Consider the following 56,844-nt stretch of genomic DNA (forward strand, 5'->3'; position numbering starts at 1 on the left):
CGGCTGGGATGATCCGGCGACGCACGTGGTGTTCATGTTGCTGCTGCCGTTTGCGGCCTATGTGCTGGCCGAGCGCATGGAAGTGTCGGGCATCCTTTCGGCGGTGGCGGCGGGGATGATGCAGAGCTGGCTGGATCTGCTGCCGCGCCAGACCAACACGCGCCTGCTCAATCGCAGCGTCTGGTCATTGCTGGAGTTCGCCTTCAACGGCTTGATCTTCCTGCTCTTGGGCCTGCAGTTGCCGGACATCATCAAGGCCGTGGCCAGTCACGAAACCTCGCTATGGCCGACGTTGCTGTATCGCGGGCTGGACGTGGTGGCGATTTTCCTGGTGCTGCTGGCCTTGCGCTTCGTCTGGGTGCAGAGCATCTGGCGATTGTCGGTGCTGCTGCGGCGCCTGCGCGGCAAGGGGGAAGTGACCCGGGTGCCAACAGCTCGATCTTGCTGGTTGCTGACCGTGGGCGGTGTGCGCGGGGCCGTGACGCTGGCGGGTGTGATGTCGGTGCCGTTGCTGATGGGCGGGGAAGTGTTTCCTGAGCGCGACCTGCTTATCTTCATTGCTGCCGGGGTAATCCTGTTGTCACTGATCGTTGCATGCATCGCGTTGCCGATTTTGCTGCGGGGCGTCGAAGCAAGCCCCGACGACAAACGGCGCAATGAGGTGCTCGATGCCTGGCGAAAAACCGCCGAAGCGGCCATTCATGCCCTTGAGGCCGAAGAGGTCAACCCGCAGGACGCCGCTCAGTCCGCGCTGGCCGCAGAGCTCAAGGCACGGATAATGTCCGAATATCGGCATCAGCTGGAGGTGTTCAACGACTCCGCCGAAGCCCAGGCCCTGGCGTTTCAGATGGACCTGCTGGAGCGGCGTTTGCGCTTGAAGGCGCTGCGGGCGCAACGCCTGGAGTTGTACAGCCTCAGCCGTCATCACCAGATTGGCGATGACGTGTTGCGTGAGGTGTTGGGGGAACTGGACCTGAGTGAGGCGAAACTCGGTCAGGTGAAATAACTGCTGCTCTTGTAGGAGCCCGGCTTGCCGGCGGTGGCATCCTGCAAATTGCCATCACCGGCAAGCCGGGCTCCTACAGGTCTGCGGTTATTTGCGGCGTTGAATGAAGTCGCGAATGCGCTCTGCAGCTTCGACACACTCGGCAAGCGGCGCAACCAGCGCCATGCGCACGCGCCCGGCACCCGGGTTGACGCCATCCGCATCCCGTGACAGGTAAGAACCCGGCACCACGGTCACGTGCTCCTGTTCGAACAGGTCGCGGCAGAATGCAGCGTCGTCACCGGCCACATTCGGCCACAGATAGAAGCTGCCATCCGGCCGCTGTACGTCCATGACTGGGCTGAGGATTTCCAGAACCGCATCGAATTTCTCGCGATACAGTGCGCGGTTGGCGCGCACATGTACTTCGTCATTCCAGGCGGCAACGCTGGCCAGTTGCGTTTGAACCGGCATCGCGCAGCCGTGGTAGGTGCGGTAGAGCAGGAAGCCCTTGAGGATGTCGGCGTCACCGGCGACAAAGCCCGAACGCAGGCCTGGCAGGTTCGAACGCTTGGAGAGACTGTGGAACACCACGCAGCGTTTGAAGTCCTTGCGGCCCAGTTCCGCGCAAGCGCTGAGCAGGCCTGGTGGCGGGGTTTGCTCGTCGAAGTACAGCTCGCTGTAGCACTCATCTGCCGCGATCACGAAGTCGTGTTCGTCGGCCAGGGCGATCAGTTTTTTCAGGGTCTCCACCGGAATCAATGCACCGGTCGGGTTGCCTGGCGAGCACAGGAACAGGATTTGGCAGCGTTTCCAGATCTCAGGCGAGACGGCGTCGAAATCCGGGTTGAAACCGTTTTCGTCCAGGCACGGCAGGTAATGCGGTTTGGCCCCGGCGAGGAACGCTGCGCCTTCGTAGATCTGATAGAACGGGTTCGGGCTGACCACCAGGGCGTCGTCGCCACGGTTGACCACGGTCTGGGTGAAGGCGAACAGCGCTTCGCGGGTGCCATTGACCGGCAGCACGTTGCGCGCCGGATCGATCCAGCCGTTCGGCACGCCGAAACGACGCTCGCACCAGGCGGCGATGGCCTCACGCAGCTCCGGGATACCGAGGGTGGTCGGGTACACAGCCATTTTTTCCAGGTTGTTGGCCAGGGCCTCGGCAACAAAGCTTGGTGAACGGTGTTTCGGCTCGCCGATGGACAGCGCGATCGGACGCTTGTCCGGGTTGGGTGTGACGCTGCCGAGCAGGGCGCGGAGTTTCTCGAACGGGTAGGGCTGGAGCTGGGACAGAGCGTTGTTCATCGGTAGATCTCATTCGATGTGGGGGCTGACTAACCCTGTAGGAGCTGGCTTGCCAGCGATGGTCGTTAACGATGACGCGCTCTTTAAGGGTAAACGCGGCGCTTTTTAGTCCATCGCTGGCAAGCCAGCTCCCACATGGGCGGGCTCCACAGAGGGAAATTTTGTTAAGTCAGATGCTGATGCGCGACAGTTTGATATCAGGTTCCTGGTTGACGCTCAGTTGTTCGACGATCGCATCCTGCAGGCGGCTGCACAGCAGCGGATCGGACAGTGGCTGATTGTTGGCGTCGGTGATGAAGAACACGTCTTCCACGCGTTCGCCGAGGGTGGCGATCTTGGCGTTTTGCAGCGATAGATCGAACTCTAGGAAAATCGTGCCAATCCGTGCCAGCAGGCCCGGGCGGTCAGGTGCCGTGAGCTCCAGTACCGTCACTGGGCGCTGGGCGTCGTTGTGGATCGTCACCTGCGGCGCAAAGGCGAAATGCTTGAGCTGGCGCGGCACCCGGCGCTGGATGATGGTCGGGTAGTCGTCCGGGTTGCGCAGGGCTTCGGTCAGGCCGTCGCGGATCTGTTTGACCCGCGCCGGGTTATCGCCGATCGAGTCGCCGTCGGTGTCGAGCACGATGTAGGTGTCGAGGGTGAACTGGCTGCTGGAGGTGATAACCCGGGCGTCATGGATGTTCAGGTTGAGCTGGTCCATCGCGGCCACGGTCACGGCAAAGAAGTCGTGCTGGTCGGGGGCGTAGATGAAGATCTGCGTGCCGCCTTCAAACTCGCGTTGGGTGGTTTCCTTGATCAGTACCAGCGGTCCGCCGTCGGCCGGTTGCTGGAGAATCGCATCGCTGTGCCAGGCCACGTCGCCTGCAGTGTGGCGCAGGAAATAGTCATCACCCAGCTGCGCCCACAGTTGCTCGACATCGTCCGGGTCGGTGCCGCCGCGCACCAGGATATCCAGGGCGGCGCTTTGGGTCTGGCGGATCTGCTCTTCGCGGTCCACCGGGTTTTCCAGGCCGCGACGCAAGGCGCGCTTGGTCTCGGTGTAGAGCTGGCGCAGCAGGCTGGCGCGCCAGGAGTTCCACAGCGTCGGGTTGGTGGCATTGATGTCGGCGACGGTCAGTACATACAGATAGTCGAGGCGGGTTTCGTCGCCGACGATCTGCGCGAAATCGTGGATTACCTGCGGGTCGGACAAGTCCTTGCGCTGGGCGGTGGTCGACATCACCAGATGGTTTTGCACCAGCCATACGATCAGACGGCTGTCCCACACGGGCAACTGATGGCGCTGGCAAAACGCCTCGGCATCCACGGCACCGATGTCCGAGTGGTCGCCATGCCGGCCTTTGCCTATGTCGTGGTACAGGCCGGCCATGTAAATCAGCTCGGGTTTGGGCAGCTTGCCCATGAGCTTGCTGGCCAGCGGGAATTTTTCCGACACCTGGGTGTACTGCAACTTACGCAGGTGTTTGATCAGGTTCAGGGTGTGCGCGTCGACGGTATAGATGTGGAACAGGTCATGCTGCATCTGCCCGACGATAAAGCCGAACTCGGGCAGATAACGCCCCAGGATGCCGTAACGGTTCATCCGCCGCAGGTTGCGGTGGATACCGATTTTGCATTTGAACAGTTCGATAAACAGGCTGGTGTTGCGAATATCGTTGCGGAAATCGTCATCGATCAGGTGACGGTTTTCCCGCAGCAGACGAATGGTATCGGCGCGCACGCCCTTGATTTCCGGCTGCTGGGCCATCAGCACGAAGATTTCCAGCATGGCGAACGGCGTGCGGCGGAACACGTTGTCGTTGCGTGCTTCGATGTAGCCGTCATGCAATTGGAAGCGCGAGTTGATCGGCTGCGCGGGCGCTTCGTCCTCCGGTGCGAGAATGACCTCCTCGAAGTGCTGGATAATCAGGTCGCTGAGCTGGGCGATGCTCATCACCACCCGATAATACTGTTGCATGAAGTTTTCGATGGCTTGCTTGGCATCGTCGCCTTTGAAGCCCAGCAGCCCGGCAATGGTGCGCTGGTGATCGAACAGCAAACGGTCTTCGGCACGACCGGCGAGCATGTGCAGGGCATAGCGAACCTTCCACAGGAACTCCTGGGAAGAGGCGAGCAGGGCGTTTTCGCTCTCGACCAGGAATCCTTCACCAGCCAGCGCCCGCAGGTTCAGGGTGCCGTACTCGCGACGGGCCACCCACAGGATCGTCTGGATATCCCGCAGGCCGCCGGGCGAGCCTTTGACGTTGGGTTCCAGGTTGTATTCGGTGTCGTTGTACTTATGGTGGCGGGCCTTTTGTTCGGCACGCTTGGCCAGGAAGAAATCCTTGCTCGGCCACATATGCGCAGTGCTGGTGACATCCAGCATGCGCTGGCGCAAATGTTCGGGGCCGGCGATGGTGCGGCTTTCCATCAGGTTGGTGACTACCGTCAGGTCGGCGCGGGCCTCGACGGCACACTCGTCGACCGACCGAACGCTCTGACCGACCTCCAGGCCGATGTCCCACAATAGCGTCAGAAAACGCTCGATGGAGTCGCGGAAAACTTCGTGGTCGGCGCTGTCCAGCAGGATCAGCAGATCGATGTCGGAGTAGGGGTGCAGCTCGCCGCGACCATAGCCGCCGACTGCAACCAGGGCGATGTCGGCGTCTTCACTCCAGTCGAACTGGTTCCAGGCCTTTTGCAGGATGTTGTCGACGAACCAGGCGCGATCCTCGATCAGCCGACGAATGTCGCGGCCGCTGCGAAAGCGTGTGTCGAGCACCTCGCGGGCCTGGCGGATCGCCTTCTTGAAGGCCGCGATCGGGCTTGCCTTCAGGGCCAGTTCAGCCTGGAACTGGCCGCGGTCGAAGAGTTCGGGATCCACCTGCGGCATCGATTGGCTTTCCTTTCTATAGGCGATGTACGGTAACGGGATCAGGCCGAAACGCGAGGGATGGTGTCATCGCCGCGCAGGGTGAAGATCTCGTAGCCGGTTTCGGTCACCAGCAGGGTGTGTTCCCACTGTGCCGAGAGCTTGCGGTCCTTGGTGATCGCGGTCCAGCCGTCGCCCAGTACCTTGGTGTCGGCACGGCCCTGGTTGATCATCGGCTCGATGGTGAACGTCATGCCGGCCTTGAGTTCCATGCCGGTGCCCGCGCGGCCGTAGTGCAGGATTTGCGGCTCTTCGTGGAACACCTTGCCGATACCGTGGCCGCAGAATTCACGAACCACCGAGAAGCCGTTCTTTTCAGCGTGCTTCTGGATGATTTCACCAATGTCGCCTAAGCGGCAGCCGGGCTTGACGATTTCGATCGCCTTGTACATGCATTCCTGGGTCACCTGGGACAGGCGCTCGGCCCAGACCGGCACGGTGCCGACGTGGAACATGCGGCTGGTGTCGCCGTGGTAACCGTCCTTGATGACGGTGACGTCGATGTTCAGGGTGTCGCCATCTTTGAGCGGCTTGTCGTTCGGGATGCCGTGGCAGACCACATGGTTGATCGACGTGCAGATCGACTTTGGATAGCCCTTGTAGTTGAGCGGGGCAGGGATGGCTTTCTGCTCATTGACGATGTAGTCGTGGCAGATCTGGTTCAGCTGATCGGTGGTAACGCCCGGCTTGACATGTTCGGCAATCATTTCCAGCACATCGGCGGCCAGTTTGCCGGCGATACGCATTTTGGCGATATCCTCGGGAGTTTTGAGGGTGACGGTCATACAGGCTCTCTCTGCGCTCGACGGCGCTTTCTAAACGGAAAGGGCATTGCGCGATCGATCTTCGCGGCCCTGAAAAAAGCGATTCTACCAGACGATCAACGCAAATCTGCGCCTGTGTGCATCGCTTCTCTATATAGAATGGTGCATTCTTGGCCGATTCCAAGGGATGGAGCAACGCGCTCGCCAGGATTTCAGAATGCGGGTTCCGTTTTGCCCTGCCTTGTGGTATAAAATGCGCCGCTTTCCGGGGATGTCCCGAAAAGCCTAAATCCACACACGTGTCGACACGATGACCTGGGTGCCGGAGGCCTTGATGCCGCTGGTTGGTCATTGGGATACGTGGAGGCCAAACCCGACTTATTAAGGAACTATCATGTCCCAAGTCAACATGCGCGATATGCTGAAGGCCGGTGTGCACTTCGGTCACCAGACCCGTTACTGGAACCCGAAAATGGGCAAGTACATTTTCGGTGCGCGTAACAAGATCCACATCATCAACCTTGAAAAAACCCTGCCAATGTTCAACGAAGCTCTGACTTTCGTAGAGCGTCTGGCCCAGGGCAAAAACAAGATTCTGTTCGTCGGCACCAAGCGTTCCGCTGGCAAGATCGTTGCTGAAGAAGCAGCACGTTGCGGTTCGCCGTACGTCGATCACCGCTGGTTGGGCGGCATGCTGACCAACTTCAAAACCATCCGTGCTTCCATCAAGCGTCTGCGTGACCTTGAAGTTCAAGCCGAAGACGGTACTTTCGCCAAGCTGACCAAGAAAGAAGCGCTGATGCGCTCCCGTGACCTGGAAAAGCTGGACCGTTCCCTGGGTGGTATCAAGGACATGGGCGGTCTGCCAGACGCTCTGTTCGTTATCGACGTTGATCACGAGCGCATCGCGATCACCGAAGCCAACAAGCTGGGCATCCCGGTTATCGGCGTAGTCGATACCAACAGCAGCCCGGAAGGCGTTGACTACATCATCCCAGGCAACGATGACGCAATCCGCGCTATCCAGCTGTACATGGGTTCGATGGCTGACGCAGTTATCCGCGGTCGCAACAACGTTGCTGGCGGTACTGTTGAATTCGCAGCTGAAGAAACTCAGGCTGCAGCTGAGTAATTGACGCCCTGGCGTTGACTCAGTAAGCAAAAAGGGGGCTTTGCCCCCTTTTTGCCACCTCGAAAACCATTTGTCGGCGCCCACCGCTCTATCTGTAACGTGCGGCAGCTAACAAGGGTGGTTCGGGAAGAATTGATCGCCCGTTCGATCGGGTGGAATGGTTGAAAACCTATCCAAGAGGATTTTGAAATGGCAGAGATTACTGCAGCGTTGGTCAAAGAACTGCGCGAGCGTACTGGCGAAGGCATGATGGACTGCAAAAAGGCCTTGACCAAGGCTGGCGGCGACATCGAGAAAGCCATTGATGACATGCGTGCTTCGGGCGCTATCAAGGCTGCCAAGAAGGCCGGCAACGTTGCCGCTGAAGGCGCGATCGCCATCAAGGCTGACGACAAGGCAGCGGTGCTGCTGGAAGTCAACTCGCAGACCGACTTCCTGGCCCTGCAAGACGACTTCAAGAACTTCGTTGCTGCCAGCGTAGAAAAAGCCTTCGACGAAAAACTGACCGACGCAGCTCCGCTGATCGCCGCTCAGGAAACCGCTCGTGAAGCCCTGGTGGCCAAAGTTGGCGAAAACGTCAACATTCGTCGCCTTGTACGCGTAGAGGGTGACGTTGTCGGCACCTACCTGCACGGTAACAAGATCGGTGTTGCTGTTGTTCTCAAGGGCGGCGATGTTCAGCTGGCCAAAGAGATCGCCATGCACGTGGCGGCAAGCAACCCTGAGTTCCTGCTGCCATCGCAGGTTTCGCCAGAAGCCATCGAGCGCGAGAAGGGCGTCTTCCTGACCCTGAACGAAGACAAGATGAAAGGCAAGCCAGCTGAAATCGTCGAGAAGATGATCGCTGGTCGTATCACCAAGTTCCTGGCTGAAGCCAGCCTGGTCGAGCAAGCTTTCGTCATGAACCCGGAAATCACCGTGGGTGCCCTGGCCAAGAAAGCTGGCGCTGAAATCGTTTCCTTCACTTACTTCAAAGTAGGCGAAGGCATCGAGAAGCCAGTGGACAACTTCGCTGAAGAAGTTGCTGCCCAGCTGGCTGCCGCCAAGCAATAAGACGGTTTTTTAAACTGTCGCCCAGAAGAGGCTGCCCGCTCACGCGCGCAGCCTCTTTTCAGATGGGGCATCAATTTTTAATTGGTTTCCCTTTGGAACTGGCTTACAAAGCCATGTTCCGATGGCGCTGAAGCAGCGCCACGCTAGAGTGAACGCCAGCTGTAAACAGCTCGCAAAGAATTTTTAAAATACGCCGCAGGAGAGATTCGCAATGGCTCAGCAGGGCAGTGGTTATCAGGCTCGCTATAAACGCATTCTACTCAAGCTTAGCGGCGAGGCCCTGATGGGCTCGGAAGAGTTCGGGATCGACCCGAAAGTTCTGGATCGCATGGCATTGGAAGTTGGCCAGTTGGTCGGCATCGGTGTTCAGGTCGGTCTGGTTATCGGTGGTGGCAACCTGTTCCGCGGTGAAGCGCTGAGCAAGGCTGGCATGGACCGGGTCACCGGCGACCACATGGGCATGCTGGCCACTGTGATGAACGCCCTGGCCATGCGCGACGCCCTTGAGCGCGCCAACATCTCGGCCATCGTGATGTCCGCTATCTCCATGGTTGGTGTGACCGATCACTACGATCGCCGCAAGGCCATGCGCCACTTGAACTCCAAGGACGTGGTGATTTTCGCGGCCGGTACCGGCAACCCGTTCTTTACCACGGATTCGGCAGCCTGCCTGCGTGCAATCGAAATCGATGCCGATGTCGTGCTCAAGGCGACCAAGGTCGATGGCGTCTACACCGCAGACCCATTCAAAGACCCGCATGCCGAGAAGTTCGATCATCTGACCTACGATGAAGTGCTGGATCGCAAGCTGGGTGTGATGGATCTGACGGCTATTTGCCTGTGCCGCGACCACAAGATGCCGCTACGCGTATTTAACATGAACAAGCCCGGCGCCCTGCTGAACATCGTGCATGGCGGCGCTGAAGGAACCCTGATCGAGGAAGGCCAACAATGATCAACGAAATCAAGAAAGACGCTCAAGAGCGCATGCAGAAATCCGTGGAATCGCTGGCGCACAACTTCGGCCGCATTCGTACCGGCCAGGCGCATCCAAGCATCCTGGAGGGCGTGATGGTGCCGTACTACGGTTCCGATACCCCGATCAAGCAGGTGGCCAACATCACCGTCAAAGACGCCCGTACCCTGCAAGTCGTTGCTTTCGAGCGCAACATGCTGGGTGCTGTCGACAAGGCGATCGGTAGCGCAGGTCTGAACCTGAACCCGACCAACCTCGGCGAGCTGCTGCTGATCTCCATGCCTGCCCTGACCGAAGAAACCCGTAAGGGCTTCACCAAGCAGGCTCGTGACGTTGCAGAAGATGCCCGTGTTGCCGTGCGCAACATCCGTCGTGATGCCAATAGCCAGCTCAAGGATCTCGTCAAGGAAAAAGAGATCAGTGAGGATGAAGAGCGTCGTGCAACTGGCGAGATCGACGACCTGACCAAGAAATTCGTGGCTAAAATCGACGCGGACCTGGCGCAGAAAGAAAAAGACCTGATGGCCGTATAAAGGGTTGTGTTTTCATGGAAAAGACTAAGCTGACTGCGCCGTCCGCGGTGCCGCGCCATGTCGCGATCATCATGGATGGTAACAATCGCTGGGCGAAAAAACGCTTTATGCCAGGTGTCGCTGGGCATAAAGCGGGTGTGGATGCGGTGCGTGCTGTCATTGAAGTCTGCGTCGAGGCCGGGGTCGAAGTGCTGACCCTGTTCGCCTTCTCAAGCGAGAACTGGCAACGTCCGGTCGATGAGGTCAGCGCTTTGATGGATCTGTTCTTCAAGGCGCTGCGTCGTGAGGCCAAGCGCCTCAACGACAACAACATCAGCCTGCGTATCATTGGTGACCGCTCGCGTTTTCATCCCGAGCTGCAGGCTGCTATGCGTGAAGCCGAAGCCATGACGGTTGGTGCCAATCGTTTTGTCCTGCAGATCGCCGCCAATTACGGCGGTCAGTGGGATATCGCGCAAGCTGCGCAGCGCCTGGCGCGAGAAGTTCAGGCCGGACACTTGCGTCCGGAAGACATCACGCCTGATCTGCTGCAGACCTGCCTGGTCACAGGCGACCTGCCGTTGCCGGACCTGTGTATCCGGACCGGTGGCGAGCACCGCATCAGTAACTTCCTGCTCTGGCAGCTCGCCTATGCCGAGTTGTATTTTTCCGACCTGTTCTGGCCGGACTTCAAACACGATGCCATGCGCAATGCGCTGGCCGATTTCGCTTCCCGCCAGCGCCGCTTCGGTAAAACGAGCGAGCAGGTCGAGGCTGGAGCCCGGGTTTAATGCTTAAACAACGAATCATCACCGCACTGATTCTGCTGCCGATTGCCTTGTGCGGATTTTTCCTGCTTGAAGGTTCCGGTTTTGCGCTGTTCATTGGGCTGGTCGTAACCCTTGGCGCCTGGGAATGGGCGCGTCTGGCGGGTTTCGCAGGTCAGGCGTTCCGCGTCGGCTATGCCGCTGTGGTTGCATTGATGCTGTTCGTCATGTACATCCTGCCTGGTCTCGCGCCTTGGATATTGGGCGCTTCGGTGTTGTGGTGGGCGGTGGCGACGTATCTGGTGCTGACCTATCCGCGTTCGAGCGAACATTGGTCCAATGCGGCGACCAAATTGGTGATCGGCCTGTTGATTCTCCTGCCGGCCTGGCAAGGTCTGGTGCAGATCAAGCAATACCCCCTGGGTAACTGGCTGATCATGGCAGTGATGGTGTTGGTCTGGGGTGCCGATATTGGCGCCTACTTCTCCGGTCGTGCTTTCGGCAAGCGCAAGCTCGCACCCCTGGTCAGTCCGGGTAAAAGCTGGGAAGGCGTGTACGGTGGTCTTGCGCTGAGTCTGGTAATTACCACGCTCGTTGCTCTGGTGCGCGATTGGACGGTGGCCGAGCTGTTCAAGGGGCTGATCTGTGCTGCGCTGATCGTATTCATTTCGGTGGTGGGTGATCTCACTGAAAGCATGTTCAAGCGCCAGTCCGGCATCAAGGACAGCAGCAATCTGCTCCCGGGTCACGGCGGCGTGCTGGATCGTATCGACAGCCTGACGGCAGCGATTCCGGTGTTTGCCGTGCTGTTGTGGATGGCGGCCCCATGAGCCGCCCACAACAGATTACCGTTCTGGGTGCGACCGGCTCGATTGGCCTGAGTACGCTCGACGTCATCGCTCGCCATCCGGATCGTTATCAGGTCTTTGCCTTGAGTGGCTTCACTCGCTTGAGCGAATTGCTGGCGCTCTGCGTGCGCCATGTGCCGCGATTTGCTGTAGTGCCTGAGATCGCTGCTGCACGCACCTTGCAGGATGATTTGCGCGCGGCGGGTCTCGCGACCCGTGTTCTGGTGGGCGAGGAAGGTTTGTGTCAGGTCGCTTCCGATCCGGAAGTCGATACGGTCATGGCGGCCATCGTCGGTGCAGCGGGATTGCGTCCGACACTGGCGGCGGTCGAGGCTGGCAAAAAGATTCTCCTGGCCAACAAGGAAGCGCTGGTGATGTCCGGCGCGCTGTTCATGCAGGCGGTGCGCAAGAGCGGGTCGGTGTTGCTGCCGATCGATAGCGAGCACAACGCGATTTTTCAGTGCATGCCGCACGATTATGCCCGTGGCCTTGAGGCTGTCGGCGTACGGCGGATTTTACTGACGGCTTCCGGCGGTCCGTTCCGCCAGACGCCAATGGCTGAACTGGCACATGTATCACCTGACCAGGCCTGTGCGCATCCGAACTGGTCCATGGGGCGGAAAATCTCCGTTGACTCGGCCAGTATGATGAACAAGGGGCTTGAGCTGATCGAAGCCTGCTGGCTGTTCGATGCCAGGCCATCCCAGGTCGAAGTGGTGATTCACCCGCAAAGTGTGATCCATTCGCTGGTCGACTATGTCGATGGTTCTGTCCTGGCGCAGCTGGGTAATCCGGACATGCGCACGCCTATCGCCAATGCCCTGGCCTGGCCGGAGCGGATTGACTCGGGTGTGGCGCCGCTGGATCTGTTTGCCATTGCCCGGCTGGATTTCCAGGCGCCCGATGAAGAGCGTTTCCCTTGTCTGCGTCTGGCTCGTCAGGCGGCCGAGGCGGGTAACAGCGCGCCGGCAATGCTCAATGCGGCGAACGAAGTGGCGGTGGCGGCATTTCTCGACGAACGGGTTCGTTACCTGGAAATCGCGAGTATCATCGAGGAAGTACTGAGTCTGGAGCCCGTAGTGGCGGTGGATGATCTCGAGGCAGTGTTCACGGCAGACGCGAAGGCGCGATTGCTGGCCGGACAATGGTTGAGCCGTCACGGGCGCTAAATGCTGCGGATAGTTGACCCAGGCAGCAGCGGATAGGAATGCGGAGAAAGTAGATGAGCGCGCTCTATATGATTGTCGGCACCCTGGTTGCTCTGGGTGTGCTGGTTACCTTCCACGAGTTCGGCCATTTTTGGGTCGCGCGTCGCTGTGGGGTCAAGGTGCTGCGCTTCTCCGTGGGCTTCGGCATGCCTTTGCTGCGCTGGCACGACAAGCAGGGCACCGAGTTTGTCGTTGCGGCCATCCCGTTGGGCGGCTACGTGAAAATGCTCGACGAGCGCGAAGGTGAAGTACCGCTCGATCAGCTTGATCAATCCTTCAATCGCAAATCCGTTCGTCAGCGCATTGCCATCGTGGCGGCGGGGCCGATTGCCAACTTCCTGCTGGCATTGGTGTTCTTCTGGGCATTGGCAATGCTCGGCAGCGAACAGGTGCGCCCGGTCATCGGCGCTGTCGAGTCCGGCAGTATCGCGGCCAAGGCGGGTTTGAGCCCCGGCCAGGAAATCGTCGCCATTGATGGCGAGGCGACTTCCGGCTGGGCGGCAGTGAATCTGCAACTGGTTCGTCGTCTGGGCGAAAGCGGTTCGTTGCAGATAATGGTTCGCGAGCAAGGCTCCACTGCTGATACTCCTCGTGAACTTGCGCTGGACAAATGGCTCAAAGGGGCTGATGAGCCCGACCCGATTCATTCGTTGGGAATTCGCCCGTGGCGTCCAGCATTGCCGCCGGTCCTGGCTGAACTCGATCCGAAGGGACCGGCCCAGGCTGCCGGCCTGAAGACCGGTGACCGGTTACTGGCGCTCGATGGTCGTACGCTGGATGACTGGCAGCAGGTTGTCGATACCGTGCGTATGCATCCTGATACCAAAATCATGCTGCGGGTTGAGCGTGACGGTGCTCAAATCGACGTTCCGGTTACGCTTGCCGCTCGGGGCGAGAGCAAGTCATCCAGCGGCTATTTGGGGGCGGGGGTGAAGGCTGTCGATTGGCCGCCGGAGATGATCCGCGAGGTCAGTTACGGGCCGTTGGCAGCGATTGGCGAGGGGGCTCGGCGTACCTGGACCATGAGCGTGCTGACCCTCGATTCACTGAAGAAAATGTTGTTCGGCGAGCTCTCGGTAAAAAACTTGAGTGGACCGATAACCATTGCTAAAGTGGCGGGCGCTTCGGCCCAGTCGGGTGTCGCTGATTTCCTGAATTTCCTTGCTTATCTGAGTATTAGCCTGGGGGTTCTGAATTTGCTGCCCATTCCTGTGCTGGATGGGGGGCATTTGTTGTTTTATCTGATCGAGTGGGCGCGTGGTCGCCCCTTGTCGGATCGGGTGCAAGGTTGGGGGATACAGATCGGTATCAGTTTGGTGATCGGAGTGATGTTGCTTGCTCTGGTCAATGATCTGGGTCGTCTGTAACGTCGCTGAATTGCGAATCTGCCGCATTTTGCGGCAGTTTGTTTATTGCCAGTTGGAATAAGAAAGGACTTCATGAAACGTCTGCTGCTAACTGCGGTTCTCACCGTATTGATGATCGCCGAAGTTCACGCCGAGTCCTTCACTATCTCTGATATTCGCGTCAATGGCCTCCAGCGGGTCTCCGCGGGTAGCGTCTTTGGTGCTTTGCCGTTGAACGTCGGTGAACAGGCGGATGATCGTCGCCTGGTGGAATCCACTCGTGCGTTGTTCAAAACCGGTTTCTTTCAAGATATCCAGCTGGGCCGCGATGGCAACGTCCTGGTCATCACGGTAGTCGAGCGCCCGTCTGTTGCCAGTATCGAGATCGAAGGTAACAAGGCGATCTCTACCGAAGACCTGATGAAAGGTCTCAAGCAATCCGGTCTGGCCGAAGGCGAGATCTTCCAGCGTGCCACCCTTGAAGGTGTGCGTAACGAACTGCAGCGCCAGTACGTCGCCCAGGGTCGCTACTCGGCTACCGTCGACACCGAAGTGGTGCCGCAGCCGCGTAACCGCGTTGGCCTGAAGGTCAACATCAACGAAGGTACCGTTGCCGCTATTCAGCACATCAACGTGGTGGGCAACACGGTTTTCCCCGATGAAGACCTGATCGACCTTTTCGAACTCAAAACCACCAACTGGTTGTCGTTCTTCAAGAACGATGACAAGTACGCTCGTGAAAAACTGTCCGGTGACCTGGAACGCCTGCGTTCCTACTACCTGGACCGTGGCTATATCAACATGGATATCGCTTCGACCCAGGTTTCCATTACGCCGGACAAGAAACACGTCTACATCACCGTTAACGTCAACGAAGGCGAGAAATACACCGTTCGTGACGTCAAGCTCAGCGGCGACCTGAAAGTCCCTGAAGACCAGGTCAAGTCCCTGCTGCTGGTGCAAAAAGGCCAGGTGTTCTCGCGCAAGCTGATGACCACCACCTCCGAACTGATCACCCGTCGCCTGGGTAACGAAGGTTATACCTTCGCCAACGTCAACGGTGTGCCTCAACCGCACGATGAAGATCACACCGTAGACATCCTGTTCGCGGTCGATCCGGGCAAGCGTGCCTACGTGAACCGCATCAACTTCCGTGGCAACACCAAGTCCGAAGACGAAGTGCTGCGTCGTGAAATGCGTCAGATGGAAGGCGGCTGGGCTTCGACCTACCTGATCGACCAATCCAAGACCCGTCTGGAACGCCTTGGCTTCTTCAAGGAAGTCAACGTCGAGACCCCGGCCGTGCCGGGTGTGGATGACCAGGTTGACGTCAACTACAGCGTTGAAGAGCAAGCCTCCGGTTCGATTACTGCCAGCGTCGGTTTCGCCCAGAGTGCTGGTCTGATCCTCGGTGGTTCGATCACCCAGAACAACTTCCTGGGTACCGGTAACAAGGTCAGCGTCGGCTTGACCAAAAGTGAATACCAGACCCGCTATAACTTCGGTTATGTCGACCCCTACTGGACTGCTGATGGCGTGAGTCTGGGTTACAACGCCTTCTACCGCACCACTGACTATGACGATCTCGATGTCGACGTAGCGAGCTATGCCGTGGACAGCCTGGGTGCGGGCGCGAGTGTCGGCTACCCGATCAGCGAGACTTCGCGTCTGACCTTCGGCCTGACTGCACAGCAGGACAAGATCAAGACCGGCGTTTACACCGTCGACGAGATTTTCGACTTCGTTAACAAGGAAGGCGATCAGTACCTGAACTTCAAGGCTTCGGCCGGTTGGTCCGAGTCCACCCTGAACAAGGGCGTGCTCGCCACCCGTGGCCATTCCCAGAGCCTGGTGCTGGAGTCCACGATTCCAGGCAGCGACCTGTCGTTCTTCAAGCTCGACTACCGTGGCCAGCTGTTCCAGCCATTGTCCGAAAACTACACCATGCGCCTGCATACCGAGCTGGGCTATGGCGATGGTTACGGTTCGACCGACGGCTTGCCTTTCTATGAAAACTACTATGCTGGTGGTTTCAACTCGGTCCGTGGTTTCAAGGACAGCACGCTAGGTCCTCGTAGTACGCCAAGTACCGCCAAGAACCCAGGCACATTGGTCGACCCGGACCAGGATCCACTGCCGTTCGGTGGTAACGTCCTGATTCAGGGCGGTGTGGAAGTGCTCTTCCCTCTGCCGTTCGTCAAGGATCAACGCTCCCTGCGTACCTCGGTATTCTGGGATGTGGGTAACGTGTTCGATTCATCGTGCTCGGATACCACAAACGCTGATGGCACGAAGTCCAACACCAAATGCAACGACATTAGCCTGAGCAATATGGCCAGTTCTGTTGGTGTAGGTGTGACGTGGGTCACCGCACTGGGGCCTCTGAGTTTCGCATTGGCCATGCCGGTCAAGAAACCGGATGACGCTGAGACTCAAGTGTTCCAATTTTCCCTCGGCCAGACGTTCTAAGCGTCTGACCCAAGATAACGACAATGAATTTTGTAGGAGTGCATCGTGCGTAAGTTGACTCAATTGGTTCTCCTGGCCAGCGTACTGGTCGCTGGTCCGGCATTTGCCGACATGAAAATTGCAGTTCTGAACTATCAGATGGCTCTGCTGGAGTCCGACGCGGCCAAGAAATACGCCGTGGATGCCGAGAAAAAGTTCGGTCCTCAACTGACCAAACTCAAGACGCTGGAAACCAGCGCCAAGGGCATTCAGGACCGCCTGATGGCCGGTGGCGACAAAATGCAGCAGGGCGAACGTGAGCGTCTGGAGCTTGAATTCAAGCAAAAGGCCCGTGACTTCCAGTTCCAGTCCAAGGAACTGAATGAAGCCAAAGCCGTTGCCGACCGTGAAATGCTGAAGCAGCTCAAGCCGAAACTGGACAGCGCTGTGGAAGAAGTCATCAAGAAAGGTGCTTTTGACCTGGTCTTCGAGCGTGGCGCAGTGATTGATGTCAAGCCTCAGTACGACATCACTCGCCAGGTTATCGAGCGCATGAATCAGCTGAAGTAATCCATGACAGTGACCATTAAGCTCGGCCAGCTGGCCGAGTTCCTCGGCGCCACGCTACGTGGCGACCCCGAGAAAGCAATTACTGGGCTAGCCACCTTGCAGGAGGCTGGCCCAGCTCAGTTGAGCTTTCTCGCAAACCCCCAATACCGCAAGTACCTGGCAGGCAGTCAGGCAGCAGCCCTTTTGCTCAAGGCCGCTGACGCCGAAGGTCATAGCGGGGATGTGCTGTTGGTGCCGGATCCTTACGCGGCCTACGCGCGCGTTTCCCACCTGTTCGATCCCAAGCCCAAGGCCGCTGCCGGGATTCATCCGACGGCGGTGATCGCGTCGGATGCGGTTGTTGACCCGGCGGCGAGTATCGGTGCTTTTGTGGTGATCGAAAGCGGTGCGCAGGTGGCAGCCGGCACGACTGTCGGTGCGCACTGCTTCATCGGCGCTCGCAGTGTGGTGGGTGAGGGGGGCTGGCTCGCGCCGCGGGTGACCTTGTATCACGATGTTCGCGTCGGCAAACGGGTCGTCATTCAGTCTGGTGCGGTGCTCGGCGGCGAAGGCTTTGGCTTTGCCAATGAAAAGGGCATCTGGCAGAAAATCGCCCAGATCGGTGGTGTGTTGATCGGCGATGATGTGGAAATTGGCGTGAATACCGCTATTGACCGCGGTGCTTTGGCCGATACCATCATCGGCAACGGTGTGAAGCTCGATAACCAGATTCAGATTGCCCATAACGTTCAGGTGGGTGATCACACCGCCATGGCGGCCTGTGTCGGGATCTCCGGCAGTACCAAGATCGGCAAGCATTGCATGCTCGCCGGTGGCGTAGGCCTGGTGGGGCATATCGAAATCTGCGACAACGTTTTCCTCACCGGGATGACTATGGTGACCCACTCGATTACCGAGCCAGGCGCCTATTCTTCCGGTACGGCCATGCAGCCGGCAGCCGAGTGGCGCAAAAGCGCGGCACGCATTCGTCAGCTCGATGACATCGCGCGGCGTCTGCGTCAGCTGGAAAAGCAGGTAGGGGAAGTGACCCCTGACGGTAATGCTTCATCAGATGGCTGATACCATTTCCATATCAAGTGTGCACAGCCGCTAGACTGCCTCCTTGATTTGCTAGCGGAACGTGCGTCAGTCGCGCGCTCCCAATCTTTACATAGGCTTCCCCCCGAAATGATGGACATCAACGAGATTCGCGAATACCTGCCTCACCGTTACCCGTTCCTGCTGGTGGACCGGGTAGTGGAGCTGGATGTTGAAGGCAAGCGCATTCGCGCCTACAAGAATGTCAGCATCAACGAACCGTTTTTCAATGGTCACTTCCCTGCGCATCCAATCATGCCGGGCGTATTGATCATCGAAGCAATGGCTCAGGCTGCCGGGATCCTTGGTTTCAAAATGCTCGACGTGAAACCGGCCGACGGCACTCTTTATTACTTCGTCGGTTCCGACAAGCTGCGCTTCCGCCAGCCCGTTCTGCCGGGCGATCAGCTGATCCTTGAAGCCAAGTTCATCAGCTGCAAGCGTCAGATCTGGAAATTCGAATGCCAGGCTTCGGTCGATGGCAAGCCTGTCTGCTCCGCTGAAATCATCTGTGCGGAACGCAAGCTATGAGTTTGATTGACCCTCGTGCAATCATCGATCCGACAGCCGTTCTGGCTGACGGCGTCGAGGTCGGCCCGTGGTCGATCGTCGGCGCAGGTGTGGAAATCGGCGAGGGGACAGTCATCGGGCCGCACGTGATCCTCAAGGGCCCGACCCGAATCGGTAAGCACAATCGCATCTACCAGTTTTCCTCGGTGGGTGAAGACACACCTGACCTGAAGTACAAGGGCGAGGAAACCCGCCTGGTGATTGGTGATCACAACGTCATCCGTGAAGGCGTGACGATCCACCGTGGCACCATCCAGGACCGCTCGGAAACGACCCTGGGCGATCACAACCTGATCATGGCGTATGCCCACATCGGTCATGACAGCGTTATCGGCAACCACTGCATCCTGGTGAACAACACCGCCTTGGCGGGCCATGTGCATGTGGAAGACTGGGCAATCCTCTCCGGCTTTACCCTGGTTCACCAGTATTGCCACATCGGCGCCCACAGCTTCTCGGGCATGGGTACCGCGATCGGCAAGGATGTTCCTGCCTATGTCACGGTGTTTGGCAACCCTGCCGAAGCCCGTAGCATGAACTTCGAGGGCATGCGCCGTCGCGGTTTCAGCGAAGATGCAATCCACGCGCTGCGTCGTGCCTACAAGGTGGTTTATCGCCAGGGCCTGACCGTGGAGCAGGCGCTCGCCGAGCTGGCCGAGTCGTCGGCCCAGTATCCGGAAGTGGCGGTGTTCCGTGACTCCATCCAGTCTTCGACTCGCGGCATCACCCGCTAACCATGGCCAATCTGCGTATTGCGCTGGTAGCGGGTGAGGCTTCCGGTGACATTCTGGGTGCGGGTCTCATGCGCGCGCTCAAGGCTCGTCACCCGGCCATCGAATTCATTGGTGTTGGCGGTCCGCTGATGCAGGCCGAGGGCATGACGCCGTACTTCCCGATGGAGCGTCTGTCGGTGATGGGGCTGGTGGAAGTCCTGGGCCGTCTGCGCGAGTTGCTGGCACGGCGCAAAAAACTGGTCGCCGACCTGATCGCCGCGAAGCCCGATGTGTTCATCGGTATCGATGCACCGGACTTCAACCTCAATATCGAACTCAAACTGCGTCAGGCCGGGATCAAGACCGTGCATTACGTCAGCCCGTCGGTCTGGGCCTGGCGGCAGAAACGCGTGCTGAAGATTCGCGAAGGCTGCGACCTGATGCTCACGCTGTTCCCGTTCGAAGCCAGGTTCTATGAAGAGAAAGGCGTGCCGGTGCGGTTCGTCGGCCATACCCTGGCCGATGCCATTCCACTGGAAGCCGATCGCGCTGCGGCGCGGGCCGAACTCGGTTTGCCCGACGGGCCGCTGGTGGCGTTGATGCCTGGCAGCCGTGGCGGTGAAGTCGGCCGGCTCGGTGCGTTGTTTCTCGATACTGCGCAGCGCTTGCGGGCATTACGCCCGGGTGTGCGGTTTGTTGTTCCGTGCGCCAACCCGCAACGTCGCGCACAGCTTGAAGAACTGTTGGTCGGACGTGACCTGCCGCTGACCCTGCTCGATGGGCAGTCTCATCTGGCCCTGGCAGCGTGCGATGCGGTGTTGATTGCCTCCGGTACCGCGACGCTTGAAGCGTTGCTGTACAAGCGGCCGATGGTAGTCGCCTATCGCTTGGCGCCGCTGACGTTCTGGATTCTCAAGCGTATGGTCAAGAGCCCGTACGTTTCGTTGCCGAACTTGTTGGCCCAACGTCTGTTGGTGCCCGAGTTGTTGCAAGACGATGCCACGGTCGAAGCGCTGGCCCAGACCTTGTCACCGCTGATCGAGGGCGGGGAAGAGCAGACTCGTGGTTTTGACGAAATTCACCGGACCCTGCGTCTGGATGCCTCCAACCAGGCTGCGGACGCAGTGCTGAACTTGATTGGCCAAGACAAATGAGTAAAACAAGCATGCAGATGGGGCTGGATTTCACCTTGGTCGCGCAAGTCGAAGAGTTGGTTGCCGGCGTCGATGAAGTGGGTCGCGGCCCGCTCTGTGGCGCGGTGGTGACGGCGGCGGTGATTCTTGATCCGAACCGTCCGATTCTTGGTCTGAACGACTCGAAGAAGCTCACTGAAGCCCGCCGCGAAAAGCTCTACGACGAAATCTGCGAAAAAGCCCTGAGCTGGTGCATCGCTCGCGCCGAAGTCGAGGAAATCGACGAACTGAACATTCTGCACGCCACCATGCTGGCCATGCAGCGTGCGGTCGCTGGGCTGCACGTTCAGCCGAAACTGGCGATGATCGACGGTAACCGTTGCCCGAAGCTGCCGATGCCCTCCGAGGCCGTGGTCAAGGGCGATAGCAAGGTTCCCGCCATCGCTGCGGCGTCGATTCTGGCCAAGGTCAGTCGCGACCGGGAAATGGCCGCGTTCGAATTGATCTACCCGGGTTACGGCATCGGTGGGCACAAAGGCTACCCGACCCCCGTTCATCTGGAAGCGCTCGCCCGCCTTGGCCCGACGCCGATTCACCGGCGTTCGTTTGCCCCGGTGCGGCTGGCGTATGAGGCGCGGGAAGGTCTCATCGAGAGTTAGTCGCGAGGCTGATTTTTTTTGCCAAGGCCCGGTACAATCCGGGCCTTGTTGTCTTTACGTTCTTAGACAGGATCACTATGCCGGCTTCATTCATTCACCTACGCCTGCACACTGAATACTCCCTGGTCGACGGTCTGGTGCGGATCAAGCCGCTGGTCAAGACCCTGGTCGGCATGAACATGCCTGCCGTAGCGGTCACCGACCAGAACAACATGTGTTCCCTGGTCAAATTCTATAAAAACGCCATGGGTGCCGGGATCAAGCCGATCTGCGGCGCCGACCTGTGGCTGTCGAACAAGGATCCGGACAACGCGCTGAGCCGGATCAGCCTGCTGGTGATGAACGCCGAAGGCTATCGCAATCTCACCGAGCTGATTTCCCGCGGCTTTATCGATGGTCAGCGCAATGGCGCGATCATCATCGAGCGCGAATGGGTCGCTGAAGCCAACGCTGGCTTGATCATGTTGTCGGCGGCCAAAGAAGGCGAGATCGGCCAGGCCATGCTCAGTGGCAACCCGGCGGAAGCGGAAACCCTGGCCCGCGAATGGATGGACGTGTTTCCGGATCGTTTCTACCTGGAAATCCAGCGCACCAACCGCCCGAACGATGAAGAGCAATTGCACGGCGCTGTAGCGCTGGCCGAGAAACTCGGTGCGCCGCTGGTGGCGACCAACGATGTGCGCTTCATCAAGCAGGAAGACTTCGCCGCCCACGAAACCCGCGTCTGCATCGGTGAGGGCCGTGCCCTCGACGATCCGCGGCGCTCGAAAAACTACAGCGATCAGCAGTACCTCAAAAGCGCCGAGGAAATGGCCGAGCTGTTCAGCGACATTCCCGAAGCGCTGGAAAACACCGTCGAGATCGCCAAGCGCTGCAACATCGAAGTGAAGCTGGGTACGCACTTCCTGCCCAACTTCCCGATCCCCGATGGCATGACCATCGACGAATACTTCCGCAAAGTCTCGTTCGATGGCCTGGAAGAGCGGCTTGCCGTTCTGCTGCCCAGGGACACCACCGAAGATTACGAGGCCAAACGTCAGGTCTATGTCGACCGGTTGAATTTTGAGCTGGATATCATTATCCAGATGGGGTTCCCCGGTTACTTCCTGATCGTGATGGACTTTATCCAGTGGGCCAAGAACAACGGCGTGCCGGTAGGTCCTGGCCGTGGATCGGGTGCCGGGTCGCTGGTGGCCTATGTGCAGAAGATCACTGACCTTGACCCGCTGGAATATGACCTGCTGTTCGAACGTTTCCTCAACCCGGAACGGGTATCCATGCCCGACTTCGACGTCGACTTCTGCATGGACGGTCGTGACCGGGTGATCGACTACGTGGCCGAGAAGTATGGCCGCAACGCGGTAAGCCAAATCATTACCTTCGGTTCCATGGCGGCGAAAGCTGTGGTCCGCGACGTGGCGCGGGTGCAGGGCAAGTCCTATGGTCTGGCGGACCGTCTGTCGAAGATGATTCCGTTCGAAGTCGGCATGACCCTGGAAAAGGCCTACGAGCAGGAAGAGATCCTGCGCGACTTCATCAAGGTCGATGAGGAAGCCGCGGAAATCTGGGAAATGGCCCGCAAGCTCGAAGGCGTTGTGCGTAACGTCGGCAAGCACGCCGGGGGTGTGGTGATCGCGCCAACCAAACTCACCGACTTTTCGCCGATTTATTGCGACGAGGCCGGTGACGGCCTGGTAACCCAGTTCGACAAGGATGACGTTGAGGCCGCCGGTCTGGTGAAGTTCGACTTCCTCGGCCTGCGAACCCTGACGATCATCGACTGGGCGCTGAAAACCATCAACCGCGACCGTGCCAAGGTCAATGAGCCGCCGCTGGATATCGCGTTCATCCCGCTGGACGACAAGCCGACCTACACGCTGTTGCAGAAAGCCGAAACCACGGCGGTGTTCCAGCTTGAATCCCGGGGCATGAAAGAGCTGATCAAAAAGCTCAAGCCTGACTGCCTGGAAGACTTGATCGCACTGGTGGCGCTGTTCCGTCCGGGCCCGTTGCAATCGGGCATGGTGGACGACTTCATCAACCGTAAGCACGGTCGCGCCGAGCTCGCGTATCCGCACTCGGACTACCAGTACGAAGGCCTCAAGCCAGTACTGGCACCGACTTACGGCATCATCCTGTATCAGGAACAGGTGATGCAGATTGCCCAGGTCATGGCCGGTTACACCCTTGGTGGTGCGGACATGCTGCGTCGAGCCATGGGTAAGAAAAAACCCGAGGAAATGGCCAAGCAGCGCGGCGGTTTCATTGAGGGTTGCGCGACCAACAATATCGACGCCGACCTCGCCGGTAACATTTTCGACCTGGTAGAAAAATTCGCCGGTTACGGTTTCAACAAATCCCACTCTGCCGCCTATGGCCTGGTGTCGTACCAGACCGCGTGGCTGAAGACGCACTACCCGGCGCCGTTCATGGCCGCGGTACTCTCGGCGGATATGCACAACACCGACAAGGTCGTGACCTTGATCGAAGAAGTGCGGACCATGAAGCTGCGTCTCGACGCGCCGGACGTAAACACGTCTGAGTTCAAGTTCACGGTGAACGACGAAGGCCGGATCATCTACGGCCTGGGCGCGATCAAAGGCGTGGGCGAGGGGCCGGTCGAGGCTATCACCGAGGCGCGTCTGGCCGGTCCGTTCAAGGATCTGTTCGATTTCTGCGCCCGGGTCGACCTCAAGCGCATCAACAAGCGCACCCTCGACGGTTTGATCCGAAGTGGTGCCCTGGATCGCCTCGGGCCGTATTTTCACGATGAGCAGAAGGCCTACCAGGCCAACATCGACCGAAATCGCGCGGTGCTGCTGACGGCCATGGAAGAAGCGATCAAAGCGGCCGAACAGACCGCGCGCACCCAGGACAGCGGTCACTCCGATCTGTTTGGCGGTCTGTTTGTCGAAGAAGACGCCGACGTCTACGCCAACCACCGCAAGGCCAAGGAGCTGACCCTCAAGGAACGCCTGAAAGGGGAGAAAGATACCCTCGGCCTGTACCTGACCGGTCACCCGATTGACGAATACGAAGGTGAAATCCGTCGTTTTGCCCGTCAGCGCATCATCGACCTCAAGCCGGCGCGCGATACCCAGACTGTCGCCGGGATGATCATCGCCTTGCGGGTGATGAAGAACAAAAAGGGCGACAAGATGGGGTTCATCACCCTTGACGACCGGTCTGGACGGATCGAGGCCTCGCTGTTTTCCGAGTCATTCCATGCTGCCCAGTCGCTGTTGCAGACCGACGCGATGGTGGTGGTCGAAGGCGAGGTCAGCAACGACGACTTCTCCGGTGGCCTGAAGTTGCGGGTCAAGCGGGTGATGAGCATGGAGGATGCGCGCACCAATCTCGCCGAAAGCCTGCGCCTGAAATTGCATGCCAAAGACCTCAAGGGCGATCAGCTACGCTGGCTGGGTGAATTGTTGAAGCGTCACCGCGGTGCGTGCCCGGTCACCATGGACTACACCAGCCCTGATGCAAAGGCCTTGTTGCAGTTCGGCGAAGGCTGGCGGATCGATCCGGCGGATGCGTTGATTCAAGCCTTGCGTGACCAGTTCGGGCGAGACAACGTCTTCCTCCAATACCGTTGAGCGGCAGGTGATATCAGAACGCCTGCCCGCAACCTGAATTTTTAATCTCGACCTCAACGCGCCTGTCCCTTAAGGTAGGGCGCGAATAGACAACCGGCCGGCCCAAGAACCCTTGGGACTCGACCCAAGACGGACGCCTATGAACCCGAATTTTCTAGATTTCGAACAGCCGATCGCCGACCTGCAAGCCAAGATCGAAGAGTTGCGCTTGGTCGGTAATGACAATTCGCTGAATATCGGCGATGAGATCTCCCGCCTGCAGGACAAGAGCAAAACGCTGACCGAAGACATCTTCGGCAAGCTGACCAGCTGGCAGATCGCACGTCTGGCGCGTCACCCGAAACGTCCTTATACCCTGGACTACATCGAACACATCTTCACCGAGTTCGATGAGTTGCACGGTGACCGCCACTTCTCCGACGACGCGGCTATCGTTGGCGGTATTGCCCGCCTGGACGACCAGCCTGTAATGATCATCGGTCACCAGAAGGGCCGTGAAGTGCGCGAGAAAGTTCGCCGCAACTTCGGCATGCCGCGTCCGGAAGGTTACCGCAAGGCTTGCCGCCTGATGGAAATGGCCGAGCGTTTCAAAATGCCGATCCTGACCTTCATCGACACCCCGGGTGCTTACCCTGGTATCGACGCTGAAGAGCGTAACCAGAGCGAGGCGATTGCCTGGAACCTGCGTGTCATGGCCCGCCTGAAAACCCCAATCATCGCCACCGTGATCGGTGAGGGTGGTTCCGGTGGTGCACTGGCGATTGGTGTCTGCGACCAGTTGAACATGCTGCAATACTCGACCTACGCGGTGATTTCGCCGGAAGGTTGCGCGTCGATTCTGTGGAAAACCGCCGAGAAAGCACCGGATGCCGCAGAAGCGATGGGCATCACCGCCGAGCGCCTCAAAGGCCTGGGCATTGTGGACAAGGTGATTGGCGAGCCATTGGGTGGTGCGCACCGTGACCCGGCGGCTGCCGCTGCATCGATTCGCGCCGAGCTGAGCTCGCAACTGGCGATGCTGAAGAAGTTCGATAACGACGCGCTGTTGAAGCGCCGTTATGATCGACTGATGAGCTACGGTCTCTGATCGAATACCGATTCGACCAGCGACGCAAACCACTGTGGGAGCGAGCTTGCTCGCGATGACGGTATAACAGTCGACGAATATGTTGAATGTTAAGCCGCTATCGCGAGCGAGCTCGCTCCCACATTTGATTTGTGCATAGGGGCAGATATGGGTCAGTCCGCGATTGATTTGCCTTCCAGGCTTTTGCTGAATCTGAAACCGTGGCGCAACGCCCAGGCCTGGCGCATTGCCTTCTCCGGCGGCCTCGACTCCACTGTCCTGCTGCACCTCCTTGCACTCCTCGCAAAAACCCAATCCCTGCCGGCGCTGAGCGCCATCCACGTGCATCACGGCCTGCAAGCCGTGGCCGATGCGTGGCCGGAACATTGTCGTTCTGTATGCGCCGCGCTGGGGGTCTCGTTACAGGTCGTTCGTGTGCAGGTGCAGCCCGGCGCCAGTCTGGAGCGGGCGGCCCGGGAAGCGCGCTATCTCGCGTTCAGCGATCTGGTTCAGGCCGGTGAAGTGCTGCTGACGGCCCAGCACTGCGACGATCAGGCGGAAACCCTGCTGTTCCGATTGCTGCGTGGGGCCGGCGTGCGAGGGCTATCGGGAATGCCGCGTCAGCGCCCGTTGGGCAAGGGTCATCTACTGCGGCCATTGCTTGATGTTACTCGGGCTGAACTGGAGGCTTATGCCAGCGAGCAAGGCTTGAGCTGGATCGAAGATCCTTCGAACCAGGATCGGCAGTACTCGCGCAACTACCTTCGGCATCAAGTCTTCCCCGCGCTGATCCGGCGCTGGCCACAAGCGCAGGCGACCATGGCCCGCAGCGCGGCGCATCTGGCTGAAGCGCAGGGGTTGCTCGAAGAGTTGGCGTGCATGGATTTGCGTGAGGCCAGCTCTGCCAGTGAGTTCGCCTGGCTGGGATTGCGATCCCTTGAGCTGGCGTCGCTTGTACATCTGTCTGAGGCCCGGCAGCGCAATGCCCTGAGTCACTGGCTCGAACCGTTGACACGCCTGCCGGACACCGACCATTGGTCGGGTTGGGAGGATTTGCGTGATGCCAGCGGTGATGCCTGCCCTGTGTGGCGGCTGGCCGATGGCGAACTGCACCGGGCGGGCGGGCGGATCTGGTGGTTGTCCGGTTGCTGGTTACGCCCACCACCTGCCGCCGGAGCGTGGCAGGCCCAGGCTTCAGCGTTGGCACTCCCGTACAACGGCGTGCTTTCGCTCACCGGGCAAATCCCCGATGGCCCGTTACAGATCCGCTATCGTGAAGGGGGAGAGGTCATGGCTTTGCCAGGCCGCGGCCATCGGGATCTGAAACGTTTGCTCAATGAAAGGGGTGTACCGTCCTTCGTGCGCGGCAGATTGCCGCTGCTCTACAAAGGCGACCAATTACTGGCAGTGGCTAACCTCGAAGGACTCGACGGTAGTGCGGGTGGAAGCTGGAATTTGCATTGGCAGCCACCAGGCGAGGATCTGGGTTTGAGATGAAAGGGGCTTTCCGGTAGACTACGCTCCCTTCTTGATACAACTTCTGTGGATTCGCCTGAATTGCAGGAGTTGCCGATTACCAAGCAGTCTTTGCTGGGCGATTCCAAAAAATGTGTAGCGAGCAACGAACCGGTGTTTCATTTCCCGGTCTGTCCCAACGCGGCGGTTTTTTTGAAAGGTGCACTGTGATTAATGCAGGTGATCGGGGGCTTCGGCCTTCCTTCGCTTTCCCCGGCGGCTCGGACCGCTTTAACGCAGACTTCTAGGGTTTTTCATGACGCGCTACATATTCGTCACGGGCGGTGTTGTTTCTTCATTGGGGAAAGGCATTGCATCGGCTTCATTGGCGGCCATCCTGGAGGCGCGGGGACTTAAGGTCACCATGCTGAAGCTGGACCCGTACATCAACGTCGACCCGGGCACCATGAGCCCGTTCCAGCACGGTGAAGTGTTCGTCACCCACGACGGCGCCGAGACCGACCTGGACCTGGGGCACTACGAGCGGTTCATCCGCACGACCATGACCCAGAACAACAACTTCACCACCGGCCGTGTCTACGAACACGTCCTGCGCAAAGAGCGCCGTGGTGACTACCTGGGTGCAACCATCCAGGTGATCCCGCACATCACCGACGAAATCAAGCGCCGCATCATCAAGGGTGCTGGCGACGCTGACGTGGCAATGGTCGAGATCGGTGGCACCGTGGGTGACATCGAGTCGCAACCGTTCCTCGAGGCGATCCGCCAACTGCGTTTCGAAGTCGGCGCCAAGCGCGCGATGCTGATGCACCTGACGCTGGTGCCTTACATCGCCACCGCCGGCGAAACCAAAACCAAGCCAACCCAGCACTCGGTGAAGGAACTGCGTTCCATCGGCCTGCAGCCAGACGTGTTGGTGTGCCGTTCCGATCACCCGATCGATGTCTCTTCCCGTCGCAAGATCGCGCAATTCACCAACGTTGAAGAACGTGCGGTGATCGCGCTGGAAGACGCCGACACCATCTACAAGATCCCGGGCATCCTGCACTCCCAGGGCCTGGACGATTTCGTCGTCGAGCGTTTCGGTCTGCAATGTGGCGGTGCCGATCTGTCCGAGTGGGAAGCTGTGGTCGACGCCAAGCTCAATCCTGAGCACGAAGTCACCATCGCCATGGTCGGCAAGTACATGGAACTGCTGGACGCGTACAAGTCGCTGATCGAAGCGATGAGCCACGCCGGTATCAGCAACCGTACCAAGGTCAACCTGCGCTACATCGATTCCGAAGACATCGAGAACCAGGGCACCGCGCTGCTGGAAGGCGTCGACGCCATCCTGGTGCCTGGCGGCTTCGGCCTGCGTGGCGTTGAAGGCAAGATCACTGCCGTTCAGTACGCTCGCGAAAACAAGGTTCCTTACCTGGGCATCTGCCTGGGCATGCAAGTGGCCGTTATCGAATTCGCCCGTAACGTGATGGGCTGGAAAGACGCCAACTCCACCGAGTTCGATCGTGCCAGCGGTCACCCGGTCGTGGGCCTGATCACCGAGTGGGAAGATGCCACCGGCGCTGTCGAAACCCGTACCGAAACGTCCGACCTGGGCGGCACCATGCGCCTGGGCGCGCAGGATTGCCTGCTGGAGCCGGGTTCCCTGGTCCACGGCTGCTACGGCAAGGACGTGATCGTCGAGCGTCATCGTCATCGCTACGAAGTGAACAACAACCTGCTGCCGCAAATCATGGAAGCCGGTTTGAAAATCTCCGGTCGTTCCGGTGATGGCGCACTGGTTGAAGTGGTTGAAGCACCGGATCACCCATGGTTCGTCGCTTGCCAGTTCCACCCTGAGTTCACCTCGACGCCACGCGACGGTCACCCGCTGTTCAGCGGTTTCGTCAAGGCCGCGTTGGCTCAACACCAGAAGAAGGCTTAACCCCGATGGCACAGAAGATCATCCGCGTCGGCGACATCGAGATTGCCAACGACAAGCCCATGGTGCTGTTCGGCGGCATGAACGTGCTGGAAAGCCGTGACATGGCCATGCAGGTTTGCGAAGAGTATGTGAAGGTTACCGAAAAGCTCGGTATCCCTTACGTGTTCAAGGCCAGTTTCGACAAGGCCAACCGGTCTTCTGTGACCTCCTATCGTGGTCCTGGCCTGGAAGAAGGCATGCGCATCTTCCAGGACATCAAGCAAGCCTTCGGCGTGCCGATCATCACCGACGTTCACGAGCCTGATCAGGCAGCGGTCGTCGCTGAAGTCTGCGACATCATCCAGTTGCCAGCCTTCCTGTCGCGCCAGACCGACCTCGTGGTCGCGATGGCCAAAACGGGTGCAGTGATCAACATCAAGAAAGCCCAGTTCCTCGCTCCTCAGGAAATGAAGCACATCCTGAACAAGTGCGTGGAAGCGTGTAACGATCAGTTGATCCTCTGCGAACGCGGTTCAAGCTTTGGCTACAACAACCTGGTCGTCGACATGCTCGGCTTCGGCATCATGAAACAGTTCGAATACCCGGTGTTCTTCGACGTGACCCACGCGCTGCAAATGCCAGGTGGTCGCGCCGATTCCGCTGGCGGCCGTCGTGCTCAGGTCCTCGACCTGGCGAAGGCCGGTATGAGCCAGTCGCTGGCCGGCCTGTTCCTGGAAGCCCACCCGGATCCGGACAACGCCAAATGCGACGGTCCTTGCGCCTTGCGCCTGGACAAACTGGAGCCATTCCTGGCCCAGCTCAAAGCCCTGGACGAACTGGTGAAGAGTTTTCCGACGGTAGAAACCGCGTAATCCTCAAATCTCCGGTAAAGTACCGCACGATTAAACGCTCAGGCCCTCGGGCCTGAGCCTTGTCGTCTGCAAGACTGCCCGCTGCACCTCGCTTGCCGACGATCAAAGATTTCCTACAGCTGCGTCGTTTTCGTCAACTTTGGAGTGTTTACAACAATGGCTAAAATCGTCGACATCAAAGGTCGTGAAGTTCTCGACTCCCGTGGCAATCCCACCGTGGAAGCGGACGTGCTTCTCGACAACGGCATCATCGGCAGTGCCTGCGCGCCGTCCGGTGCTTCCACTGGCTCGCGTGAAGCGCTCGAGCTGCGTGATGGCGACAAGAGCCGTTACCTGGGCAAGGGTGTTCTGAAGGCCGTAGCCAACATCAACGGTCCGATCCGCGACCTGTTGAAAGGCATGGACCCAAGCGACCAGAAAGCACTCGATCTGGCAATGATCAAGCTCGACGGTACTGAAAACAAAGGTTCCCTGGGCGCTAACGCGATCCTCGCCGTATCCCTGGCCGCGGCCAAGGCAGCAGCACAGGACCAGGACCTGCCGCTGTACGCTCACATCGCCAACCTGAACGGCACCCCGGGTGTCTACTCGATGCCGGTTCCGATGATGAACATCATCAACGGCGGCGAGCACGCCGATAACAACGTCGACATCCAGGAATTCATGGTTCAGCCGGTTGGCGCCAAGTCTTTCTCGGAAGGTCTGCGCATGGGCACCGAGATTTTCCACCACCTCAAAGCCGTGCTGAAGGCCCGTGGCCTGAGCACTGCCGTCGGTGACGAAGGTGGTTTCGCGCCGAACCTGGCTTCCAACGAAGACGCTTTGAAAGTGATCTCCGAAGCCGTGGCCAACGCCGGTTACAAGCTGGGCACCGACGTGACCCTGGCCCTGGACTGCGCGGCCAGCGAATTCTACGAAGACGGCAAGTACAACCTGTCCGGCGAAGGCCAGGTGTTCACCGCCGAAGGTTTTGCTGACTACCTCAAAGGCCTGACCGAGCGTTACCCGATCATCTCCATCGAAGATGGCCTGGACGAGTCCGACTGGGCTGGCTGGAAGATCCTCACCGACAAGATCGGCGAGAAAGTCCAACTGGTAGGCGACGACCTGTTCGTGACCAACACCAAGATCCTGAAAGAAGGCATCGATAAAAAGATCGCCAATTCGATCCTGATCAAGTTCAACCAGATCGGCACCCTGACCGAAACCCTGGAAGCCATCCAGATGGCCAAGGCTGCCGGTTACACTGCCGTGATCTCGCACCGCTCCGGCGAAACCGAAGATTCGACCATTGCCGACCTGGCGGTGGGCACCTCGGCTGGCCAGATCAAGACCGGCTCGCTGTGCCGTTCCGATCGCGTTTCCAAGTACAACCAACTGCTGCGTATCGAAGAGCAGTTGAACGGTAAAGCCAAGTACAACGGTCGCGGCGAGTTCCGCGGTTAAGAAGGTGCCCTGCCTCACCAATACTGCTTCTTTTTGACGGTGCCTGTTGTCGTCACACTGCGTTGCCGCTCCTCGCCATAGCCAGCTATGACTCGTCGCGGCGCCTTGTCTGACAACAACAGTCACTCGCCAAAAAAGAAGCGTATTGGTCAGGCAGAGCACGAGCTGGTAAAAAGTCAGCGGATTGTGTCGGAAAAATCGCTCCAGCGACGTTTTTGCCACTAATCTGATGCCTTATAAGCACAAGCCTGGTTCTTCCAGGCTTCGTGCTATCAGAAACTTCACGTTTGGCATGGCTGTCTTTTTTCACTGGATACCTGATATTCGATGCGCAGTCCCAATTGGTTGTTCCTCATCCTGCTTTTGTTGCTGGCTGGCCTGCAGTACCGCCTGTGGGTGGGAAATGGCAGTCTGGCGCAAGTGGCCGAGTTGAATCAGCAGATTGCGGACCAGCATGCCGAGAATGAGGCGCTGCTGGAGCGCAACCGGGTGATGGACGCCGAAGTCAGTGAGTTGAAAAAGGGCATGGAGACCGTCGAAGAGCGGGCTCGCCATGAGTTGGGCATGGTCAAGGACGGTGAAACCCTTTACCAGCTGGCGCAATGAACCAGGCGCTACCGGCCTTCTGGGCCGTGATTCCCGCCGCGGGCGTTGGTGCCCGTATGGCCGCGGACCGTCCCAAGCAATACTTGCAACTGGGCGGGCGCACTATTCTCGAACACAGCCTCGGCTGTTTCCTCGATCATCCAGGCCTGAAAGGTTTGGTGGTCAGTGTTGCTGTTGACGATCCTTATTGGCCGAACCTGGCGTGTGCCAGTGATCCGCGTATTGCCCGGGTCGAGGGCGGTTCCGAACGTTCCGGGTCGGTGCTCAATGCGTTGTTGCACTTGCATGCGCAGGGCGCTGATGATGAGGATTGGGTATTGGTTCACGATGCCGCACGACCGAATCTGGCCCGAGATGATCTCGATAAATTGTTGGGTGAACTGGCGGATGATCCGGTCGGTGGTTTGTTGGCGGTTCCGGCGCGGGATACGCTCAAGCGGGTCGACAAGCACGGTCGTGTGGTCGAAACCGTGGATCGCAGCGTGATCTGGCAGGCCTACACGCCGCAGATGTTTCGCCTCGGGGCGTTGCATCGGGCTTTGGCAGACAGTCTGGTGGCGGATGCGGTGGTCACCGATGAAGCTTCGGCCATGGAGTGGGCCGGTTCGGCACCGCGGCTGATCGAAGGGCGATCCGACAACCTCAAGGTGACGCGTCCTGAGGATTTGGAGTGGTTGCGTCAGCGTTGGGCCAATCGTCGCTGATTGACTTGAAGCCGAGTTGCCCCGATAGCGAGCAAGCTTGTTCCTACAGGGGGCAGTGGCGTTCAAAAGATCTTCGTTCGACACCGACCACTGTAGGAGCGGGCTTGCCCGCGATTGCGGTAGTTCAGTCAGTAAATGTTTAACGGTACCGCCTCGGTAAACTCAACCCCGGTATTCAGGCCTTTCAGCCAACCCCTCCTTCAAATAATCCACCAGCTTTCTCACCTTCGGCGACAAATGCCGCTGCTGTGGATACAACGCCCAAACCGCTGTGTTCGGTGGTTGATGTGCTTCGAGCAACGAAATCAATGCACCGCTGTTCAGATGCTCCAGCACGTAATAGTCCGGTAACTGACACAGACCTACACCTTGAAGCGCGGCATCCAGTACCGCTTGCCCACTGTTGCAACGCCAGTTTCCCTGCACTCGTTGCGAAAATTCCCGCCCGTTCTGTTCCAGTTGCCAGAGGTCCGAGCTGCCGATGAGGCAGTTGTGACGACTGAGTTCCGACAGGCTGTGCGGCCGGCCGTAATGTTCAAGGTAAGAAGGGGATGCGCATAGATACATACGCCGTGGCGCGAGGCGGGTGGCCACCAGCCGCGAATCTTGCAAGCGCCCAAGGCGGATCGCCAGATCGAGGCCGTCATGGACCAGGTCGAGTTGTCGGTTGGACAACTCGATGTCGACTCGCAGTTGTGGATACAACCCCATGAAACGGGTCACCAGCGGTACGATGAAGCGTTCACCGTAAGCCACGGCGCACGTCATGCGCAGCATGCCTTTGGGTTCGCTGGTCAAGTCGCCGACCGCGCGCAGCGCTTCCTCGCGGCCGTCCTGCAAGCGTTGGCAATGCTGCAGGAAGGTTTGCCCGGCCTCGGTCAGCGCGACCCGGCGGGTACTGCGGTAGAGCAAACGGGTTTGCAGGCGCTCTTCGAGGCGTACGATTTGTCGACTGATATGGGAGGAAGAAACTCCCAGGCGTTCCGCTGCCGCGGTGAACTGGTTGCACTCGGCAACGGCGACAAACTCGTCGATCCCTTCCCAGCGGTTTTCGGACATCAATGATTATCCCTGTATGGCAATAATATTTTGCATTTGACCCGATTATTCATCGTTGAGCCCTGTATTACACTCCCTGTCTCGTTTTTATTCACTGGAGAACCACCATGATCAAGTCGCGCGCGGCCGTTGCCTTCGAGGCCAAGAAACCTCTGGAGATCGTTGAAGTCGATGTCGCCATGCCAAAGGCGGGTGAAGTGTTGCTGCGCGTGGTGGCCTCCGGTGTTTGCCATACCGATGCCTACACACTGTCTGGCGCTGATCCAGAGGGCATCTTCCCGTCGATACTGGGCCATGAAGGTGGTGCGATCGTGGAAGCGATTGGCGAGGGCGTGACGTCCGTCGCGGTCGGCGACCATGTGATCCCGCTGTACACCCCGGAATGCCGTCAGTGCAAATTCTGCCTGTCGGGCAAAACCAACCTCTGTCAGGCCATTCGCGCGACCCAGGGCAAAGGCTTGATGCCCGATGGCACATCGCGGTTTTCCTACAAGGGCGAAACGATTTTCCACTACATGGGGACGTCCACGTTTTCCGAGTACACCGTCCTGCCGGAAATCTCCGTGGCGAAGATCGCTAAAGAAGCGCCACTGGAAAAAGTCTGTCTGCTGGGCTGCGGCGTCACCACCGGCATCGGCGCGGTGCTCAACACCGCCAAGGTGAAACCGGGCGATACCGTGGCCATTTTCGGCCTCGGTGGCATTGGGCTGTCGGCGGTGATTGGCGCTGTGAAAGCCAAGGCTGCGCGCATCATTGCCATCGACATCAACCCGGCGAAATTCGAAATCGCCAAACAGTTGGGTGCAACCGATTGCGTGAACCCGAAAGACTTCGATCGTCCGATCCAGGAAGTCATCGTTGACATGACCGATGGCGGCGTCGATTTTTCCTTCGAGTGCATCGGTAACGTGCAACTGATGCGCGCGGCACTGGAGTGCTGCCACAAGGGCTGGGGCGAGTCGGTCATCATCGGCGTTGCCGGTGCCGGCCAGGAAATTGCTACCCGTCCATTCCAGTTGGTCACTGGCCGCGTCTGGCGTGGTTCGGCGTTCGGTGGCGTACGTGGCCGTACCGAGTTGCCGAGCTATGTGGAAATGGCCGAGACCGGTGAGATTCCGCTGGATACCTTCATCACCCACACCATGGGCCTGGAAGATATCAACAAGGCGTTTGACCTGATGCATGAAGGAAAAAGCATCCGTTCCGTCATCCATTTCTGAGGTCTGTCATGAGCCTGGAAAACATCTCCTGCCAGAAAAGCTTCGGCGGCTGGCACAAGCGCTATCGCCATCGCTCGGAAGTGCTCGGTTGCGACATGGTGTTCGCCGTCTACCTGCCGCCGCAGGCGGAGCAGGGCGGCAAGCTGCCGGTATTGTACTGGTTGTCCGGTCTGACCTGTACTGACGAGAACTTCATGCAAAAGGCTGGTGCCATGCGCATGGCTGCCGAGTTGGGGCTGATCATCGTCGCACCGGACACCAGCCCTCGCGGTCCTGACGTGCCGGGCGATCCGGATGGCGCCTGGGACTTCGGCCTCGGCGCCGGGTTTTATCTGAATGCCACCCAGGAACCTTGGTCGCGTCACTATCGGATGCACGACTATGTGGTGCAGGAATTGCCGACATTGGTCGAAGCCCATTTCCCGGCATCGGACAAACGCGGCATCAGCGGTCACTCCATGGGTGGCCACGGCGCGCTGGTCTGTGCCTTGCGCAATCCGGGGCGCTATCTGTCGGTGTCGGCGTTCTCGCCCATCAACAATCCGATGGATTGCCCGTGGGGACAGAAAGCCTTTTCCCGCTATCTGGGCGAGGACCGTTCGAAATGGCGCGAATGGGATGCCTGTGTGTTGATTGCCGAGGCCGAAGAAAAGCTGCCGTTGTTGGTCGACCAGGGTGATCGCGACGATTTCCTCGCCAACCAGCTCAAGCCGGACGCCTTGCAGCAGGCGGCCAAACTGGCCGGTCATCCGCTGACGTTGCGACTGCAACCGGGCTATGACCACAGCTATTTCTTCATCGCCAGTTTCATCGATGAGCACTTGCGGCATCACGCGCATGCTCTGGTTGGCTAATGCAGGTAGAATCACGCCCTGACAAAAATCGGGGCGTTTTTTTATGCGTATTGGCCACGGCTATGATGTGCACCGTTTCGCTGACGGCGATTTCATCACTCTGGGCGGCGTGCGCATTGCGCACAGTTTCGGGTTGCTCGCTCACTCCGACGGTGACGTCCTCTTGCACGCCTTGAGCGATGCCTTGCTCGGCGCCGCGGCGCTGGGCGACATCGGCAAACATTTCCCTGATACCGACCCACAATTCAAGGGCGCCGACAGCCGTGCGTTGCTGCGTCACGTCGTCGCGCTGGTCCATGCCAAAGGCTGGAAAGTCGGCAACGTCGATAACACCATCGTCGCCCAGGCGCCGAAAATGGCCCCGCATATCGAATCGATGCGCGCGCTGATTGCCGCGGATCTTCAAATAGAGTTGGATCAAGTGAACGTGAAAGCTACCACCACCGAAAAGCTCGGCTTTGTCGGTCGCGAAGAAGGCATTGCCGTGCATTCCGTTGCCTTGTTGCTGCGCGCATGAACGAACTGCAACTGCTCGGCCCGCGAGCCTATGGTGAAGCCCTTGGTACTGCGGTACTCAAAGCCATCGCGGAAGATTTCCAGGTCGACGAAGTTCTCGACATTCCCCTGAGTGGTGAAGGCGAACACCTGTGGATTTGGGTGGAAAAGCGCGATCTGAACACGGAGGAAGCGGCGCGACGGATTGCCAAGGCTGCGGGTGTGCCATTGCGCACCGTCAGTTATGCCGGGCTCAAGGATCGTCAGGCGTTGACTCGCCAGTGGTTCAGTGTGCAGTTGCCGGGTAAGGCCGACCCTGATCTGTCGGCTGCGGAAAACGATACGCTGAAGATCCTCAAGACCACCCGCCACAAGCGCAAGCTGCAACGAGGTGCGCACTCGGCCAATGGCTTCACATTGCGCCTGACGCAATTCGCCGGCGACAAGTCAGCGATTGAAGAGCGGCTGCAACTGATCGCCAAACAAGGCATCCCCAATTATTTCGGCGCCCAGCGTTTCGGTCATGACGGCGGTAACGTGGTCGATGCTCGCGCCTGGGCTGCGCGCAAAGCCTTGCCGGAGCAGCGCAATGTGCGCTCGCGCCTGCTCTCCACGGCGCGCAGTTTTCTGTTCAATCAGGTACTGGCCGCACGTGTCGCCGATGGCACCTGGCAGCGTGCCCAGGTCGGCGATCTGCTGGCGTTCACCGACAGTCGCAGCTTTTTCCCGGCAGGCGAAGCCGAGTGCAGCGATCCGCGCCTGGCGATTCTCGATCTGCACCCAACCGGTCCGCAATGGGGCGAAGGTGACTCGCCGGCCACGGGCGTTGTCCATGAACTGGAGCAGGCCATCGCCGCACGCGAAGCGGATTTGCGTGATTGGTTGATCAACGCCGGTATGAGCCACGAACGTCGCATCCTGCGGCTGCCCATTGGCGGGTTGACGTGGCATTATCCCGAGCCTGACATTCTGCAACTGGAATTCGTCCTGCCGGCCGGATGCTTCGCCACCGTATTGGTGCGTGAGCTTGTTGATCTGGTGCCGGTGGGGCAGACGGACAGCCCATGCGTATTCTGATTTCTAACGACGATGGGGTAACCGCACCCGGTCTCGCCGCGCTTTATGCTGCGCTGGCGGATTACACCGAATGCGTGGTTATCGCCCCGGACCAGGACAAAAGCGGCGCCAGCAGTTCGCTGACGCTCGACCGTCCGTTGCACCCGCAAACCCTGGCCAACGGCTTTATCAGCCTCAATGGCACGCCAACCGATTGCGTGCATCTGGGCCTCAACGGCCTGCTGGAGCACGAAGCGGACATGGTGGTTTCCGGTATCAACCTGGGGGCGAACCTGGGGGACGATGTGCTGTATTCCGGTACGGTGGCGGCAGCCCTAGAGGGACGTTTCCTGAAACATCCGTCGTTTGCCTTTTCGCTGGTCTCACGACAGGTAGAGAACCTTCCCACAGCTGCCTATTTCGCGCGCAAGTTGGTCGAGGCTCATGCTGACCTCGATCTGCCACCGCGTACGGTACTGAACGTGAACATTCCCAATTTGCCGCTGGACCGCATCCGCGGTATCCAGTTGACTCGCCTGGGCCATCGCGCCCGAGCCGCGGCACCGATAAAAGTGGTGGATCCGCGAGGCAAGTCCGGTTACTGGATCGCGGCGGCCGGGGATGCCGAAGACGGCGGCCCGGGTACCGATTTCCATGCGGTGATGCAGGGTTATGTTTCGATCACGCCGCTGCAACTGGATCGCACGTTCAATGATGCCTTCAGAAGTCTGGACGGCTGGCTGGAGGGACTGCGCTGATGGGTCGCGAACAAGACGATATGCTGCGTCGCGGCATTGGCATGACCTCCCAGCGAACCCGGGAGCGGCTCATCCAGCGCCTGTACGAAGAAGGTATCTCCAACGCCAGGGTGCTGGAGGTCATCCGCCGCACCCCGCGTCACCTGTTCGTCGACGAAGCCTTGGCGCACCGTGCCTATGAAGACACCGCGCTGCCGATCGGCAATAACCAGACCATCTCCCAGCCTTATATGGTGGCGCGCATGAGCGAGCTGCTGCTGGAGGCCGGTCCCCTCGACAAGGTGCTGGAAATCGGCACCGGGTCGGGCTACCAGACGGCGGTGCTGTCGCAACTGGTCGAGCGTGTGTTCTCGGTCGAACGCATCAAGGTTCTGCAGGATCGGGCAAAGGAACGTCTGGTCGAACTGAACCTGCGCAACGTGGTGTTCCGCTGGGGCGATGGCTGGGAGGGCTGGCCGGCACTGGCGCCGTACAACGGGATTATCGTCACCGCAGTGGCGACCGATGTGCCTCAGGCTCTGCTTGACCAGTTGGCACCGGGAGGCCGAATGGTGATCCCGGTCGGGGCCGGCGAAGTCCAGCAATTGATGCTGATCATCCGCGAGGAACAAGGTTTTTCCAGGCATGTTCTGGGGGCGGTGCGCTTCGTGCCATTGCTCAATGGGCCACTGGCCTGAGCATTTGTTTCGGCACGCTGAATTCTCTTCGATTGCCTTTGTCTTACAGCGGCATCGTTTGGTTAAACGGGATTCATCGTCAGGCAGCAAACGTGTGCGCGACGCCGATTCGCCACATTAAAGGTAAAGCGTGCACGGCCCGTTATACTTGCGACAGTTCATGCCGGGCTCCGGCATTTCAAATTTTCAGCCACCACAGAGGGAGCGGCGGGTGAGTCTCACAGTCATTGCGCAGCGTATGAGTAAAACGAGCTTTCAGCGCCTGGTGACTGGCCTTGTCTTGAGCACCTTGCTGGTCGGTTGTTCCAGCAACAAATCCAGCGATGTACGTGTTGTGGATCGCAACAATGCCGCGCCTCAGCGCCCGGCCGTGACCACGGGACAATATGTCGTCCGTCCGAAGGACACCCTGTTCTCCATCGCTTTCCGTTACGGCTGGGACTACAAGGCACTGGCGGCACGCAACAACATTCCAGCGCCTTACACCATCCATCCGGGTCAGACGATTCGCTTTGATGGTCGCACCGATTCAACCTCAACGGCGGTGGTCAGTTCCTCCAGTTCAACACCTTCGTCGTCGAGTAAAACCACGGTCATCCGTCGTTCGGCAAACGGTACGACCACCAGTACTACGACGGTTGTGCCGTCCGTCGCGAACAAACCTGAACCTGCTCCATTGCCCCCTCCCGGGCCAGCCCCGACCGGCTGGGGATGGCCATCTAATGGCATTCTGATTGGAAAATTCTCTTCAAACGGTAGTTTGAATAAAGGAATTGATATCGCCGGAGATTTGGGACAGCCTGTTTTAGCTGCGTCTGATGGGACGGTGGTGTACGCCGGGAGTGGCTTAAGGGGCTACGGCGAATTAGTGATCATCAAGCACAGTGAAACCTACGTCAGTGCCTACGGACATAATCGCAGGCTGTTGGTTCGGGAGGGGCAGCAGGTCAAGGTCGGACAGACAATTGCCGAAATGGGGTCAACGGGTACAGACCGGGTGAAACTGCATTTTGAGATTCGCCGCCAGGGTAAGCCTGTAGATCCGCTGCAATTCCTGCCACGTCGTTGATCGCTTACCAGCCTGTTCCTCGCGTAGAGGGGACAGGCTCCAGCGTTGCCAGGGAGAAAGGCGCCGCTTGAGCTTGAGGTCGAACTCACCAAAGGACTATAACAATGGCTCTCAGTAAAGAAGTGCCGGAGTTTGACATCGACGATGAGGTTCTCCTGATGGAGAGCAGCATCGATACGGATTCGATGTCGAATGATGAAGGGGCGGCTCCACCTTCCGTTCGTGCCAAATCCAAACACTCCGCAACGTTGAAACAACACAAGTACATTGACTACACGCGGGCACTAGATGCCACGCAGCTGTATCTCAATGAAATTGGTTTCTCTCCCCTGTTGTCACCCGAAGAAGAAGTTCATTTTGCGCGCCTGTCGCAAAGTGGCGATCCGGCCGGGCGCAAACGCATGATTGAAAGCAACCTGCGGCTGGTGGTGAAAATCGCCCGACGCTACGTCAATCGTGGGCTGTCGCTGCTGGACTTAATCGAAGAGGGCAACCTCGGCTTGATCCGGGCGGTGGAGAAGTTCGATCCGGAACGCGGTTTCCGCTTCTCGACCTACGCGACCTGGTGGATTCGCCAGACCATCGAACGCGCAATCATGAATCAGACCCGGACGATCCGGTTGCCGATCCATGTGGTCAAAGAGCTGAACGTGTACCTGCGGGCTGCTCGAGAGCTGACGCAAAAACTCGACCATGAACCCTCACCCGAAGAAATCGCCAACCTGCTGGAAAAGCCGGTGGGAGAGGTCAAGCGCATGCTCGGTCTTAACGAGCGGGTTTCTTCGGTCGACGTCTCGCTGGGTCCGGATTCGGATAAAACCCTGCTTGATACCCTGACTGACGACCGCCCAACCGATCCATGCGAACTGTTGCAGGACGACGACCTGTCCCAGAGCATCGATCAGTGGCTCTCGGAGTTGACCGACAAGCAACGCGAGGTGGTTGTACGCCGCTTCGGCCTGCGCGGTCATGAAAGCAGCACCCTTGAAGACGTAGGCCTGGAAATCGGCCTGACCCGTGAACGGGTCAGACAGATTCAGGTGGAAGGCTTGAAGCGGCTGCGCGAGATCCTGGAAAAAAATGGTCTGTCGAGTGAGTCGCTGTTCCAGTAAGGCGCTCGCGGCGATGGCAAAAAAACCCCGACTGGTTCGGGGTTTTTTGTTACCTGGGCTCTGGTACGGGTCAGCTCGCAATATTGGTTTCCTGCTGTAAGCCTTGGCTTACTCTTGCGTAGGTGTTCGTTATTTTTACACCCTGCCAGTCGCCCATGTTGTGCGTTTTTTGTCTGCATCTTTATGATTTATATGGCTATTTTTTATTGTTGATGAGATGTGACAGTTAGATTTTGCGCCAAAGGGCGATTGATCGTGTGGGGAAAAACTCTAGTATTCAGCTGGTGTCGACGGATAGACGCACCCTTCAAGGATGAAGGGGAATGGACATCGCAGGATGCGATTCATCAGGATGATGAAAAGGAACACAGGGAATAGGGAAAAAATGTGGGCGGGTCAAACCGCCCCTTTTTTTTACCCGCAGAAAAGCAAAAAGGCCCTTGTGGGGCCTTTTTCGCGAACGCGGGGGTAATCAGCGTTCGAGATCTGCGATCTTGCCTGGCTTGCCATCCCATTCTGCGGAATCAGGCATTGGATCTTTGCGTTCGGTGATGTTCGGCCAGATATCGGCCAACTCAGCGTTCAGCTCGATGAAGTTTTCCATGCCGGCAGGAACCTCATCTTCGGAGAAGATAGCCACGGCAGGGCATTCAGGTTCGCACAGCGCGCAATCGATGCACTCATCCGGGTGAATCACCAGGAAATTCGGGCCTTCGTAAAAGCAGTCCACCGGACAGACTTCTACGCAGTCGGTGTACTTGCACTTGATGCAGTTGTCGGTGACGACGAAGGTCATTTCTAATTTTCTCCTCAGGCGCGGCTTGCTGCGCCCCTTCTCGTAGGGGTCGCCAGGTTCGGGAGCGATAGTCTGCTGGCCAGGCTATTAGCCAGCAGCATCCCAAACCGCGCGAGATTCTAACAGCTTGCAAGCCGCTGCGTTAGATCCGTGTCTTTAGTGTATAGAGCATTTCGAGAGCACGACGTGGCGTCATGTCATCCAGATCAAGTTTGGCCAGGTCTTCCAGCACCGGATGCGGCAGGCTGGCAAACATGTCGCTTTGCTGCGGAGCAGCCGGTTTGCCCTTGGCGGGCGCAGGCACCTCATGGGGCAGGGCGGTGTCTTCCAGACGGCTCAAATGCTCCCGGGCACGGGTGATCACTTCACTCGGTACGCCTGCCAACTGCGCAACGGCCAGTCCGTAACTCTGGCTGGCAGGTCCGGGCAGCACGTGGTGCAGGAACACGATGCGCTCGTTGTGCTCGGTGGCGTTGAGATGCACGTTGGCTACCAGCGGCTGGGCCTCCGGCAGGACAGTCAGTTCGAAATAGTGGGTGGCGAACAGCGTGTAGGCACGCAGATGCGCCAGGCGCTCGGCCGCCGCCCATGCCAGCGACAGACCGTCGAAGGTGCTGGTACCGCGCCCGACTTCGTCCATCAGCACCAGGCTGCGCTCGGTGGCGTTGTGCAGAATGTTCGCGGTTTCACTCATCTCCACCATAAAAGTGGAACGCCCACCGGCCAGGTCATCGCTTGAACCGATCCGGGTAAAGATGCGGTCGACCAGCGACAGTTCGCAACTGGCTGCCGGTACGAAGCTGCCGATATGAGCCAGGAGCACAATCAATGCGGTCTGACGCATGTAGGTGGATTTACCGCCCATGTTCGGACCGGTGATTACCAGCATGCGCGTGTTGTCGTCCAGACTCAGGTCGTTGGCCACGAATGGCGTGGTCAGCACTTGCTCGACCACCGGGTGGCGGCCCTGGCTGATGCGCATGCACGGTTCGCTGACGAAGCGTGGGCAGTTCAGGTCGAGGTTCAGCGCACGTTCGGCCAGGTTGCTCAAGACGTCCAGTTCGGCGAGGGCGCCGGCGGTGTCCTGCAGTGGTGGCAGTTGGCTGATCAGGTCTTCGAGCAGCGCTTCATAAAGCATCTTCTCGCGGGCCAGGGCGCGGCTCTTGGCTGACAAAGCCTTGTCTTCGAACGCCTTGAGTTCCGGTGTAATGAAGCGCTCGGCGCCTTTGAGCGTCTGGCGGCGAACATAGTCGGCAGGTGCCGATTCCGCCTGCTTGCTTGGCAGTTCGATGAAGTAACCGTGGATGCGGTTGTAACCGACCTTCAAGTGCGACAGGCCAGTGCGGGCCTTTTCCCGTGCTTCGAGGTCGATCAGGAATTGCCCGGCGTTTTCGCTGAGCGACTGCAACTCGTCGAGTTCGCTGTCGTAGCCGGTTTTCAGCACGCCGCCGTCACGAATGACTGCGGGCGGGTTGTCGATGATTGCTTTTTCCAGGAGTGCCGCCAGTTCCGGGTAGGTGCTGGTGATGGTGGCGAGTTGCTGGAGGTGTGGGGCTTCGAGCTCCGTCATTGCCACTTGCAGTTCGGGCAGTGCGCCCAGGGCGTCACGCAAACGGGCGAGGTCGCGCGGACGGGCATTGCGCAGGCCGATCCGCGCAAGAATCCGCTCGATGTCGCCGATCTCCTTGAGCTGCGGTTGCAGTCTTTCAAAGCGGTAACCGTCGAGCAGGCAAGTGATCGAAGTCTGGCGCGCCAACAGCACCGTCAAATCCCGTAACGGGCGATTCAGCCAGCGGGTCAGCAGGCGGCTGCCCATGGCGGTCTGGCAGCGGTCCACCACCGATTGCAGGGTGTTGTCGCGGCCCCCGGCCAAGTTGGTATCGAGTTCCAGGTTGCGACGACTGGCGCCATCAAGCACCACGGTGTCGTCCAGGCGCTCATGACGCAGGCTGCGCAAATGGGGCAGGGCGGTCCGTTGGGTTTCCTTGGCGTAGGCCAGCAGGCAGCCGGCGGCGCCGATCGCCAGGGTCAGGTTTTCGCATCCAAAGCCCTTGAGATCCTGGGTCGAGAATTGCTGGCACAGGCTTTTGAGCGCCGAATCGCGTTCGAAATCCCACGGCGCACGGCGACGCACACCGCGGCGCTTTTCCGCCGGCAGATCCTTGGGCCAGTCATCCGGGATCAGCAGTTCCACCGGGTTGACCCGCTCCAGTTCCGCCAACAGGTTTTCCCAACCCTTGATTTCCAGCACGCTGAAGTTGCCGCTGGTGATGTCCAGTACCGCCAGACCAAACAGGCGCTCATCACCCAAAACGGCGGCGATCAGGTTGTCGCGACGCTCATCCAGCAGCGCCTCGTCACTCACGGTGCCCGGCGTGATGATGCGCACGACCTGCCGCTCCACCGGCCCTTTGCTGGTGGCCGGGTCGCCGACCTGCTCGCAGATCACCACCGACTCGCCCAGCTTCACCAATTTTGCCAGGTAACCCTCGGCGGCATGGTAAGGAATCCCGCACATCGGAATTGCCTGCCCGGCCGACTGCCCGCGGGCGGTCAGCGTGATGTCGAGCAACTTCGCGGCCTTCTTCGCGTCTTCGTAGAAGATCTCGTAGAAGTCGCCCATGCGGTAGAACATCAACTGGTCCGGGTGCTGGTTTTTCAGGCGCCAGTACTGCTGCATCATGGGGGTGTGGGAGGACAGGTCGGAGACGGCTTTATTCATCGGATTGTCAGGAAGCTCGTTGAAGGAGGTGGGGCAAAAGCGGGGCAATGGACGGGCTTTTCCGCGATGGGCGCAAGGTTACCATGGGCGCTCTACCTGACGCAGGCACCACGGTCGGGCGACATCTTTTACGATGCCCAAATCATGTTATGCATCGATTATGCAATTCGGCATTTGTCTTCTTCGAAAAGAACAAGCACTATGCGTGTTATGCAAAAACGCAACGTATCAACTGTCTTAAGAGCATTGCTCGATCAGCACGGGATCTCCCCCACGGAGCTTCACCGTCGTACCGGCGTGCCTCAATCCACGCTCTCGCGCATTCTCAGCGGGAAGATCGTCGATCCTTCAGATAGGCACATTTCGAAAATTGCCGACTATTTTTCCGTGAGCACCGACCAGTTGCGAGGTCGCGCAGACGTCACGCTCACCACCAATGCAGGGCGTGCCCAGATCCATTCTGAACTCAAGGATATAAGTCTGTGGGATGACGATACCCCTGTCGAAGATGATGAGGTGTCGGTTCCTTTTCTTCGCGAGGTTGAGTTGGCCGCAGGGTCGGGAAGATTTGTTATCGAGGAGAGCGAGCGCTCTATCCTGCGCTTCGGAAAGCGTAGCCTGCGTCATAATGGCGTGCAGTTCGACCAGGCAAAATGCGTGACAGTGCGGGGCAACAGCATGTTGCCGGTACTGCGCGATGGCGCCACGGTCGGGGTCAATGCCGGCAAGTGCGGCATTGGCGATATCGTTGACGGGGACCTTTATGCAATCAATCACAATGGCCAATTGCGGGTGAAGCAGCTGTATCGCCTGCCGACCGGGATTCGCCTGCGCAGCTTCAATCGTGACGAACATCCGGACGAAGATTACACCTTTCAGGACATCCAGGAGGAGCCGATTGTTATCCTCGGGCATGTCTTCTGGTGGGGTATGTACGCCCGTTAATACCCTCGCGTTCAGATAAAACCCGCTTGTCGAGCGGGTTTTTTTTTTCGTGTGCTGAAAGCATTGGATTGTCTTTTTTGATGCGTTTGTGCATTGACTAATTATGCATTGATGCATACTCTCGCTGCTTGTTCATTCAAGACCGCGGTGTGACCGTTCACTCAAGGAGGCATGAAATGACCGCTGAGCAATATGCGTTGCTGGACATGCCTCTTTGGCTGCTCATTCTCTTGCCAGCTCTCGGTGGTGTTGCCGGTGAAATGTGGCGTGCCGACAAAGACGGCGTTCGTGGCTGGCCCCTTGTCCGGCGCCTGTGCCTGCGGTCTGGCTCAAGCATGATCTGCGGCGCCTCGGCCATCATGCTGCTGCATGCCGCCAATGTTTCCATTTGGGCTGCTTGTGCGGGTGGATGTTTAGCGGCGATGGCCGGGACAGACGTAGTTCTCGGGTTATATGAACGTTGGGCAGCCAAGCGCCTGGGGATCGGTAATGCCCTGTCCGGTGACGTCCAAGATTGATTCCCCGACAGGCCTTTTCCAGAGCCTCTGGTTCTTTGCATTTTGATCACTCCAGTCGCTTGCAAGTGTGGTCTGCTCGTGTACGGTTAACCCATACCGCCCCATCAGGAGATGACTGTGAAAGTAATCACCCAGCTCGCCGCTGACCTTGGCAGGCAATTGCAGATTCTCAATGCCCATGTTTCCACGGCCGAGTCCTGTACGGGAGGCGGGATCGCCGAGGCGATCACACGAATTCCGGGCAGCTCGGCGTGGTTCGAGGCTGGTTATGTCACCTACTCCAATCTGCAGAAGAACCTGCAACTGGATGTCCCGGTGGAGTTGTTCACCAAGGTGGGGGCGGTCAGTCACGAGGTGGTCGAAGCGATGGCCAAGGGCGCGCAGGAGAAAAGTCGCGCGTATTTTTCCGTGGCGGTCAGCGGCGTGGCCGGGCCGGACGGTGGTTCGCCGAGCAAGCCAGTGGGCACGGTATGGTTGGCCTGGGGTGTGGGCGAGCGAGTGTTCAGCGAGGTGCAACACTTCGCCGGTGACCGCGACGAGGTGCGCCGACAAACGGTGAAGGCCGCGCTAGAGGGGCTGCTGCGGCATACCGCGGCAGAAATCTCAAATCAGGGGTAGGCGATCCGGAATCGCTGTGGAATAATACTGGCTACTTATACAGGTGTTGGCCGTCAGGCCTTATTGATTACGTGAGGACTTTAATGGACGACAACAAGAAGAAAGCCTTGGCTGCGGCCCTGGGTCAGATCGAACGTCAATTCGGCAAGGGTGCCGTAATGCGTATGGGCGATCAGGACCGTCAGGCGATCCCGGCCATCTCCACTGGCTCTCTGGGTCTGGACATCGCTCTCGGCATCGGCGGTCTGCCAAAAGGCCGTATTGTTGAAATCTACGGTCCTGAGTCTTCCGGTAAAACCACGCTGACCTTGTCCGTGATCGCTCAGGCTCAAAAAGCCGGCGCGACCTGCGCATTCGTCGACGCCGAACACGCCCTCGACCCTGAGTACGCCGGTAAGCTGGGTGTCAATGTCGACGACCTGCTGGTTTCCCAGCCGGACACCGGCGAGCAGGCCCTGGAAATCACCGACATGCTGGTGCGTTCCAACGCGGTTGACGTGATCATCGTCGACTCCGTGGCCGCCCTGGTGCCAAAGGCTGAAATCGAAGGCGAAATGGGTGACATGCACGTGGGCCTGCAAGCCCGTCTGATGTCCCAGGCGCTGCGTAAAATCACCGGTAACATCAAGAACGCCAACTGCCTGGTGATCTTCATCAACCAGATCCGCATGAAAATCGGTGTGATGTTCGGTAGCCCGGAAACCACCACCGGTGGTAACGCACTGAAGTTCTACGCATCTGTTCGTCTGGATATCCGTCGTACTGGCGCGGTGAAAGAAGGTGATGAAGTCGTCGGTAGCGAAACCCGCGTCAAGGTTGTGAAGAACAAGGTGGCTTCGCCGTTCCGTCAGGCCGAGTTCCAGATTCTTTACGGCAAGGGCATCTACCTCAACGGTGAGATGATCGACCTTGGTGTTCTGCACGGTTTCGTAGAGAAGTCCGGCGCCTGGTATGCCTATGAAGGCACCAAGATCGGTCAGGGCAAGGCCAACTCTGCCAAGTTCCTGGCAGACAATCCGGAAGTCGCGGCAAAGCTGGAGAAACAACTGCGTGACAAGCTGCTGTCGCCTTCGTCGGTGGCAGACGCCAAAGCTTCTGCGGTCAAAGAGACCGAAGACGACCTGGCTGACGCTGATATCTGATCGAAGCGATGACCGTCGTACTCGATACACTCGTCGCGGTGCGGCGAACCGCAATGGACCTGCTCGCTCGACGCGAGCACGGTCGTGTCGAGCTGACGCGTAAACTGCGTCAGCGCGGCGCCCTCCCTGAAATGATCGAAACAGCACTCGACCGGTTGACGGAAGAGGGGTTGTTGTCCGAAACCCGTTATCTCGAAAGTTTCGTTTCCTACCGCGCCCGTTCCGGTTACGGTCCTTTACGCATTCGTGAAGAGCTGGGCCAGCGTGGCTTGCAGCGCAGCGATATTGAACTCGCCCTGCGTGAGAGCGGTATCGACTGGCAGGAGCAACTGGCCGATACCTGGCGACGCAAGTTCTCCGGGCAATTGCCGGCGGACGTCCGGGAGCGAGCCAAGCAGGGCAGGTTCCTGGCGTATCGGGGATACTCCATGGAAATGATCAACCGCCTGTTCAGCGGGCGAGGGATGGACGATTGAACTGAAACGGCCCGCTATTTCGATAGCGGGCCGTTTTTTTATGCCTCACGTCACCTTTGACGTCTCCCGCGTGCGCTGTTGCACCAGGGGTTTTGATTGTGCCCAGTTTTCCGGCAGGTTGATGTAGTCCACAAGCTCGCGCAGGCGGCCGTGATTGCGGGCGTTGAAGTTGAAGACTAGTCGCGCCAGATGGCTGAACTCGGCTTCATTGTGTTCTTCACCGCTGTAGACATGCTGATGGAAGTGATCGCTCAGGCAAAGGTCGGCGAAAGCTTCCTGCATATGTTCGAGTGCGTGGTCGCTGAGTGTGTGGTTCATGCGAATCAGGAACTGGTGCTTGAGCCAGCGACTGGAGTGGAAGTTGCTGTAGAACTGGTTGATGTGCTCTACCGCTTCTTCGACGTTGTAGACCAGTTTCACCAGCTTCATGTCAGTGGGCAGGATGTAGTGGTTTTCCTCCAGTTGCTGATGAATGAACTCCAGTGCGCCTTGCCAGAATTTGCCGCCCGGCGTGTCCAGTAGCACTACCGGCACCAATGGGCTCTTGCCGGTCTGGATCAGAGTCAGCACTTCCAGCGCTTCATCCAGGGTACCGAAGCCACCCGGGCACAGCACCAGGGCGTCGGCTTCCTTGACGAAGAACAGCTTGCGGGTGAAGAAGAAGTGGAAGGGCAGCAGGTTGGTCGTGCCATCGACAGTGGGGTTGGCATGCTGCTCGAAAGGCAGGGTGATGTTGAACCCCAGGCTGTGTGTCAGGCCGGCTCCCTCGTGGGCGGCGGCCATGATGCCGCCACCGGCGCCGGTAATGACCATCATGTCCGAGCGCGCCAGCGCAGCACCGAGCTCCCGGGCCATGCTGTAGAGCGGATGTTCCATGGGGGTGCGGGCCGAGCCGAAAACAGTGACCTTGCGTCGGCCCTTGAATTGTTCGAGCACGCGGAAAGCCTGTTCCAGTTCGCGCAGGGCTTGCAGGGTGATTTTGGCATTCCAGCGGTTGTGGTCTTCCTGGGCCATACGCAGCACGGTCAGGATCATGTCGCGGTAGATCGGGATGTTCGGGCTGTTGGGTGAAATCAGCTTGAGTTGTTCTTCGACCTTGCTGATGAGGTCGTGGCCGCTTTCTTCAAAATGACGGCTCAGGAGGTCATTCGGTTGGTAAGGCATTCAACTTCTCCTTCTGCACAGAACCCTCGGCCCGACAACGTACGTCGGTGCCACGACACTCCATGTGTCGCTGTCTGCCCTGGCCCATGCCTGGGCGATCTACTTGACCCGAAAGACATCGGATCATCCAAACAGGCTCTGTTTTTCCTTGAATGAAAGAAACGTTCGCATAACACGACAAGCGACGGCCAGCCCCTTTCCAGCCCTGAAAAAGTGTACGTGGTTACCCTGAAATCTAGACCTTCACAGTGATTTTCGCTGCCTTGATCATTGCGCCACAAAGTCTTTCCTGGCAACCGCTTATTGACGATTTGCAAGGTGCTTTCACCACTCGTCTGAACGTCCGTCGCATGTGCTGCACTCTGATTTACTAAGTTACAGGTGTCACACGACAACTTTGCGTCTACGGCGGGGCGCACGGTACATGCGTTTTAAGGATTTATCGCTCAAACACGAGTGAAGTGCAGGGAGGCGGGAAACCATGGCCAGAGTCGTTCTGGAGATCGATACGCAGCTGTATCGATTGCTGGAGTCATCAGCCGAGACCCATCATTTGAGTCTCGAAGAGGAGTGCTGCCGGCGATTGCGTGGCGGTGAACGTCGCTCGCATTACCTGCAGGCGCTGCTGGCAGAATTGCGCGCCGAAGATGAACAACGACGCGCCAATTCCCGGTGATTACTTTTTCTTCTTGGCCGGTTGCAGGCAATCCGATTCCTGGAAGCTTGCGGAACCGACCGGACGGTTGGTTTTTACCTCGGTGAAGTCGTAACGCATGATCGCGCCCTTGGCCATCAGCTTGCGAAACCCTTCGTTTCTGCAGACGGAAGCTCCCAGCTGGAAGTACACGGCTTTTGGGTCGGCGCGCATCTTGTCGGCGTGGCTGCTCTGCACGCTCAGATGGTTGATCAGCTGTTTGCCTTCAACGGTGTAGCCTTGATCGAGTATGTCTTCGTTGATCGCTCGTGGAGTGCCGACGCTGCTCTGGGTGGCGACGTTTTGCAGCATTTTGTTCAGTTCCGTGTCTTTCAAGGACGCGGCCTGAGCGTTGAGGGACGACGCCAGCAAAATGGCCGCGGTAGGAACGATAAGGCGCAGCATGAAACTCTCCTGGTTCAGTGATGGGGTTTTGACCCGTCACGTGACTGTGCGTTCAGTGGCGGCGAATTATAGGGGAGGCGGGCTGGACGGTACAGGCTTGCACCGGACGGTCTGGTAAACTGCTGGCACTTTTTACCCTGTCGAGTGTTTTTCGTGTCGAGTTCCCTTCTCTGTGGGCGTTGCCCGCTATGAGCCATACCCCCGCGCGCTTTGCCTTGAATGCCGTAGCCCGCTTGCGCGATCAACGCGAGGAGGAGGGCATCAAGCCGATTCAGGCCCGCGGCTGGCGTGCGCCGCGTTGCCGTGATTGCCGAGTGATAGAGAGCCACTGCCTGTGCGCATGGCGTCCGCAGGTCGCGACCCGCTCCGGCGTATGCCTGATCATGACCAACAAGGAAGTCTTCAAACCGAGCAACACCGGTTGGCTGATCGCCGATGTGGTACCTGACAACCATGCCTTCATCTGGTCCCGCACCGAGGTCGATCCGAAGTTGCTGGCGTTGTTGTCCGACCCGCAATGGCAGCCCTACCTGGTGTTTCCGGGGGAGTACGTCGAGCCTGAGCGCGTGACTAACAGTGTGGATGTCGACGGCACGAAGCGCCCGTTGTTCATTCTGTTGGACGCGACCTGGACTGAAGCGCGGAAAATCTTTCGCAAGAGTCCCTATTTCGACCGATTGCCGATCCTCAGCCTGCTCCCAGAGAAACTCTCTCGTTACCGCTTGCGCCGCTCGACCCGCAGCGAGCACCTGTGTACGGCGGAAGTGGCGGCGCTGTGTCTCGATCTTGCAGGCGATGAGGCGGCAGCCTCGGCGCTGGATGCCTACTTCGACGTGTTCAGCCAGCATTACCTCGATGCCAAACATCAGTTGGACATGAACGTTTCGACCCCGGCTCATGCCGAGCTGAAGCCCTATGTCCAGTCGGTCACCCCATTGGTGGACTGATTGTCGCGCATACTGCAATAAAGTGTCCCGGCCATGCTGCTTGACCACCCCGGATTCGCTGGGCATGCTTGGCGCCGATTAGGGTGCGGCCAGAGGTTACAACGCGTTTTTTTGCGTTGAGCGTACCTTTTCAGTGCAGCTTGGTGGCTGTGCCTTGAGTCATTTTGGCGAGGTCCGAATGCATCGGGCGTCCCATGAAAAACAGGATCATTTGAAAGATGGCCACATACGAAATCCTGATTGCCGATGACCACCCACTTTTTCGCAGTGCCTTGCATCAAGCGCTGACCCTGGGCCTCGGCCCGGATGTCCGCCTGGTGGAAGTGGCGAGCATCGCCGAACTGGAAGTTCGCCTGACGGAAAAATCCGATTGGGATCTGGTCCTGCTGGATCTGAACATGCCGGGGGCCTACGGGTTTTCCGGACTGGTCCTGCTGCGCGGTCAGTATCCGCAGATCCCGGTGGTCATGGTCTCGGCCCAGGAAGAGCCGACCATCATGGTCAAGTCTCGTGAATTCGGTGCCAGTGGCTTCATTCCCAAATCCAGCGACTTGAGTGTGATCCAGAAAGCCGTGCGTGCGGTCCTTGATGGCGACGTGTTCTGGCCACCGCAGGCGTTCGAAGCGGTCAGCGTTTCGGCAGAGGCCAAGGCGGCCAGCGAAGGTCTTGCCAGCCTGACTCCGCAGCAGTTCCGGGTGCTGACCATGGTTTGCGAAGGTCTGCTGAACAAACAGATCGCCTACGAGCTGAGTGTTTCCGAGGCGACGATCAAAGCGCATGTGACCGCGATTTTCCGTAAACTGAATGTACGGACCCGGACCCAGGCCGCGCTTCTCTTGCAACAACTTGAGTCAATCTCCAGCCATTAAAGGCTGGCAACTTCACGCTTTTTTGACTTTGGTTGAACTAGCTTTCCCACTTCTTCTTTGTCAGTTGCCCACTCTATGTCACCTTTCAAAGGCCAGACCGGCCTGAAACGTATTCTCAATGCCTCCGGTTATTCGCTGGACGGCCTGCGCGCAGCCTTCACCGGTGAAGCCGCCTTTCGGCAACTGGTATTGCTCAACGTCATCCTGATTCCCTTGTCGTTCTTCCTGAATGTCAGCCGGGTTGAACAGGCGTTGTTGATCGCGGTCTGCATGCTGGCGTTGATCGTCGAGTTGCTCAACTCGGCAGTGGAAGCGGCCATCGACCGCATTTCCCTTGAGCGGCACCCGCTGTCCAAGAACGCCAAGGACATGGGCAGTGCCGCCCAGTTCGTGGCATTGAGCATGATTGCCCTGGTGTGGGCAGTGATTCTGCTCTAAGCGATCGTCGGCAGCACGATCTCGTCGCTGCGCTGAACCCCGGCGGTGAAGGCGCGGCACAGGTCGAGGAACTCGCGCATCGCCGAGGTCTGATATTTCTGTTTATGCCAGATGAAGTAAAACTGTCGCGCCAGATCCAGATCCGGTGTCTCGACAGGCACCAGGCTGCCGCGGCGGAAGGCGTCGCGCAAAGCCAGCCTGGAAATGCAGCCGATCCCCAGACCTGACTCCACCGCGCGCTTGATCGCTTCGGTGTGCTCAAGCTCCAGGCGGATATTTAAAGAAGAACGGTGATGGCGCATGGCTTGATCGAAGGTCAACCGCGTGCCGGAGCCCTGTTCGCGCAAGATCCATGCTTCGTGACTCAACTCGTCCATGGTCGCCGTGCCGCGCTTGGCCAGCGGATGCTGAGGGGCGCAAAACACCACCAGTTCGTCCTCGACCCAGCTTTGTACTTCGATGTCCGGGTGGCTGCAGTCGCCTTCGATTAGACCCAGATCAATTTCATAGTGGGCCACTTGTTGCACGATATTGGCAGTGTTCTGCACGTGCAGTTTCACCTGGCTTTCCGGGTGGCGCTGCATGAAGCTGCCGATCAGCAGGGTGGCCAGGTAATTGCCGATGGTCAGGGTCGCGCCCACGGCCAGCGAGCCGAACCCCGACTTGCCGTTGAGCAGGTCTTCGATCTCCTTGGCCTGGTCCAGCAAGGCCACCGCCTGGGGCAGCAGCTGTTTGCCGAGCGCGTTGAGGCTCAGGCGTTTGCCGGCGCGGTCGAACAGCTGGCAGCTACACTGTCGTTCCAGCTCGGTGATCGAGGTGCTCGCTGCCGATTGCGAGAGGTTGAGCAGGCCCGCAGCACGGGATACGCTTTCCTGCTGGGCGACGGCGACGAATACTTGAAGTTGACGGAGAGTAAATCGCATATCGATATAACCGATAACCCTTATCTTAATAATCCATTTAACAGATATTGTCTCTGCCTTTAGAATGCGATGCAATTGCGCAGAGCTCAGCTCTCTTTCGTAGAGCGCGCGCAGAGCAGGCGCAGACAATATTCCCAGGAGTCCCACGTACATGAGCAACATGAACCACGAGCGTGTCCTCAGTGTTCACCACTGGAACGACACTCTGTTCAGCTTCAAGTGCACCCGTGATCCGGGCCTGCGCTTCGAGAACGGTCAGTTCGTGATGATCGGCCTGCAACAGCCCAATGGCCGCCCGCTTATGCGCGCTTACTCGATTGCCAGCCCGAACTGGGAAGAGCATCTCGAGTTTTTCAGCATCAAGGTGCCTGATGGTCCGCTGACTTCGCAGTTGCAGCATCTGAAGGAAGGCGACGAGATCATCATCAGCAAGAAGCCTACCGGCACGCTGGTACTGGATGACTTGAAGCCTGGCAAACATTTGTACCTGCTCAGCACCGGTACCGGTCTGGCGCCATTCATGAGCGTCATCCAGGACCCGGAAACCTACGAGCGTTTCGAAAAAGTGATCCTGTGCCACGGCGTGCGTTACGTCAACGAAGTCGCTTACCGCGAGTTCATCACCGAGCACCTGCCGCAGAACGAATTCTTCGGCGATGCGCTGCGTGACAAGTTGATCTACTACCCGACCGTGACCCGCGAGCCGTTCGAGAACGAAGGTCGCCTGACCGACCTGATGCGCAGCGGCAAGCTGTTTAGCGACATCGGCCTGCCACCGATCAACCCGCAGGACGACCGCGCCATGCTGTGCGGCAGCCCGAGCATGCTCGACGAGACCAGCGAAGTGTTGAACAGCTTCGGCCTGAAGGTTTCGCCACGGATGCGCGAGCCAGGTGATTACCTGATCGAGCGAGCGTTCGTCGAGAAGTGACCGCAAGTCACCTGTAGGAGCAGCCGGTCGACGCTCGATTGCTCGCGATGGTCGTCAACGATAACGAGTGTTTACCGGGTAAACGCGGTGTATTCGAGTTCATCGCTGGCAAGCCAGCTCCTACAGTAGATGCGTAGCGCAAAGAAAAGCCCGCGTGACCTGAGACGGTGACGCGGGCTTTTTCGTTTCCGGGGTTATTTTACCGGGACAACTTCCAGCACGCGGATCAGCTCCGGTGTCGGGTAATGCCAGCGTACATCCAGATCCCAAAACTGCGCGCCGTATTCCCGCTCCGGTGCAGGCGTTTGATAGGCCGGGCGTGGATCCTGCGCCAGGCATTGCTCGATCAGCTCAACCAAAGGCTCTTGCAGGCGCTGGGCATGCCCGTGAGCCTGTTGCAGCGCTGCATCCGTCCACTGCACGGGGATCAGCTGCGGCGCGGCGCTGGCGATGTTATTGGAGGCTGTATCGATGATGTCGGCGTAGGGCACGTAGGGTTTGATATCGAGAATCGGCGTGCCATCCAGTAGGTCGATGCCGGAGATCCACAAGCGATTGGCTTCGACCTTGTCCAGTTTCACCACTGACTGCCCGATGCCATTGGGGCGGTGGGTTGCGCGAGTGGCAAACACGCCCATGGATTTATTGCCGCCCAGGCGCGGCGGGCGGACCTTCAAGCGAGGTTTTTCTTCCAGCGCCTGGTGGAACAGGAACAGCAGCCACACATGGCTAACTTGCTCCAGGCCCTGCACTGCGTCCCCTTGATCGAACGGTGCCAACAGTTCCAGCACGCCACGGGCGGCCGGGGCCAGTTGCGGCTGGCGCGGAATGGCGAATTTCTCCTTGAAGCAGGAGCGCACGAAGCCGATGGGGGAAACGCTGTAGGTCATGATCTGGGGTCGGGGCGAGATGAGGGTGGGCATGATAACCCGGCGGGCTTCAAGTCTGGTCGTGACTGTCCCGGCCTCTTCGCGAGCAGGCCCGCTCCCACAGGATTTGGGCAGACCACAAAACCTTGTGGGAGCGGGCTTGCGAAGGCCGCGCCGCCAATCTACAGACTGAATCCACCATCCAGCGGAATGATATTTCCAGTCATGTAGGCTCCCGCCGTACTCGCCAGACTGATCGCCAGTGCCGCCATCTCTTCCTCGCGACCCCAGCGCTTCATCGGGATCAACGCCGTATCCTGCGCCAATGCCTGTTCATCATTGCCAATGTGCTGGGTCATCTTGCTCGGAAAGCGTCCCGGGGCGATCACATTGACGTTGATGTGCTGGCTCACCAGTTCCCGCGCCAGAATCCTCGACAGTTGATGCAACGCCGCCTTGCTCGGCCCGTAGGCATACGCCTGTTCGCCGAAGGATGAAATCCCTGCCACCGAACCAATGTTGATGATGCGCGCCGGGTTGGCTGCCGAGCCGGCCTTGCGCAGCAGGGGCAGGAATTGCTGGATGCAGTTGAACACCGACGTCACGTTGAGCTGCATGACTTTCTCCCAACCCTTGATCGGGTAGCTCTCCAGTGGTGCGCCCCAGGTGGTACCGGCGTTGTTCACCAGTATGTCCAGATGGGAGATCTGCTCGCCCAGGCGCCTGGCCAGTTGCAGGACACCGTCTTCGGTGGCGAGGTTGGCCGCCATGGCGTGGCAGTGTCCAAGCGCTCCGAGTTCGTCGGCGGTTTGCTGGCAGGCTTCGGCGTCGCGGGCACAGACGTACACGGTGGCGCCGGCCTCGACGTAGGCCTTGGCGATCATTTTGCCGATACCACGGGTGCCGCCGGTCACCAGGGCGGTGCGGCCTTGCAGGGAAAAATAGGGATGCATGGCGAATCCTGAAAGCTGAGGTCTTTACACCCTAGTCGTCAGCCGCCAGAAGCGGAGCCACTATTTTTGCGCGGAATGGAAGGCCATTCGGCCTTGTAGGAGCGAGCTTGCTCGCGATGGTCGATAACGATAACGCATGCTTGCTGGATAATCGCGGCGTTTTCGAATCCATCGCGAGCAAGCTCGCTCCTACAGGGAACGGTTTACTGCGGGCGAACGCGCAGGGTCAGGCCCTTGAGGAAGTTACGCAGCAACTGGTCGCCGCACGGGCGATAGTTGGTGTGGCCGAACTTGCGGAACAGCGCGCTCAGCTCAGGCTTGGATACCGGGAACTCGGCGGCCTTGAGGATCGCGTGCATGTCGTCTTCCTTCAGCTCGAACGCCACCCGCAGCTTTTTCAGGATGATGTTGTTGGTCACCGGCACCTCGATCGGCTGCGGTGGACGGCTTTCGTCCTTGCCGCGCTTGAAGATCACCAG

General features: G+C 58.8%; 54 protein-coding genes (2 of these 54 cut by a window edge). 42 read left to right on the forward strand and 12 right to left on the reverse strand.

What is annotated here, in order from left to right; translation table 11 throughout:
- On the forward strand, nt 1-1,006 hold the 3' portion of the coding sequence (locus B0D71_RS08700) for a Na+/H+ antiporter (protein WP_103394419.1). Its footprint begins 626 nt before the window's first position; the window shows 1,006 of its 1,632 coding nt (coding positions 627-1,632); the start codon falls outside the window, past its left edge; it ends in the stop codon at nt 1,004-1,006.
- Between the two features lie 87 nt (nt 1,007-1,093).
- Here B0D71_RS08700 and dapC read toward each other — a convergent pair whose 3' ends face one another.
- From dapC to map, 3 genes are all read right to left on the reverse strand, one after another.
- Nucleotides 1,094-2,293 (reverse strand): succinyldiaminopimelate transaminase, encoded by a 1,200-nt coding sequence (gene dapC / locus B0D71_RS08705; protein ID WP_103394420.1) that lies wholly within the window; start codon nt 2,291-2,293, stop codon nt 1,094-1,096.
- Nucleotides 2,294-2,462: 169 nt separating this feature from the next.
- Nucleotides 2,463-5,165 (reverse strand): [protein-PII] uridylyltransferase, encoded by a 2,703-nt coding sequence (locus tag B0D71_RS08710; RefSeq protein WP_103394421.1) that lies wholly within the window; start codon nt 5,163-5,165, stop codon nt 2,463-2,465.
- A 41-nt stretch (nt 5,166-5,206) separates the two neighbouring features.
- Nucleotides 5,207-5,989 carry a type I methionyl aminopeptidase gene (map, locus tag B0D71_RS08715; protein WP_103394422.1) on the reverse strand — a complete coding sequence of 261 codons (783 nt, stop codon included), beginning with the start codon at nt 5,987-5,989 and terminating at the stop codon, nt 5,207-5,209.
- 373 nt (nt 5,990-6,362) lie between these two features.
- On the opposite strand from map, the gene rpsB reads away from it, so the two are divergent.
- From rpsB to ispD, 23 genes are all read left to right on the forward strand, one after another.
- Nucleotides 6,363-7,100, forward strand: a complete 738-nt coding sequence (gene rpsB, locus B0D71_RS08720; RefSeq protein WP_003222119.1) for a 30S ribosomal protein S2 — start codon at nt 6,363-6,365, stop codon at nt 7,098-7,100.
- 189 nt (nt 7,101-7,289) lie between these two features.
- Nucleotides 7,290-8,153, forward strand: coding sequence for a translation elongation factor Ts (gene tsf, locus B0D71_RS08725; protein WP_103394423.1), 864 nt, complete (start codon nt 7,290-7,292; stop codon nt 8,151-8,153).
- A 211-nt stretch (nt 8,154-8,364) separates the two neighbouring features.
- Nucleotides 8,365-9,108 (forward strand): UMP kinase, encoded by a 744-nt coding sequence (pyrH, locus tag B0D71_RS08730; RefSeq protein WP_003222124.1) that lies wholly within the window; start codon nt 8,365-8,367, stop codon nt 9,106-9,108.
- Nucleotides 9,105-9,662 carry a ribosome recycling factor gene (gene frr, locus B0D71_RS08735; RefSeq protein WP_008000041.1) on the forward strand — a complete coding sequence of 186 codons (558 nt, stop codon included), beginning with the start codon at nt 9,105-9,107 and terminating at the stop codon, nt 9,660-9,662. Before pyrH ends, frr begins: the two co-directional genes overlap by 4 nt.
- Before the next feature lie 14 nt (nt 9,663-9,676).
- Nucleotides 9,677-10,432, forward strand: coding sequence for a polyprenyl diphosphate synthase (gene uppS / locus B0D71_RS08740; RefSeq protein WP_103394424.1), 756 nt, complete (start codon nt 9,677-9,679; stop codon nt 10,430-10,432).
- On the forward strand, nt 10,432-11,238 hold the full coding sequence (locus tag B0D71_RS08745; protein WP_103394425.1) for a phosphatidate cytidylyltransferase: 807 nt from the start codon (nt 10,432-10,434) through the stop codon (nt 11,236-11,238). The genes uppS and B0D71_RS08745 overlap by 1 nt, the downstream gene beginning before the upstream one ends.
- A complete protein-coding gene (ispC, locus tag B0D71_RS08750) occupies nt 11,235-12,425 on the forward strand; it encodes a 1-deoxy-D-xylulose-5-phosphate reductoisomerase (RefSeq protein ID WP_103394426.1) in 1,191 nt (396 codons plus the stop codon). Before B0D71_RS08745 ends, ispC begins: the two co-directional genes overlap by 4 nt.
- 53 nt (nt 12,426-12,478) lie before the next feature.
- Nucleotides 12,479-13,831: a sigma E protease regulator RseP gene (gene rseP / locus B0D71_RS08755; protein ID WP_103394427.1), complete on the forward strand. Its 1,353-nt coding sequence runs from the start codon at nt 12,479-12,481 to the stop codon at nt 13,829-13,831.
- A 72-nt stretch (nt 13,832-13,903) separates the two neighbouring features.
- Nucleotides 13,904-16,279, forward strand: a complete 2,376-nt coding sequence (gene bamA / locus B0D71_RS08760; RefSeq protein WP_103394428.1) for an outer membrane protein assembly factor BamA — start codon at nt 13,904-13,906, stop codon at nt 16,277-16,279.
- A 45-nt stretch (nt 16,280-16,324) separates the two neighbouring features.
- Nucleotides 16,325-16,828 carry an OmpH/Skp family outer membrane protein gene (locus B0D71_RS08765; RefSeq protein WP_015093768.1) on the forward strand — a complete coding sequence of 168 codons (504 nt, stop codon included), beginning with the start codon at nt 16,325-16,327 and terminating at the stop codon, nt 16,826-16,828.
- Between the two features lie 3 nt (nt 16,829-16,831).
- Nucleotides 16,832-17,887 carry a UDP-3-O-(3-hydroxymyristoyl)glucosamine N-acyltransferase gene (lpxD, locus tag B0D71_RS08770; protein WP_103394429.1) on the forward strand — a complete coding sequence of 352 codons (1,056 nt, stop codon included), beginning with the start codon at nt 16,832-16,834 and terminating at the stop codon, nt 17,885-17,887.
- A gap of 108 nt (nt 17,888-17,995) precedes the next feature.
- A complete protein-coding gene (fabZ, locus tag B0D71_RS08775; RefSeq protein WP_007978374.1) occupies nt 17,996-18,436 on the forward strand; it encodes a 3-hydroxyacyl-ACP dehydratase FabZ in 441 nt (146 codons plus the stop codon).
- Entirely contained in the window at nt 18,433-19,209 is a 777-nt protein-coding gene (lpxA, locus tag B0D71_RS08780; RefSeq protein ID WP_103394430.1) for an acyl-ACP--UDP-N-acetylglucosamine O-acyltransferase, read from the forward strand. Before fabZ ends, lpxA begins: the two co-directional genes overlap by 4 nt.
- Nucleotides 19,210-19,211: 2 nt before the next feature.
- Complete coding sequence (gene lpxB, locus B0D71_RS08785; RefSeq protein ID WP_103394431.1) at nt 19,212-20,342, forward strand: lipid-A-disaccharide synthase; 1,131 nt, start codon at nt 19,212-19,214, stop codon at nt 20,340-20,342.
- An 11-nt stretch (nt 20,343-20,353) separates the two neighbouring features.
- Entirely contained in the window at nt 20,354-20,980 is a 627-nt protein-coding gene (gene rnhB, locus B0D71_RS08790; protein WP_103394432.1) for a ribonuclease HII, read from the forward strand.
- Between the two features lie 77 nt (nt 20,981-21,057).
- Nucleotides 21,058-24,579: a DNA polymerase III subunit alpha gene (dnaE, locus tag B0D71_RS08795; RefSeq protein WP_103394433.1), complete on the forward strand. Its 3,522-nt coding sequence runs from the start codon at nt 21,058-21,060 to the stop codon at nt 24,577-24,579.
- Nucleotides 24,580-24,718: 139 nt separating this feature from the next.
- Nucleotides 24,719-25,666 (forward strand): acetyl-CoA carboxylase carboxyltransferase subunit alpha, encoded by a 948-nt coding sequence (locus tag B0D71_RS08800; protein WP_103394434.1) that lies wholly within the window; start codon nt 24,719-24,721, stop codon nt 25,664-25,666.
- 147 nt (nt 25,667-25,813) lie between these two features.
- On the forward strand, nt 25,814-27,142 hold the full coding sequence (gene tilS, locus B0D71_RS08810; RefSeq protein ID WP_103394435.1) for a tRNA lysidine(34) synthetase TilS: 1,329 nt from the start codon (nt 25,814-25,816) through the stop codon (nt 27,140-27,142).
- Nucleotides 27,143-27,416: 274 nt separating this feature from the next.
- A complete protein-coding gene (locus tag B0D71_RS08815; protein WP_057716161.1) occupies nt 27,417-29,048 on the forward strand; it encodes a CTP synthase in 1,632 nt (543 codons plus the stop codon).
- 5 nt (nt 29,049-29,053) lie between these two features.
- A complete protein-coding gene (gene kdsA / locus B0D71_RS08820) occupies nt 29,054-29,899 on the forward strand; it encodes a 3-deoxy-8-phosphooctulonate synthase (RefSeq protein ID WP_103394436.1) in 846 nt (281 codons plus the stop codon).
- 156 nt (nt 29,900-30,055) lie between these two features.
- Nucleotides 30,056-31,345 (forward strand): phosphopyruvate hydratase, encoded by a 1,290-nt coding sequence (eno, locus tag B0D71_RS08825; protein WP_103394437.1) that lies wholly within the window; start codon nt 30,056-30,058, stop codon nt 31,343-31,345.
- A 327-nt stretch (nt 31,346-31,672) separates the two neighbouring features.
- Nucleotides 31,673-31,951, forward strand: coding sequence for a cell division protein FtsB (gene ftsB / locus B0D71_RS08835; RefSeq protein WP_085724514.1), 279 nt, complete (start codon nt 31,673-31,675; stop codon nt 31,949-31,951).
- Nucleotides 31,948-32,655 carry a 2-C-methyl-D-erythritol 4-phosphate cytidylyltransferase gene (gene ispD / locus B0D71_RS08840; protein WP_103394438.1) on the forward strand — a complete coding sequence of 236 codons (708 nt, stop codon included), beginning with the start codon at nt 31,948-31,950 and terminating at the stop codon, nt 32,653-32,655. The genes ftsB and ispD overlap by 4 nt, the downstream gene beginning before the upstream one ends.
- A 162-nt stretch (nt 32,656-32,817) precedes the next feature.
- Here the strand turns inward: ispD and B0D71_RS08845 are convergent, their stop codons facing one another.
- Entirely contained in the window at nt 32,818-33,714 is an 897-nt protein-coding gene (locus B0D71_RS08845) for a LysR family transcriptional regulator (protein ID WP_103394439.1), read from the reverse strand.
- Between the two features lie 107 nt (nt 33,715-33,821).
- On the opposite strand from B0D71_RS08845, the gene B0D71_RS08850 reads away from it, so the two are divergent.
- From B0D71_RS08850 to rpoS, 8 genes are all read left to right on the forward strand, one after another.
- Entirely contained in the window at nt 33,822-34,934 is a 1,113-nt protein-coding gene (locus B0D71_RS08850; protein ID WP_060541048.1) for an S-(hydroxymethyl)glutathione dehydrogenase/class III alcohol dehydrogenase, read from the forward strand.
- 8 nt (nt 34,935-34,942) lie between these two features.
- A complete protein-coding gene (gene fghA / locus B0D71_RS08855) occupies nt 34,943-35,788 on the forward strand; it encodes an S-formylglutathione hydrolase (RefSeq protein ID WP_103394440.1) in 846 nt (281 codons plus the stop codon).
- A gap of 43 nt (nt 35,789-35,831) precedes the next feature.
- On the forward strand, nt 35,832-36,305 hold the full coding sequence (gene ispF, locus B0D71_RS08860) for a 2-C-methyl-D-erythritol 2,4-cyclodiphosphate synthase (RefSeq protein WP_103394441.1): 474 nt from the start codon (nt 35,832-35,834) through the stop codon (nt 36,303-36,305).
- Nucleotides 36,302-37,360 carry a tRNA pseudouridine(13) synthase TruD gene (truD, locus tag B0D71_RS08865; protein ID WP_103394442.1) on the forward strand — a complete coding sequence of 353 codons (1,059 nt, stop codon included), beginning with the start codon at nt 36,302-36,304 and terminating at the stop codon, nt 37,358-37,360. Before ispF ends, truD begins: the two co-directional genes overlap by 4 nt.
- A complete protein-coding gene (gene surE, locus B0D71_RS08870) occupies nt 37,348-38,097 on the forward strand; it encodes a 5'/3'-nucleotidase SurE (RefSeq protein WP_103394443.1) in 750 nt (249 codons plus the stop codon). Before truD ends, surE begins: the two co-directional genes overlap by 13 nt.
- A gap of 41 nt (nt 38,098-38,138) precedes the next feature.
- A complete protein-coding gene (locus B0D71_RS08875) occupies nt 38,139-38,774 on the forward strand; it encodes a protein-L-isoaspartate(D-aspartate) O-methyltransferase (protein WP_172435346.1) in 636 nt (211 codons plus the stop codon).
- A 211-nt stretch (nt 38,775-38,985) separates the two neighbouring features.
- Nucleotides 38,986-39,843, forward strand: a complete 858-nt coding sequence (locus B0D71_RS08880) for a peptidoglycan DD-metalloendopeptidase family protein (RefSeq protein ID WP_103394444.1) — start codon at nt 38,986-38,988, stop codon at nt 39,841-39,843.
- A 104-nt stretch (nt 39,844-39,947) separates the two neighbouring features.
- Nucleotides 39,948-40,955 carry an RNA polymerase sigma factor RpoS gene (gene rpoS / locus B0D71_RS08885; protein ID WP_103394445.1) on the forward strand — a complete coding sequence of 336 codons (1,008 nt, stop codon included), beginning with the start codon at nt 39,948-39,950 and terminating at the stop codon, nt 40,953-40,955.
- Between the two features lie 472 nt (nt 40,956-41,427).
- Here rpoS and fdxA read toward each other — a convergent pair whose 3' ends face one another.
- Complete coding sequence (gene fdxA / locus B0D71_RS08890; protein WP_007970729.1) at nt 41,428-41,751, reverse strand: ferredoxin FdxA; 324 nt, start codon at nt 41,749-41,751, stop codon at nt 41,428-41,430.
- A 142-nt stretch (nt 41,752-41,893) separates the two neighbouring features.
- Nucleotides 41,894-44,473 carry a DNA mismatch repair protein MutS gene (mutS, locus tag B0D71_RS08895; RefSeq protein ID WP_103394446.1) on the reverse strand — a complete coding sequence of 860 codons (2,580 nt, stop codon included), beginning with the start codon at nt 44,471-44,473 and terminating at the stop codon, nt 41,894-41,896.
- A 210-nt stretch (nt 44,474-44,683) separates the two neighbouring features.
- On the opposite strand from mutS, the gene B0D71_RS08900 reads away from it, so the two are divergent.
- The 5 genes from B0D71_RS08900 to recX all read left to right on the forward strand — a co-directional run bounded on the left by B0D71_RS08900 (nt 44,684) and on the right by recX (nt 48,172).
- The gene (locus B0D71_RS08900; protein ID WP_103394670.1) at nt 44,684-45,418 is read left to right on the forward strand and encodes an XRE family transcriptional regulator; all 735 of its coding nucleotides are present in this window, start codon (nt 44,684-44,686) and stop codon (nt 45,416-45,418) included.
- Between the two features lie 176 nt (nt 45,419-45,594).
- Nucleotides 45,595-45,936, forward strand: coding sequence for a phage holin family protein (locus tag B0D71_RS08905; RefSeq protein ID WP_103394447.1), 342 nt, complete (start codon nt 45,595-45,597; stop codon nt 45,934-45,936).
- Nucleotides 45,937-46,053: 117 nt separating this feature from the next.
- Complete coding sequence (locus B0D71_RS08910; RefSeq protein WP_103394671.1) at nt 46,054-46,554, forward strand: CinA family protein; 501 nt, start codon at nt 46,054-46,056, stop codon at nt 46,552-46,554.
- Nucleotides 46,555-46,637: 83 nt separating this feature from the next.
- Nucleotides 46,638-47,696, forward strand: coding sequence for a recombinase RecA (gene recA, locus B0D71_RS08915; RefSeq protein ID WP_046041172.1), 1,059 nt, complete (start codon nt 46,638-46,640; stop codon nt 47,694-47,696).
- An 8-nt stretch (nt 47,697-47,704) separates the two neighbouring features.
- Complete coding sequence (recX, locus tag B0D71_RS08920) at nt 47,705-48,172, forward strand: recombination regulator RecX (RefSeq protein WP_103394448.1); 468 nt, start codon at nt 47,705-47,707, stop codon at nt 48,170-48,172.
- Between the two features lie 45 nt (nt 48,173-48,217).
- On the opposite strand, the gene B0D71_RS08925 is transcribed toward recX, so the two are convergent.
- Nucleotides 48,218-49,336: an LOG family protein gene (locus B0D71_RS08925; protein WP_103394449.1), complete on the reverse strand. Its 1,119-nt coding sequence runs from the start codon at nt 49,334-49,336 to the stop codon at nt 48,218-48,220.
- A 481-nt stretch (nt 49,337-49,817) separates the two neighbouring features.
- Between B0D71_RS08925 and B0D71_RS08930 the strand changes: the two genes are divergently transcribed.
- Entirely contained in the window at nt 49,818-50,012 is a 195-nt protein-coding gene (locus tag B0D71_RS08930) for a hypothetical protein (protein ID WP_103394450.1), read from the forward strand.
- On the opposite strand, the gene B0D71_RS08935 is transcribed toward B0D71_RS08930, so the two are convergent.
- Nucleotides 50,013-50,435 carry a quorum-sensing-regulated virulence factor family protein gene (locus B0D71_RS08935; RefSeq protein WP_007971154.1) on the reverse strand — a complete coding sequence of 141 codons (423 nt, stop codon included), beginning with the start codon at nt 50,433-50,435 and terminating at the stop codon, nt 50,013-50,015. It abuts the gene before it with no gap.
- 188 nt (nt 50,436-50,623) lie between these two features.
- On the opposite strand from B0D71_RS08935, the gene B0D71_RS08940 reads away from it, so the two are divergent.
- The 3 genes from B0D71_RS08940 to B0D71_RS08950 all read left to right on the forward strand — a co-directional run bounded on the left by B0D71_RS08940 (nt 50,624) and on the right by B0D71_RS08950 (nt 52,689).
- Complete coding sequence (locus B0D71_RS08940; RefSeq protein WP_103394451.1) at nt 50,624-51,382, forward strand: tRNA-uridine aminocarboxypropyltransferase; 759 nt, start codon at nt 50,624-50,626, stop codon at nt 51,380-51,382.
- A 218-nt stretch (nt 51,383-51,600) separates the two neighbouring features.
- Nucleotides 51,601-52,251 (forward strand): response regulator transcription factor ErdR, encoded by a 651-nt coding sequence (gene erdR, locus B0D71_RS08945; protein WP_103394452.1) that lies wholly within the window; start codon nt 51,601-51,603, stop codon nt 52,249-52,251.
- Between the two features lie 75 nt (nt 52,252-52,326).
- A complete protein-coding gene (locus tag B0D71_RS08950) occupies nt 52,327-52,689 on the forward strand; it encodes a diacylglycerol kinase (protein ID WP_085724535.1) in 363 nt (120 codons plus the stop codon).
- On the opposite strand, the gene B0D71_RS08955 is transcribed toward B0D71_RS08950, so the two are convergent.
- The gene (locus B0D71_RS08955; RefSeq protein ID WP_033047456.1) at nt 52,686-53,612 is read right to left on the reverse strand and encodes a LysR family transcriptional regulator; all 927 of its coding nucleotides are present in this window, start codon (nt 53,610-53,612) and stop codon (nt 52,686-52,688) included. The genes B0D71_RS08950 and B0D71_RS08955 overlap by 4 nt on opposite strands.
- Nucleotides 53,613-53,763: 151 nt before the next feature.
- Between B0D71_RS08955 and fpr the strand changes: the two genes are divergently transcribed.
- On the forward strand, nt 53,764-54,543 hold the full coding sequence (gene fpr / locus B0D71_RS08960; protein ID WP_008054100.1) for a ferredoxin-NADP reductase: 780 nt from the start codon (nt 53,764-53,766) through the stop codon (nt 54,541-54,543).
- A gap of 194 nt (nt 54,544-54,737) precedes the next feature.
- Here fpr and tsaA read toward each other — a convergent pair whose 3' ends face one another.
- From tsaA to B0D71_RS08975, 3 genes are all read right to left on the reverse strand, one after another.
- The gene (tsaA, locus tag B0D71_RS08965; RefSeq protein WP_103394453.1) at nt 54,738-55,433 is read right to left on the reverse strand and encodes a tRNA (N6-threonylcarbamoyladenosine(37)-N6)-methyltransferase TrmO; all 696 of its coding nucleotides are present in this window, start codon (nt 55,431-55,433) and stop codon (nt 54,738-54,740) included.
- A 161-nt stretch (nt 55,434-55,594) separates the two neighbouring features.
- Entirely contained in the window at nt 55,595-56,365 is a 771-nt protein-coding gene (locus tag B0D71_RS08970; RefSeq protein ID WP_103394454.1) for an SDR family oxidoreductase, read from the reverse strand.
- A gap of 203 nt (nt 56,366-56,568) precedes the next feature.
- Nucleotides 56,569-56,844: the 3' portion of a YehS family protein gene (locus B0D71_RS08975; RefSeq protein ID WP_103394455.1), read on the reverse strand. It continues 195 nt past the right edge of the window; 276 of the gene's 471 nt are visible here — the last part of the coding sequence; the start codon falls outside the window, past its right edge; the stop codon is at nt 56,569-56,571.

The sequence above is a fragment of the Pseudomonas laurylsulfativorans genome (genome assembly GCF_002906155.1).
Classification (GTDB): Bacteria; Pseudomonadota; Gammaproteobacteria; order Pseudomonadales; family Pseudomonadaceae; genus Aquipseudomonas; species Aquipseudomonas laurylsulfativorans.

Coding starts and splice junctions, on each gene's coding strand:
- dnaE (WP_103394433.1), top strand. CDS start 21,058: ATGCCGGCTTCATTCATTCACCTACGCCTGCACACTGAATACTCCCTG.
- recA (WP_046041172.1), top strand. CDS start 46,638: ATGGACGACAACAAGAAGAAAGCCTTGGCTGCGGCCCTGGGTCAGATC.
- lpxD (WP_103394429.1), top strand. CDS start 16,832: ATGACAGTGACCATTAAGCTCGGCCAGCTGGCCGAGTTCCTCGGCGCC.
- frr (WP_008000041.1), top strand. CDS start 9,105: ATGATCAACGAAATCAAGAAAGACGCTCAAGAGCGCATGCAGAAATCC.
- ispC (WP_103394426.1), top strand. CDS start 11,235: ATGAGCCGCCCACAACAGATTACCGTTCTGGGTGCGACCGGCTCGATT.
- B0D71_RS08940 (WP_103394451.1), top strand. CDS start 50,624: ATGAGCCATACCCCCGCGCGCTTTGCCTTGAATGCCGTAGCCCGCTTG.
- uppS (WP_103394424.1), top strand. CDS start 9,677: ATGGAAAAGACTAAGCTGACTGCGCCGTCCGCGGTGCCGCGCCATGTC.
- tsf (WP_103394423.1), top strand. CDS start 7,290: ATGGCAGAGATTACTGCAGCGTTGGTCAAAGAACTGCGCGAGCGTACT.
- B0D71_RS08875 (WP_172435346.1), top strand. CDS start 38,139: ATGACCTCCCAGCGAACCCGGGAGCGGCTCATCCAGCGCCTGTACGAA.
- tilS (WP_103394435.1), top strand. CDS start 25,814: ATGGGTCAGTCCGCGATTGATTTGCCTTCCAGGCTTTTGCTGAATCTG.
- mutS (WP_103394446.1), bottom strand. CDS start 44,473: ATGAATAAAGCCGTCTCCGACCTGTCCTCCCACACCCCCATGATGCAG.
- B0D71_RS08925 (WP_103394449.1), bottom strand. CDS start 49,336: ATGCCTTACCAACCGAATGACCTCCTGAGCCGTCATTTTGAAGAAAGC.
- B0D71_RS08970 (WP_103394454.1), bottom strand. CDS start 56,365: ATGCATCCCTATTTTTCCCTGCAAGGCCGCACCGCCCTGGTGACCGGC.
- B0D71_RS08900 (WP_103394670.1), top strand. CDS start 44,684: ATGCAAAAACGCAACGTATCAACTGTCTTAAGAGCATTGCTCGATCAG.
- B0D71_RS08935 (WP_007971154.1), bottom strand. CDS start 50,435: ATGCTGCGCCTTATCGTTCCTACCGCGGCCATTTTGCTGGCGTCGTCC.
- erdR (WP_103394452.1), top strand. CDS start 51,601: ATGGCCACATACGAAATCCTGATTGCCGATGACCACCCACTTTTTCGC.
- fpr (WP_008054100.1), top strand. CDS start 53,764: ATGAGCAACATGAACCACGAGCGTGTCCTCAGTGTTCACCACTGGAAC.
- surE (WP_103394443.1), top strand. CDS start 37,348: ATGCGTATTCTGATTTCTAACGACGATGGGGTAACCGCACCCGGTCTC.
- fghA (WP_103394440.1), top strand. CDS start 34,943: ATGAGCCTGGAAAACATCTCCTGCCAGAAAAGCTTCGGCGGCTGGCAC.
- recX (WP_103394448.1), top strand. CDS start 47,705: ATGACCGTCGTACTCGATACACTCGTCGCGGTGCGGCGAACCGCAATG.
- rpsB (WP_003222119.1), top strand. CDS start 6,363: ATGTCCCAAGTCAACATGCGCGATATGCTGAAGGCCGGTGTGCACTTC.
- fdxA (WP_007970729.1), bottom strand. CDS start 41,751: ATGACCTTCGTCGTCACCGACAACTGCATCAAGTGCAAGTACACCGAC.
- lpxB (WP_103394431.1), top strand. CDS start 19,212: ATGGCCAATCTGCGTATTGCGCTGGTAGCGGGTGAGGCTTCCGGTGAC.
- rseP (WP_103394427.1), top strand. CDS start 12,479: ATGAGCGCGCTCTATATGATTGTCGGCACCCTGGTTGCTCTGGGTGTG.
- tsaA (WP_103394453.1), bottom strand. CDS start 55,433: ATGACCTACAGCGTTTCCCCCATCGGCTTCGTGCGCTCCTGCTTCAAG.
- bamA (WP_103394428.1), top strand. CDS start 13,904: ATGAAACGTCTGCTGCTAACTGCGGTTCTCACCGTATTGATGATCGCC.
- dapC (WP_103394420.1), bottom strand. CDS start 2,293: ATGAACAACGCTCTGTCCCAGCTCCAGCCCTACCCGTTCGAGAAACTC.
- kdsA (WP_103394436.1), top strand. CDS start 29,054: ATGGCACAGAAGATCATCCGCGTCGGCGACATCGAGATTGCCAACGAC.
- truD (WP_103394442.1), top strand. CDS start 36,302: ATGAACGAACTGCAACTGCTCGGCCCGCGAGCCTATGGTGAAGCCCTT.
- B0D71_RS08955 (WP_033047456.1), bottom strand. CDS start 53,612: ATGCGATTTACTCTCCGTCAACTTCAAGTATTCGTCGCCGTCGCCCAG.
- ispD (WP_103394438.1), top strand. CDS start 31,948: ATGAACCAGGCGCTACCGGCCTTCTGGGCCGTGATTCCCGCCGCGGGC.
- eno (WP_103394437.1), top strand. CDS start 30,056: ATGGCTAAAATCGTCGACATCAAAGGTCGTGAAGTTCTCGACTCCCGT.
- B0D71_RS08845 (WP_103394439.1), bottom strand. CDS start 33,714: ATGTCCGAAAACCGCTGGGAAGGGATCGACGAGTTTGTCGCCGTTGCC.
- ispF (WP_103394441.1), top strand. CDS start 35,832: ATGCGTATTGGCCACGGCTATGATGTGCACCGTTTCGCTGACGGCGAT.
- B0D71_RS08930 (WP_103394450.1), top strand. CDS start 49,818: ATGGCCAGAGTCGTTCTGGAGATCGATACGCAGCTGTATCGATTGCTG.
- lpxA (WP_103394430.1), top strand. CDS start 18,433: ATGAGTTTGATTGACCCTCGTGCAATCATCGATCCGACAGCCGTTCTG.
- pyrH (WP_003222124.1), top strand. CDS start 8,365: ATGGCTCAGCAGGGCAGTGGTTATCAGGCTCGCTATAAACGCATTCTA.
- B0D71_RS08850 (WP_060541048.1), top strand. CDS start 33,822: ATGATCAAGTCGCGCGCGGCCGTTGCCTTCGAGGCCAAGAAACCTCTG.
- B0D71_RS08950 (WP_085724535.1), top strand. CDS start 52,327: ATGTCACCTTTCAAAGGCCAGACCGGCCTGAAACGTATTCTCAATGCC.
- fabZ (WP_007978374.1), top strand. CDS start 17,996: ATGATGGACATCAACGAGATTCGCGAATACCTGCCTCACCGTTACCCG.
- B0D71_RS08800 (WP_103394434.1), top strand. CDS start 24,719: ATGAACCCGAATTTTCTAGATTTCGAACAGCCGATCGCCGACCTGCAA.
- rnhB (WP_103394432.1), top strand. CDS start 20,354: ATGCAGATGGGGCTGGATTTCACCTTGGTCGCGCAAGTCGAAGAGTTG.
- B0D71_RS08745 (WP_103394425.1), top strand. CDS start 10,432: ATGCTTAAACAACGAATCATCACCGCACTGATTCTGCTGCCGATTGCC.
- ftsB (WP_085724514.1), top strand. CDS start 31,673: ATGCGCAGTCCCAATTGGTTGTTCCTCATCCTGCTTTTGTTGCTGGCT.
- B0D71_RS08815 (WP_057716161.1), top strand. CDS start 27,417: ATGACGCGCTACATATTCGTCACGGGCGGTGTTGTTTCTTCATTGGGG.
- map (WP_103394422.1), bottom strand. CDS start 5,989: ATGACCGTCACCCTCAAAACTCCCGAGGATATCGCCAAAATGCGTATC.
- B0D71_RS08710 (WP_103394421.1), bottom strand. CDS start 5,165: ATGCCGCAGGTGGATCCCGAACTCTTCGACCGCGGCCAGTTCCAGGCT.
- rpoS (WP_103394445.1), top strand. CDS start 39,948: ATGGCTCTCAGTAAAGAAGTGCCGGAGTTTGACATCGACGATGAGGTT.
- B0D71_RS08905 (WP_103394447.1), top strand. CDS start 45,595: ATGACCGCTGAGCAATATGCGTTGCTGGACATGCCTCTTTGGCTGCTC.